54 protein-coding genes (1 of these 54 running past the window's edge) are annotated in these 57,671 nt (G+C 40.4%); 22 read left to right on the top strand and 32 right to left on the bottom strand.

The genetic code is table 11. The features are described 5' to 3' along the window. Positions 1–929 carry the 5' portion of a DUF1593 domain-containing protein gene (locus RM553_RS15360; protein WP_311535832.1) on the bottom strand. Its footprint begins 421 nt before the window's first position, so 929 of the gene's 1,350 nt are visible here — the first part of the coding sequence; it begins with the start codon at positions 927–929; the stop codon falls past the left edge of the window. Positions 930–1,314: 385 nt separating this feature from the next. Here RM553_RS15360 and RM553_RS15355 point away from each other — a divergent pair, with 385 nt between their 5' ends. Next, the gene (locus tag RM553_RS15355) at positions 1,315–3,939 is read left to right on the top strand and encodes a glycosyl hydrolase 115 family protein (protein ID WP_311535831.1); all 2,625 of its coding nucleotides are present in this window, start codon (positions 1,315–1,317) and stop codon (positions 3,937–3,939) included. A 333-nt stretch (positions 3,940–4,272) separates the two neighbouring features. Then, on the top strand, positions 4,273–5,268 hold the full coding sequence (locus RM553_RS15350; RefSeq protein WP_311535830.1) for an IS110 family RNA-guided transposase: 996 nt from the start codon (positions 4,273–4,275) through the stop codon (positions 5,266–5,268). 329 nt (positions 5,269–5,597) lie between these two features. Here RM553_RS15350 and RM553_RS15345 read toward each other — a convergent pair whose 3' ends face one another. The 8 genes from RM553_RS15345 to RM553_RS15310 all read right to left on the bottom strand — a co-directional run bounded on the left by RM553_RS15345 (position 5,598) and on the right by RM553_RS15310 (position 11,667). Then, entirely contained in the window at positions 5,598–6,047 is a 450-nt protein-coding gene (locus RM553_RS15345; protein ID WP_311535829.1) for a DUF6730 family protein, read from the bottom strand. Positions 6,048–6,057: 10 nt separating this feature from the next. Further along, positions 6,058–6,930: a relaxase/mobilization nuclease domain-containing protein gene (locus tag RM553_RS15340; protein ID WP_311535828.1), complete on the bottom strand. Its 873-nt coding sequence runs from the start codon at positions 6,928–6,930 to the stop codon at positions 6,058–6,060. Then, positions 6,927–7,223 (bottom strand): mobilization protein MbpA, encoded by a 297-nt coding sequence (mbpA, locus tag RM553_RS15335; protein WP_311535827.1) that lies wholly within the window; start codon positions 7,221–7,223, stop codon positions 6,927–6,929. Before mbpA ends, RM553_RS15340 begins: the two co-directional genes overlap by 4 nt. A 359-nt stretch (positions 7,224–7,582) precedes the next feature. Further along, positions 7,583–8,248, bottom strand: a complete 666-nt coding sequence (locus RM553_RS15330; RefSeq protein WP_311535826.1) for a P-loop NTPase family protein — start codon at positions 8,246–8,248, stop codon at positions 7,583–7,585. Further along, positions 8,241–9,035: a phage replication protein O gene (locus RM553_RS15325; protein ID WP_311535825.1), complete on the bottom strand. Its 795-nt coding sequence runs from the start codon at positions 9,033–9,035 to the stop codon at positions 8,241–8,243. The genes RM553_RS15330 and RM553_RS15325 overlap by 8 nt, the downstream gene beginning before the upstream one ends. Positions 9,036–9,039: 4 nt before the next feature. Then, positions 9,040–9,270 carry a helix-turn-helix domain-containing protein gene (locus RM553_RS15320; protein WP_311535824.1) on the bottom strand — a complete coding sequence of 77 codons (231 nt, stop codon included), beginning with the start codon at positions 9,268–9,270 and terminating at the stop codon, positions 9,040–9,042. 116 nt (positions 9,271–9,386) lie between these two features. Further along, on the bottom strand, positions 9,387–10,112 hold the full coding sequence (locus tag RM553_RS15315; protein WP_311535823.1) for a hypothetical protein: 726 nt from the start codon (positions 10,110–10,112) through the stop codon (positions 9,387–9,389). Positions 10,113–10,269: 157 nt separating this feature from the next. Further along, positions 10,270–11,667: an RtcB family protein gene (locus tag RM553_RS15310; protein ID WP_311535822.1), complete on the bottom strand. Its 1,398-nt coding sequence runs from the start codon at positions 11,665–11,667 to the stop codon at positions 10,270–10,272. Positions 11,668–11,885: 218 nt separating this feature from the next. On the opposite strand from RM553_RS15310, the gene RM553_RS15305 reads away from it, so the two are divergent. Continuing rightward, positions 11,886–12,863 (top strand): helix-turn-helix transcriptional regulator, encoded by a 978-nt coding sequence (locus RM553_RS15305; protein ID WP_311535821.1) that lies wholly within the window; start codon positions 11,886–11,888, stop codon positions 12,861–12,863. Positions 12,864–13,126: 263 nt separating this feature from the next. Further along, on the top strand, positions 13,127–13,399 hold the full coding sequence (locus RM553_RS15300) for a single stranded DNA-binding domain-containing protein (protein ID WP_311535820.1): 273 nt from the start codon (positions 13,127–13,129) through the stop codon (positions 13,397–13,399). 257 nt (positions 13,400–13,656) lie between these two features. On the opposite strand, the gene RM553_RS15295 is transcribed toward RM553_RS15300, so the two are convergent. Continuing rightward, complete coding sequence (locus RM553_RS15295) at positions 13,657–14,289, bottom strand: hypothetical protein (RefSeq protein ID WP_311535819.1); 633 nt, start codon at positions 14,287–14,289, stop codon at positions 13,657–13,659. A gap of 544 nt (positions 14,290–14,833) precedes the next feature. Next, positions 14,834–14,995 carry a hypothetical protein gene (locus RM553_RS15290; RefSeq protein ID WP_311535818.1) on the bottom strand — a complete coding sequence of 54 codons (162 nt, stop codon included), beginning with the start codon at positions 14,993–14,995 and terminating at the stop codon, positions 14,834–14,836. A 378-nt stretch (positions 14,996–15,373) separates the two neighbouring features. On the opposite strand from RM553_RS15290, the gene RM553_RS15285 reads away from it, so the two are divergent. The 3 genes from RM553_RS15285 (at position 15,374) to RM553_RS15275 (ending at position 19,137) form a co-directional block, all read left to right on the top strand. Continuing rightward, positions 15,374–18,055, top strand: coding sequence for a T9SS type B sorting domain-containing protein (locus tag RM553_RS15285; protein ID WP_311535817.1), 2,682 nt, complete (start codon positions 15,374–15,376; stop codon positions 18,053–18,055). Positions 18,056–18,145: 90 nt separating this feature from the next. Beyond that, a complete protein-coding gene (locus RM553_RS15280) occupies positions 18,146–18,667 on the top strand; it encodes an antitoxin Xre/MbcA/ParS toxin-binding domain-containing protein (protein ID WP_311535816.1) in 522 nt (173 codons plus the stop codon). Continuing rightward, on the top strand, positions 18,667–19,137 hold the full coding sequence (locus RM553_RS15275) for an RES family NAD+ phosphorylase (protein ID WP_311535815.1): 471 nt from the start codon (positions 18,667–18,669) through the stop codon (positions 19,135–19,137). The genes RM553_RS15280 and RM553_RS15275 overlap by 1 nt, the downstream gene beginning before the upstream one ends. 359 nt (positions 19,138–19,496) lie before the next feature. On the opposite strand, the gene RM553_RS15270 is transcribed toward RM553_RS15275, so the two are convergent. The 4 genes from RM553_RS15270 to RM553_RS15255 all read right to left on the bottom strand — a co-directional run bounded on the left by RM553_RS15270 (position 19,497) and on the right by RM553_RS15255 (position 24,560). Beyond that, positions 19,497–20,726: an MFS transporter gene (locus tag RM553_RS15270; RefSeq protein WP_311535814.1), complete on the bottom strand. Its 1,230-nt coding sequence runs from the start codon at positions 20,724–20,726 to the stop codon at positions 19,497–19,499. A gap of 41 nt (positions 20,727–20,767) precedes the next feature. After that, on the bottom strand, positions 20,768–21,574 hold the full coding sequence (locus tag RM553_RS15265) for a DUF481 domain-containing protein (protein WP_311535813.1): 807 nt from the start codon (positions 21,572–21,574) through the stop codon (positions 20,768–20,770). 251 nt (positions 21,575–21,825) lie between these two features. Then, a complete protein-coding gene (locus RM553_RS15260) occupies positions 21,826–23,340 on the bottom strand; it encodes a GFO_1087 family putative carboxy terminal peptidase (protein ID WP_311535812.1) in 1,515 nt (504 codons plus the stop codon). Positions 23,341–23,510: 170 nt separating this feature from the next. After that, positions 23,511–24,560, bottom strand: a complete 1,050-nt coding sequence (locus tag RM553_RS15255) for a YyaL domain-containing protein (RefSeq protein WP_311535811.1) — start codon at positions 24,558–24,560, stop codon at positions 23,511–23,513. A 360-nt stretch (positions 24,561–24,920) separates the two neighbouring features. On the opposite strand from RM553_RS15255, the gene RM553_RS15250 reads away from it, so the two are divergent. Beyond that, positions 24,921–25,805 (top strand): sulfotransferase domain-containing protein, encoded by an 885-nt coding sequence (locus RM553_RS15250; RefSeq protein ID WP_311535810.1) that lies wholly within the window; start codon positions 24,921–24,923, stop codon positions 25,803–25,805. 1 nt (position 25,806) lies between these two features. Here RM553_RS15250 and RM553_RS15245 read toward each other — a convergent pair whose 3' ends face one another. Further along, positions 25,807–26,265 carry a hypothetical protein gene (locus RM553_RS15245; protein ID WP_311535809.1) on the bottom strand — a complete coding sequence of 153 codons (459 nt, stop codon included), beginning with the start codon at positions 26,263–26,265 and terminating at the stop codon, positions 25,807–25,809. A 299-nt stretch (positions 26,266–26,564) separates the two neighbouring features. Here RM553_RS15245 and RM553_RS15240 point away from each other — a divergent pair, with 299 nt between their 5' ends. The 3 genes from RM553_RS15240 (at position 26,565) to RM553_RS15230 (ending at position 29,803) form a co-directional block, all read left to right on the top strand. Next, positions 26,565–27,434, top strand: a complete 870-nt coding sequence (locus RM553_RS15240; protein WP_311535808.1) for a hypothetical protein — start codon at positions 26,565–26,567, stop codon at positions 27,432–27,434. Positions 27,435–27,650: 216 nt separating this feature from the next. Further along, positions 27,651–27,989, top strand: a complete 339-nt coding sequence (locus RM553_RS15235; protein ID WP_311535807.1) for a hypothetical protein — start codon at positions 27,651–27,653, stop codon at positions 27,987–27,989. Between the two features lie 236 nt (positions 27,990–28,225). Then, positions 28,226–29,803 carry an NADP-dependent glyceraldehyde-3-phosphate dehydrogenase gene (locus tag RM553_RS15230; RefSeq protein WP_311535806.1) on the top strand — a complete coding sequence of 526 codons (1,578 nt, stop codon included), beginning with the start codon at positions 28,226–28,228 and terminating at the stop codon, positions 29,801–29,803. A gap of 47 nt (positions 29,804–29,850) precedes the next feature. Here RM553_RS15230 and RM553_RS15225 read toward each other — a convergent pair whose 3' ends face one another. Then, positions 29,851–30,528 carry a M15 family metallopeptidase gene (locus tag RM553_RS15225; protein ID WP_311535805.1) on the bottom strand — a complete coding sequence of 226 codons (678 nt, stop codon included), beginning with the start codon at positions 30,526–30,528 and terminating at the stop codon, positions 29,851–29,853. A gap of 409 nt (positions 30,529–30,937) precedes the next feature. Here RM553_RS15225 and RM553_RS15220 point away from each other — a divergent pair, with 409 nt between their 5' ends. From RM553_RS15220 to RM553_RS15210, 3 genes are all read left to right on the top strand, one after another. Then, positions 30,938–31,501 carry a hypothetical protein gene (locus tag RM553_RS15220; RefSeq protein ID WP_311535804.1) on the top strand — a complete coding sequence of 188 codons (564 nt, stop codon included), beginning with the start codon at positions 30,938–30,940 and terminating at the stop codon, positions 31,499–31,501. A gap of 147 nt (positions 31,502–31,648) precedes the next feature. Next, positions 31,649–32,413: a LytR/AlgR family response regulator transcription factor gene (locus RM553_RS15215; RefSeq protein ID WP_311535803.1), complete on the top strand. Its 765-nt coding sequence runs from the start codon at positions 31,649–31,651 to the stop codon at positions 32,411–32,413. Beyond that, positions 32,414–33,517 carry a sensor histidine kinase gene (locus RM553_RS15210; protein WP_311535802.1) on the top strand — a complete coding sequence of 368 codons (1,104 nt, stop codon included), beginning with the start codon at positions 32,414–32,416 and terminating at the stop codon, positions 33,515–33,517. It abuts the gene before it with no gap. Between the two features lie 27 nt (positions 33,518–33,544). On the opposite strand, the gene RM553_RS15205 is transcribed toward RM553_RS15210, so the two are convergent. Then, positions 33,545–34,627, bottom strand: a complete 1,083-nt coding sequence (locus RM553_RS15205) for a Gfo/Idh/MocA family protein (RefSeq protein ID WP_311535801.1) — start codon at positions 34,625–34,627, stop codon at positions 33,545–33,547. 246 nt (positions 34,628–34,873) lie between these two features. Between RM553_RS15205 and RM553_RS15200 the strand changes: the two genes are divergently transcribed. Together RM553_RS15200 and RM553_RS15195 are read left to right on the top strand one after the other, a co-directional pair. Further along, entirely contained in the window at positions 34,874–35,740 is an 867-nt protein-coding gene (locus RM553_RS15200) for a L,D-transpeptidase (protein ID WP_311535800.1), read from the top strand. A gap of 32 nt (positions 35,741–35,772) precedes the next feature. Next, positions 35,773–36,540, top strand: a complete 768-nt coding sequence (locus RM553_RS15195) for a PH domain-containing protein (RefSeq protein WP_311535799.1) — start codon at positions 35,773–35,775, stop codon at positions 36,538–36,540. 59 nt (positions 36,541–36,599) lie between these two features. Here the strand turns inward: RM553_RS15195 and RM553_RS15190 are convergent, their stop codons facing one another. After that, positions 36,600–37,409 (bottom strand): HAD family hydrolase, encoded by an 810-nt coding sequence (locus RM553_RS15190; protein WP_311535798.1) that lies wholly within the window; start codon positions 37,407–37,409, stop codon positions 36,600–36,602. A 245-nt stretch (positions 37,410–37,654) separates the two neighbouring features. Between RM553_RS15190 and RM553_RS15185 the strand changes: the two genes are divergently transcribed. From RM553_RS15185 to RM553_RS15175, 3 genes are read left to right on the top strand one after another with little or no spacing between them, the layout of a single operon-like run. Next, positions 37,655–40,135: a TonB-dependent receptor gene (locus RM553_RS15185; protein WP_311535797.1), complete on the top strand. Its 2,481-nt coding sequence runs from the start codon at positions 37,655–37,657 to the stop codon at positions 40,133–40,135. 60 nt (positions 40,136–40,195) lie between these two features. Continuing rightward, positions 40,196–41,329: a PepSY-associated TM helix domain-containing protein gene (locus RM553_RS15180; RefSeq protein WP_311535796.1), complete on the top strand. Its 1,134-nt coding sequence runs from the start codon at positions 40,196–40,198 to the stop codon at positions 41,327–41,329. Beyond that, on the top strand, positions 41,326–42,492 hold the full coding sequence (locus RM553_RS15175) for a PepSY-associated TM helix domain-containing protein (RefSeq protein ID WP_311535795.1): 1,167 nt from the start codon (positions 41,326–41,328) through the stop codon (positions 42,490–42,492). Before RM553_RS15180 ends, RM553_RS15175 begins: the two co-directional genes overlap by 4 nt. 60 nt (positions 42,493–42,552) lie before the next feature. On the opposite strand, the gene RM553_RS15170 is transcribed toward RM553_RS15175, so the two are convergent. Further along, positions 42,553–42,909: a phage holin family protein gene (locus RM553_RS15170; RefSeq protein ID WP_311535794.1), complete on the bottom strand. Its 357-nt coding sequence runs from the start codon at positions 42,907–42,909 to the stop codon at positions 42,553–42,555. A gap of 42 nt (positions 42,910–42,951) precedes the next feature. Beyond that, on the bottom strand, positions 42,952–43,584 hold the full coding sequence (locus RM553_RS15165) for a SanA/YdcF family protein (RefSeq protein ID WP_311535793.1): 633 nt from the start codon (positions 43,582–43,584) through the stop codon (positions 42,952–42,954). Positions 43,585–43,715: 131 nt separating this feature from the next. Here RM553_RS15165 and RM553_RS15160 point away from each other — a divergent pair, with 131 nt between their 5' ends. Continuing rightward, a complete protein-coding gene (locus RM553_RS15160; protein ID WP_311535792.1) occupies positions 43,716–44,348 on the top strand; it encodes an NAD(P)H-dependent oxidoreductase in 633 nt (210 codons plus the stop codon). Here RM553_RS15160 and ribB read toward each other — a convergent pair. Genes ribB through RM553_RS15140 form a run of 4 tightly spaced genes read right to left on the bottom strand, consistent with a single transcriptional unit; the run spans position 44,345 to position 50,029 of the window. Next, the gene (ribB, locus tag RM553_RS15155; protein WP_311535791.1) at positions 44,345–45,493 is read right to left on the bottom strand and encodes a 3,4-dihydroxy-2-butanone-4-phosphate synthase; all 1,149 of its coding nucleotides are present in this window, start codon (positions 45,491–45,493) and stop codon (positions 44,345–44,347) included. The two genes, RM553_RS15160 and ribB, sit on opposite strands and share 4 nt — an antisense overlap. Positions 45,494–45,520: 27 nt before the next feature. Further along, complete coding sequence (locus RM553_RS15150; RefSeq protein ID WP_311535790.1) at positions 45,521–46,972, bottom strand: LptF/LptG family permease; 1,452 nt, start codon at positions 46,970–46,972, stop codon at positions 45,521–45,523. 1 nt (position 46,973) lies between these two features. Then, the gene (lolA1, locus tag RM553_RS15145) at positions 46,974–47,615 is read right to left on the bottom strand and encodes an outer membrane lipoprotein periplasmic chaperone LolA1 (protein WP_311535789.1); all 642 of its coding nucleotides are present in this window, start codon (positions 47,613–47,615) and stop codon (positions 46,974–46,976) included. A gap of 41 nt (positions 47,616–47,656) precedes the next feature. After that, on the bottom strand, positions 47,657–50,029 hold the full coding sequence (locus RM553_RS15140; protein WP_311535788.1) for a DNA translocase FtsK: 2,373 nt from the start codon (positions 50,027–50,029) through the stop codon (positions 47,657–47,659). A gap of 208 nt (positions 50,030–50,237) precedes the next feature. On the opposite strand from RM553_RS15140, the gene RM553_RS15135 reads away from it, so the two are divergent. Further along, a complete protein-coding gene (locus RM553_RS15135) occupies positions 50,238–51,068 on the top strand; it encodes a universal stress protein (RefSeq protein ID WP_311535787.1) in 831 nt (276 codons plus the stop codon). A gap of 35 nt (positions 51,069–51,103) precedes the next feature. On the opposite strand, the gene RM553_RS15130 is transcribed toward RM553_RS15135, so the two are convergent. The 7 genes from RM553_RS15130 to nhaC all read right to left on the bottom strand — a co-directional run bounded on the left by RM553_RS15130 (position 51,104) and on the right by nhaC (position 55,997). Further along, complete coding sequence (locus RM553_RS15130; protein ID WP_311535786.1) at positions 51,104–52,093, bottom strand: alpha/beta fold hydrolase; 990 nt, start codon at positions 52,091–52,093, stop codon at positions 51,104–51,106. 24 nt (positions 52,094–52,117) lie between these two features. Further along, positions 52,118–52,483, bottom strand: coding sequence for a diacylglycerol kinase (locus RM553_RS15125; protein WP_311535785.1), 366 nt, complete (start codon positions 52,481–52,483; stop codon positions 52,118–52,120). After that, positions 52,483–52,983: a thiol peroxidase gene (tpx, locus tag RM553_RS15120; protein WP_311535784.1), complete on the bottom strand. Its 501-nt coding sequence runs from the start codon at positions 52,981–52,983 to the stop codon at positions 52,483–52,485. The genes RM553_RS15125 and tpx overlap by 1 nt, the downstream gene beginning before the upstream one ends. A 132-nt stretch (positions 52,984–53,115) precedes the next feature. Beyond that, positions 53,116–53,364, bottom strand: coding sequence for a DUF6952 family protein (locus RM553_RS15115; protein WP_311535783.1), 249 nt, complete (start codon positions 53,362–53,364; stop codon positions 53,116–53,118). Next, a complete protein-coding gene (locus tag RM553_RS15110; RefSeq protein WP_311535782.1) occupies positions 53,345–53,659 on the bottom strand; it encodes a thioredoxin family protein in 315 nt (104 codons plus the stop codon). The genes RM553_RS15115 and RM553_RS15110 overlap by 20 nt, the downstream gene beginning before the upstream one ends. 20 nt (positions 53,660–53,679) lie before the next feature. Then, the gene (locus RM553_RS15105) at positions 53,680–54,318 is read right to left on the bottom strand and encodes a peroxiredoxin (protein WP_311535781.1); all 639 of its coding nucleotides are present in this window, start codon (positions 54,316–54,318) and stop codon (positions 53,680–53,682) included. Between the two features lie 176 nt (positions 54,319–54,494). After that, on the bottom strand, positions 54,495–55,997 hold the full coding sequence (nhaC, locus tag RM553_RS15100) for a Na+/H+ antiporter NhaC (RefSeq protein WP_311535780.1): 1,503 nt from the start codon (positions 55,995–55,997) through the stop codon (positions 54,495–54,497). Positions 55,998–56,238: 241 nt separating this feature from the next. On the opposite strand from nhaC, the gene lpdA reads away from it, so the two are divergent. Continuing rightward, positions 56,239–57,645: a dihydrolipoyl dehydrogenase gene (gene lpdA / locus RM553_RS15095; protein WP_311535779.1), complete on the top strand. Its 1,407-nt coding sequence runs from the start codon at positions 56,239–56,241 to the stop codon at positions 57,643–57,645. The last annotated feature ends 26 nt before the right edge of the window (positions 57,646–57,671 follow it).

Genomic DNA, 57,671 nt, shown 5'->3' with positions numbered 1-57,671 from the left:
GAGGTGTTTCCGTACATATAATAAGGATCATATTTTGTTTCGTTCTCTTTTTCCACACAAGACATGCTCCGGATACCTGCTTTTTTGACAAAGCTAAAGCGGCCACCCCAGCCACCCTGATCAATCTGCTCTGGGTTATTAAGCCCTGTAGGATATACATGCATAAATGCAGGAGTATCACCTTCAGTAGCATATTTGCGGTCTGGATAGGCAGTACCCAAGGGGCCATGACTTTGGATATGATAATCGATATATTCATCAGATGGAGCCCATCCGTAAACTTCAGTGGCACGTATATAGAATACTTCCGGAAAGTTTTTGGCGATCCAGGCACCCGAATCACCCTGACCAAGAATATCAAACAGGCGCAATTTGGAAAGGAATTTTTCCAGTTCAGCCGGAGATCGGGTTTCCCGTACCTTCCAAATAGCCTGGGCGACAGTGTTCATGCCTCCCCACCCCATCACCCAGACCGGGCGCGGATCATCTTTATCTACTGTCTGGATAATTAATTCAGAACCGGGACTATCTCTACCTGTCCCTACATCACCCATTCCATATTCATCCTGTCCCATTACAGAAATAGATTCTAAATACTCTGGTGAAGGGTATCCGTTAGCATGGATTTTGAGATTAGGGTATGCCTGCGAATAAGCTTCGATAAGCTTATCCAACATATCAGTATTGTTCTGCGACTTTTTCCAACATCCGGTGGCTACGATTAAACCTTCAATATCAAATTCGTTTGCACTTACCAACTGACGCACCATAGATTGTTCATCGTCTGGATCTGCCCCCAAATCGGTTGTATTGATTATCCTCGGTTTATAAATATGACTTTTGTTTTCTTTGTCTTGAGCGGAGAGTGGCTGAAGGAAGAGTAATAGCAAAAAAGAAGAAAATATGATTTTAGAAGAAACTGATTTCATGGGAAAATAATTAATAAAAATTTTAAGCTGCTAATTACAAAAAATGGGAACTAGATTTTTCAATATAAAAATAATTTATTCTATTGTTCTAATTACGCAACCGATTGCGTTATATTTAGACTAAATTAATTACATCATGAAATATTATTTAATACTTCTCCTATTAGTTCCAAATCTCTTAAGCTCTCAAATAAATATTAACACATCGGAAAAAGAGACAAAGAACTTTCCAATTGTTTCTAGTTCTGGAGAAGCTACGATTTTATTTGATCCCTCTGAGAACATCCTGATAAAGAAATCAGCTGAATTTTTAGCGGAAGACATTAAGAAAATTACTGACAGGAAACCTACTATATCTCAGGCACGGGAAATATCAGATAGCAATATGATAATTTTAGCTACTGTAGGGAAAAGCAGTTTAGTTAACGAGTTAATCGATAAGGGGAGAATAAATGTTGATCCTATAAAAGGGCAATGGGAACGTTTTATTATACAAACTATTAAAGATCCTTTTCCTGGTGTGAAGAATGCACTGGTTATTATAGGAAGTGACAGAAGAGGAGTTGCTTACGGAGTCTTCAGTCTATCTGAAAAAATGGGAGTCTCACCCTGGTACTATTGGGCAGATGTACCCCCTAAAAAGAGTAACTTCTTAAGTTTGGAACCACTTGAATATGTTTCTGATGCTCCCTCTGTCAAGTATAGAGGAATATTCTTAAATGATGAATCTCCGGCATTAAGAAACTGGGCAAAAGAGAAGTTTGGGGGATTCAACCATAAATTTTATGAAAAAGTCTACGAATTATTACTGCGGAAAAAGGCCAACTTTCTATGGCCTGCAATGTGGCTACCTACAGTTTTTGCTGAAGATGACCCCTCAAATCCTAAAGTTGCCGATGAGTATGGAATAGTAATTTCCACCAGCCATCACGAGCCTCTGATGCGCGCGCATGATGAATGGGGACGCTACGGAGGTGGTGCGTGGAACTATGATACCAATAAAGAAAAACTTCAGGAGTTCTGGAAAGGTGGTGTTGAGCGTATGAGGGATTATGAAAGTGTGGTTACGGTTGGAATGCGTGGAGATGGTGACGAAGCCATGAGTGAGAGTGCCGCCGTAGACCTACTTCAGACTATTATATCTGATCAACGGGAAATAATAGCTGATGTCACCGGAAAACCCGCTGAAGAAACTCCACAGGTTTGGGCTATTTATAAAGAAGTTCAGGAGTATTATGATAAAGGGATGCGGGTAGATGATGATATTATTATTCTGTTTAGTGACGACAACTGGGGTAACATTAGAATATTACCCAAAAAGGAAGATAGTACCTACGAAGGTGGTTTCGGAATGTACTATCATTTTGATTATGTGGGAGCACCTGTATCTTATAGATGGCAAAACGTTACTCAACTAGAACGTGTATGGGAACAGATGAAATTAACGTATGAATGGGGGGTGGATGAATTGTGGATAGCTAATGTGGGAGACATCAAGCCAATGGAACTACCTATCAGCTTTTTCCTGGATATGGCTTGGGATGTTGACAGTACAAATGCAGATAACCTTCCAGAGTATTATGTGGACTGGTCAACACAACAATTTGGAAGTAAACACGCAGCTGACATAGCTGAAATTCTTTTATTGTATACTAAATATAATGCAAGGAGAACTCCGGAAATGCTAACTCCGGAAACGTATAGTATTGAAAACTACCGGGAAGCAGACAGAATTATAAACGAATTTAGAAAGTTAATTGCAAAAAGTGTGGCAGTATTAACGGAACTTCCTACAAACTATAAAGCTGCTTATCAGCAGCTTGTTCATGCCCCATTAGAAATGTCCGCGAATGTTAATGAAATGTACATAGCTGGAGCGAAAAATAAATTTTACGCTGAACTGGGTGCAACGGTTGCAAATCGATATGCTGATACAGTAAAAGAACTTTTTGAAAAAGACGTAAATTTAACCAGGAAGTTCCATGAAGAAATAGCTGATGGAAAATGGAATCACATGATGTCTCAAACTCATATAGGATACACCAGTTGGAATCATCCACCAGCCAATAAAATGCCTGCAGTGACGTATATTCAGGAACGGGATACCGCTATACTGGGATATACTCTTGAATATGGCACTGAGCCTTCCTGGGGTGGCTTTAGCGTAGAAGGTGATGGATTGTATAGTGAATCCTTTTCGGCCTTTGATCCTGTTAATGATCAAAAGTACTACATCGAAATCTTCAACAGAGGAAATAATGACCTAACTTATGAGATCAATACTGAAGATGAATGGATAAATCTTTCCTCAAATAAAGGTACAATTCAATATACCGAGAAAATAGATGTAAGCATAGATTGGGAAAATGTTCCCAAAGGGTCTTCAGAGGGTGAAATAGAAATTTCCAGTAAAGGGCAAAATTACACAGTAGAAGTGCCGATCAAAATGGACCCCCCGAAAGTTGCAGGTTTTGTAGAAAACAACGGAGTAATTGCTATTGAAGCTGAAAATTTCTCTCGTAATAAAGAAGGTGAAAGTGTTTCCTGGAAAGTGGTTCCTAATTTAGGTCGCACCGGTTCTTCAATTCTTGTTGATCCTATGGATGCGGAAAGGCAGGAGCCAAATGCAAAAACCGCCATAGTTGAATATAAATTTACCACGTTTGAAGATGCAAACCTGAGAGTTGAAACTTATGTTTCTCCAACTCAAAATTACCAGAAAAATGAAGGATTAAAATTTGCGATTGCCATCGATGACGAGGAACCACAAATAATTAACATCAACGAAGGTGAAATTAAACCCGACTGGGAATATGCAGATTGGTGGACCAAATCAGTTGCTGATCATATCAAGAAAAGCATTTCTGAACATAAAGAAATAAAAGCTGGTGTCCATACTTTAAAAGTTTGGGCGATGGACCCGGGAATAGTTATTCAGAAATTCGTTTTAGACGCAGGAGGCTTAAAGCCAAGCTATTTAGGTCCTCCAGAAAGTAGATTTATTGATTAGAATAGTATTCTAAAGTTGTAGAAATTTATAGCCCCCAAATTCTACCATAATCTTTAGATTAGTCTTCCTCTAAAATTTAATCAAAAGTAAAAATTATGCTCATAGTTGTCTGACCTTTAGAGCTTTGATTTGAACTCTTGATCTCAGGAAAGTGAATAACTTTGATTAATTCAAAAAGAGAATGGGGTGAACTTTTACCAGATATAGGTTAATGCCCCAAGGTTAGTATTAGTCCCCATTCTCTTCTAATCAGGTTACAAGGACCAAATAGAATATCAGGAATTACCTTGTAAAGGTTTTAGTCAACGTGACCATTTTAAACCTCTCAAAATTATGAAAATCAAGGAAACTACTGGTATCGATGTCAGTAAATTGACCTTAGATGTTTGCATCCAAAGCAACAAACAATTAGCAACTTTCGAAAATTCTTATGAAGGTTTTGAAAAACTAATCAAGTGGGTATATAAGTCCAGTCCCCATCCGAGGGAGTGTGTTTTCTTTGCCTTTGAGCATACGGGGCTTTATTCGGAACAGTTGTCCATATATCTTTCCAGAAAGGGAATTTCCTATGCTATTGTGCCTGGGTTGGAAATCAAACGTTCCTTAGGTATTGCCAGAGGCAAGGATGATAAAATAGATGCCTCCCGGATTGCCCTTTATGCTCATCGGTTAAGAGATGAAATTAAGCCTTGCACCGCTCCCTTAAAAGAAATATCTTTTTTAAAGAAAATGTTGTCTTTAAGAGATCGTCTGGTTAGGCAGAGGTCTGGATATAAAGTAAGCTTAAGAGAGCAGGAGAGACTACTGGACCAAGCAGATTACCAGCTTCTATTCAGGGTTCAACGGAAGCTGATAAAGGAACTTTCAGAACAGATAAAGGAAGTTGAAACGGAAATGAAAACTATAGTTCAAAACAATATGAAGCTCCGGCATATATTTACTCTTTTGATTAGTATAAAAGGTATCGGAAAACAATCTGCCCTGTGCTTGATCGTGTATACTGAAGCCTTCACAAAGTTTAATAATTCCAGACAATTTGCTGCCTATTGCGGTATAGCACCTTTCCCCAACCGATCCGGCACCAGTCTCCTAAGGAAAACTCAGGTTAGCCATCTGGCCAACAAAAGAATGAAAACCCTTCTTGACATGTGCGCCAATTCTTCCATCCAGCACAACAAGGAAATAAGTGAATATTATCAACGCCGTGTATCAGAAGGTAAGAACAAAACAAGTACTATAAATATTATTAGAAATAAATTGATTTCACGGGCATTTGCCGTCATACAAAGAGATAGCCCATATGTAAATCTTTGGAGGCATGCATCATAAAATATTTTTTCCTCAATATCGCCCCTCACAAAATTACGGGGTGTATTGAGGAAAAAATATTCAATTCTATTAAATTAGTTGGAAATTAGTTTGGAAAGATCATAGAATACTAACCTGCGCAAGGTTCCTGTGCTGTTTTTATAGCGTACGGGAAGTTAAGCGTGCCTGCCTGCCGCTCCGAATGAGGAGGGGCAGACAGGAAATAAAAACAGCATAGGGCGCATCCTAATTATGTTTTTACTGTAAATTTTTGCCTGTTTTCAAGGGTTTCCAGAGGATTTACTGTAGATTATAATTAATTTGCGCAGGGTGAATTGTCATGACAAATCCTACTTTTTATCTTCCAGCCACTGGCAATATTCCTCTTTAATTTCAGGATATGTAGCAAAGAAATCCTGTTGCAGCTGATTTTCTGATTCTGAAATCATCCGGTAAATTTTGAAGTTTTCTTCCTGTTGTGCATTAGCAGAATAGCCAAAATATCCGACCATTCCCAAAGCAGTTATACCAAGTACGGCAAAAAGGACAAGGAGGTAATCTGGAATAAGCCGGACGTTGTATAGTTTTTTATCAATGCTCCTCAGGATTTCATCCCTTTCCTGGTTTTGCACTTCCTGTTTTTCCAGAAATATGGCCAGTTGGTTTTCCAGCGCTTCGGTGCTGATAGGAATACTTAGCTCAAATAATTGCCTGGAAAGCAGTTGAAGCTGTAGCACAGCTTTTTTAAAATCGGCCATTTCATCGGCCATCAGTTCCATGATTTCATCTAGTTTTTTCATCGCTTAAATTTTAATATCCCATGCCTATTCCGGTATCCCTTACTATTTTTATAGCCCCTTTTACCAGTTCTTTGGCTATTTTGGTGGTTAAATTAGCGCTCAGGTGTACGGTTTGGTTGAGTAGTTCAAGGCTTTTCGGTGCTTCCTTTAATAAAGTAAAACTCCTGTTTTGTGAGATTTGAGCAATAAGCCTGTTGCCACTCATATCCCGGTGGACCGCACTCGCTTTTAGGTTCACCCCTTTATACTCAATCCGAAAGCCCTGCAGCTGGTTGGACTTGTTAATAGTGGGAATAACATTCACTTTATGATCTTTCATTTTATGGATATACTCATCCAAAGATTTTGGCCTTGTTCCCAGAACCTTATCATGAAGGTTTTTGATCTCGTGCCGGATTCCTTTTAATTCCAGGAGCCTTTCGTTTTGCACTTCCTGAACTCTTGTAAGGCCTAATTCGTTGGCCACATGATCTGCGGCCAGCTGGCTTCGTTTTCCGATAAAATTGTCTTTATAGACATCTCCTGAAAGGCTGATCCTGTTGGCATAAATATGAATATGGGTATGTGCTTTATCCCTATGAACAAAACCAATCGCCTGGTGGTTTTGTAGGTTCATCTTTTTTAAAAATTCCTGGGCAATTTCTCCCAGCTTTTTTGAAGTCATGTCCTTTCCATCTTCAATAGTGGGACTGACTACAAAACTTAAGGTGTTATTGGTGCAACGCTGGTTTTGAGACTGGATGATCTTAAATTCTTCAGTGATCTCAGCGGGAGTATCTCCCGCTAAAAGTTCTTTTAAAACCACTTCTGCTTCTTTCTCCTGGTTCCAGCCATAGTCTAAAGAGGCCCTTGTCCTGGAAATGGCATGTCCTTTCCCGATCATTTTTTAAAGTTTTTAAGATGAATTCTGATTTCTTCCGCCAGCTGGTTAACAGCTGCAGCCAGTTTTGGATGCCGTTTTTTAAACATATTGCTGATGCGGGCAAAATTGTTTTTGTACTGTACCAGCATCTGGTAGGCTTCCAGTTGCTCCGGGCTAAGGCGTTCTACTATATTTCGTTCAAAAGCGGTGGAGCGGAGGTATTCTGAAAGGGAAATTCCTGCCCTGGCCGCTCTTCTTTTAAGCAGCTTTTTCTCGTAGATGGAGCAGCGGATCTGGATGTATTCCCTTTTCATTTTTTCTTTTAAATCTTTGCAACCTCCGGGCGCAAAGCAAGATTTGTCATGACAATGACACATCTTGCTTTGTGATTCCGGAAACATCAATACCAGAGTTTTAATTATTGTTTTATTCCTGCCTGATTTATATTTTTTTATCTGATCGAAGCTGCGGAGGTATGCCAAAAAGTTTCTTTGTTGTTCATGTAATTTATTTATCGATCTCAGGGGTTTTAAGAAGTTGATGTTATTACCTGAATCTTTTTTGGCTTACTTCCAAATCCGCTTTTGGACGAACCGCTTTTTCCTAAGACGAAGCTTTTGCGCAGTCGTGGAAAATGTGGTGAGGACTTTTTGTTCATTGCAAAACTTTAAATTTATTCCCTCCAGCTCTTTCCTTCCCACTTGATGATATTGAACATTTCCGGCAGCCGGTCTCCAATATGATTTCCGTATCTGGCAGCTATAGCCGATGGATTTTCATTAGTGGTCACAAAAGTTTTCAGTCTCCGCCGATGCCTTTCAAAAAGTACTTTCCCGATAAGCTCTTCCCGGTTATAGGCTTTTTCTTCTTTTCCCAGGTCGTCCAGGTACAATTTTCCGTGGAAGTAGTTTTCCAGCTTAAAATTACTGCCGGGATTATTTTGTGCTTCATAGTACCTGGTGAGCATATGTATCGTGGAAATACTAGGAAACCAGAGCTGGGTATTTTGGGTATGGGTGACAATTAGCCTTCCTACTTTATGGATCGCACCAAACAAGGTGGATTTACCCACTCCATAATCTCCATACACCAAAAGCCCTTTATCGAGAGCGGGTTTATTTTTAATGATTCCATAGGCATTAAAATCCGGCAGCTGTAAAAAATACCGGAAAATGCTATAGATGATGGGCTGGTATTCCGTTTTAATCTTAAAACCCGGTGACAGGCTACAGAACAGCTTCCAGAAGTGTTGTTTACTGATCAGGGAATGATTGTTTTTCAAAAATTCTGTTGACATGGCAACTTCTGTGGAAGGATTTTCCGAAAATGAACTAATCATAGCTTTTTATTTTTTGCAGGACCCTGAGGTCCATATTTTCTGTTTTTACAGGCTTTTTTCCCTGTGCAATCAGTTGTCCTATTTTCTGCCGAAGCTTGCTGGTATCCAGGATGATTCCTTTCCAGAATTCATCATTTCCATCAAGCAGATCATAGGCAAGCTGTAACTGGTTTTCTGAAACCCCATCTTTTTCCATCATCAGCCTGAGCGGTATTACAGCATCCTCAAAGCTTATCATTTCTGTTCGTTTTAGAGGCGCGCCTTTATTTTTTAGATTTTTCAGGAACAGTTCCTGGAATTTTACTGCCCATTCATAACAGCCAAGTTCATTTGTTGGAATTTCAGATTTGTCAATTTTCAATAATGGCTTTTGAAAAAAGGTTTTATGGTTTATTGGTTTATGGTTTAATTGTTTATTTATACTCGCAATGCTCTGGACCTGCTTTGTGCCATGCTGCGACAGTGCCTTGTCCAGAGCTTTGGGTGGTGCTTCGGTATTTTTTACCAAAGCAATGACATTAGCAGTGTACTGGTTACTGCTCTTCTGGACCCACGCAATAAATCCCCAATCCACCAGGTCCTGTAGTGCCCGCATATAGGTTCTGTAATTTTTGATGCCCAGGGCTTCCATGGCAAGATCAGTAGGAAAGCCAAACTCAGCTTTCCATCCCAAGCGGTTACATCGTTCTATGGCAAAAAAATAAATGGCGGTATGTGCTGGTTTTATTTTCCCGGGATTGAGAAAGCTGTAATCAAACCATAACCTGGAGAATTCATAGCCGCTCATAAGTCTAAGGTTTTGAATTTCTCAGGAGCCAGGCATTGAGTTTTGAACGCTCAAAGTAAATCATCTTCCCACTAGGCTTGGAGTGGGGAATTTTCTCTGCTGCAGTCAGTTTGTACATATAGCCCATCGAGATACCGGTGTACAGGCAGGCTTCCTCTAAGGTGAGTACTTCTTTGGTTGCAGTGAGCAGTTTTTCGATGCGCAGCAGGCGATCTTCCAAATGTAAATTATCCATGAGTTCTGTTTTTTGTGAAAGGCAACAAGTCCTATTGTCTTTCGGTTACAGAAACAAATGACCGACTAAAATCCCTGTCCGTCAATATGGTAACAGGTAATCTAGTGGTAATTACCTTATAAATGCTGCTGGAAAATCCTGGAGATTTCCTTTAGGTAAGAAGCTTTGTTCATGCGCCAATCAGAAATGTTTTTAGAAGATAAATGCTGACTGGCACCCTCTGAGTTTTGAAGAACGAAGTAGTAGTTGACAAATTCCATTATCTGCTGATTCTCCAGGTTTTCAAAACCGATCATCAGCTGGCTTAGGAATTCCAGTAAAGTTTGACGATTGACCTGTTTTGGCCTTTTAGGAGAAGCATCTTTCCATTTCAGCCGATCTTTTTCAGAAATTGGGTTTAACAGGACTAGGCATTGGAAACTTTGATAGCTTCCCTTCAAATAGTTCAGGTAGAAAGCATCAAAAATATGCTTCTTCTGAAGGGGAGTTAAGGGAATGGCCTTCAGGTTTAGTTGTTGGAATTTCCTGCTTTCATACTTTTCGGAAGTAACCACTTCCATACCATCGGGATTGATCCTGATTTTCTTATTTGTAATATGAAAGTAAAATATGGTCGCACAAAGTATTCCGATCAAAATATAGATCGCGCTATAACCCAGCTGCAACCATAGCGGAAAATGGATGATCCACACATATAAAAGAACCATTGTAGCAAAAGAAAAAATGCATGTTAACACCAGGTGAACGAACTGAGAATTGGTTTCCCGGAGCATGTATTTGGAAAAGGCTGCCAATTTTGCCCTTAGCTGAAGTGTAAATATGGCCACCCGCTCAAAAAACATGCTACTTTATTTAGTGTTAGCTAACTAAAGGTAGCGAAAAGAAAGAAAAAATGTTTTTAAGAGTAACTATTGTATACTTGTTCAATAATATTACTTGTTCACGAACATTGAACGAGGAACTAAAAAATTAATCCCCACCAAAAAGGCAGGGCTTAACTTAACTTCTACTATTGCGTCTTTTCTTTTTTTTCCAGGGGGCATTTTTTTGCCAGTCACCTGCCATAATGCAACCATAGGGTACAACCTCGTCCAGCACATTTCCGAGATTATATTCTTCCATCTGTGCCCTAACAGTGGATGCAGGTTTATATGCGCTGGGCAATTCTGAAATATCGATTTCTTTAGAAAAGAAGCGAATGTCCAAATCTTTTGTTTCTTCTAAGAAAATAGATTCGTCACTTATCTCTGCAAGGTTGCGCTTATGCTGGCTTCGGCTCATATTACGCCCGGCGCCGTGGGGTGCAAAGCCAAGATTTAATTCTGTGGTAGAGCCTTCAACAATCAAAACTGGTTCGGCCATATTTAGCGGGATCAATCTGGGACCTGTGATATCAGGCATAAATCTAGCATCCAACGGAGTAGCTCCTTTAGCATGATAAAAGATGTCATCGCTTTTAAATACAAAATTATGTTCATTCCAGAATCTATTCTGGCTCGTGATTTCCAGTTTCTTGGCTACACTGTCATGAATTAATTCATGGTTGAGTTTTGTCCATTTTCTAATGGTTTGAAGTGCTTCCCAGTAATCCTGACCTTCTTCGGTATCAAAAGGGATCCAGGCATTTTGACGTAATGTTTCTGGTGAAAGCAATTTTCTGAAACGTTCGGCAGTACTCATTCCTTTTTTATATAATCTTGCTCCCGCGCCCCTGGAACCGTGATGAGTGATCATCATGGTCCTTCCGGTATTTTTGGAGCGTCCCACAAATAGGAAATGGTTACCGTCCCCTTGAGTACCCAAATGCTCGCGGGCTATTGAAATGGTCTTGTCATCAAAAAGGTATTCATTCTTTTTAAATTCCTTAATCAATTCCTCCGGCATTTGATACTGATGTCCACGTGGCCTGCCTCCCGGGCCAAAATGGGTGCTTTTATGAGCTGCGTCCAAAACCTTCTGAGGATCGGCAGTTCCAAAATCTGTAAGCATAACAGAACAACAAATGTCAGCACTATGCATGCCGGGATGAATTGCATTTCTTGCAGCAACGACTCCGCCCACAGGAATTGTTCCCAGTGGGCCTGCGGGACAGGCGTCTGGCATAACTGCGCCGCCAATAACCGTAGGAGTGCGCATCACTTCGTCCATTGTAGCCCTGACCTTTGCTATATTATCTTCCTCCAATTCGTTTTCTGCACCAATGTTTAAGCTGTATTTGAGAGGTTTATTGTGGATAGCTTGTGGATCTGGTAATTTAAATTGTTCCAGATAAATTTCCATTTCTGCCTTAGAAAGTTGATTGGAGTTAATATGTTCTAATGCTCTGCGGTACCACTTTGCGGGAGGAAATCCCATGCCTTTCAGATCGTGACCACTAATAGGAGTAAAATTTTTCATGTTCGTGATTTTTGTTATTAAGCCCTGCTGCCTCCCTCGTGCAGCAGGGCACTACTATAGAAAAACCTGATTCCAAAAACAGTATTTTTCTTCTTTACATTACAAATATGCAGGCATTATTGCGCAATCTTTTTGCGCAGTAAATAATTAAATTTATTTTTCTAAAAAAATAATACCTATGGCTACTACTAAAAACGCCCTCATCAGATATAGAACGATTGACAAGTGCCTGCAGAACGGTCATCGCAGGTAGGACCCTGGCCAATTTAATGGAAGCCTGTAGTGATGCTCTTTATGAATTTGAAGGCAGGAATGTGAACGTTAGCAAACGGACGCTACAGTTGGATATTCAGTTAATGCGGAGTGATAAACTGGGATACAATGCGCCAATCGAAGTTTATGATCGTAAATACTACAGGTACAGCGATCCAGCTTATACGATAACAGATATTCCTTTGACGGAAAACGATATGAACGTTCTTTCTGAAACGATGAATATGCTGAAGCAGTTTCAGGATTTTTCACTCTTCAGTGAATTCAAAGGGATATTAAATAAATTAGAAGATAAAATTTATACCGAGAAAAATCGTAAATCAGCAATTATTCATCTTGATAAAAATGCAGAACTTAAGGGGTTAAGGTGGCTCGATGAGTTGTACCAGGCAATTTTAAAAGAGGTTGTCCTTAAAATTATGTACCAGTCTTTTAAAGCTCAATATCCTACTGAAGTCACTTTTCATCCTCATTTGCTCAAAGAGTTCAATAACCGTTGGTTTCTGGTAGGACGCAAAGAAGGAGGGAATCGTGTGATTACCTATGCGCTGGATCGTATTTTAGGTGTTGATTATGATTTTAAGACAGAATATATTCCTTTAGGATTGGATGCAGATACTTATTATGAAAACACTATTGGGGTAACGGTGCTGGAAAGAGAGCGGCCTCAAACGGTAATTTTTAAGGTTGATCGGAATAACTCACCTTATATTTTAACCAAACCTTTTCACCACTCCCAAAAAATTATTGAAGAACATGCAGATGGTAGTATCACTTTTGCTATTTATGTTCATCATAATTACGAATTGGAGCGCCTGCTGCTGGGGTTTGGGGAGTGTCTGGAAGTGTTGGCGCCAAGGCTTTTAAGGCGGAATATGAGAAAAAAGCTTAAAAGGGCGGCAGATTTATATCAAACTGCTTAGCAGAAAATTTTAGAAATAACACAGTTGCTTCCGCTATTCCTGTTAAACTATGATATTTTCCTTCTCCAATCTTTCCCATCGATAAAAAATTCAATTTCAAATTTTCTCAGCACATTATCCGCTTCATTCCTCAAAAAAAGCTTCATTATTGGGTAATGAGCTTCCTTTAGAAAATTCCGGGAGACCATCTCCAATCTGTTATTTCATTCCGCTGTAATCTATTACAGTTAGAGCGCAACGCTACATTTATCCATAAGTTTTTGATGGAGTCTGCCTATATGAATTTCAATTTTCATTTGGTGCAGCTTCCTGTGATTGCTCCAGATATAAAAGTAAATCATTTTAAAGCAAACTGGCTGAAGAGTTCAGGCAGCATATTCATCCTTTCTGCCGACAAGGCAGGCTTTAAATCTAATTTTATGAGTACTTTAAAAAATCACATACAGTTAATGGGAATGTTGGCCAGGTGTACACAAAACACCAACCTGGAAAGTGGCAGGAAAGTAGCCCGTTTTTCACTAGTCACCAATGATTAATACTAAATGATCTGGGTGGAAGAATACTAACTACCGTGTAACTACCTTGGGAGAGTGAGATTCCTAAAATGAAGGCTGAGAAATTTTTCCGCTTAACACAAGGGGATTTATCACTTATTCCGATGGAAAGACAAAGAAGTACAGTTTAAATTACGTGATATTACACGCCAGCGACCGGAAAAGTGCAGTGCGTTTGCCCAGGAGGAGTTAAGTGGCAATTTTGATAGAATTTACGAGGAGGTGAAATTTATATTTAGTCAAAGACCATCTGCGCTGGTATGATAAATTGCTTCAAGGAACTTGGCCGGAGCATTTTCTCCTTTTTGGGCTTGAAGTTCCTTAATTACCCCCGCAATAACAATTTTCTCCTGTGGCAATATTTCTGAATCTTTGGAATGGGCGATAATAAAAGTTTCTGAAGTTGTTTCATCCCGCAATTCATACACATTGTATTTCTCGATGAGTGGAATCATCATAAAAGTCATTGTTTTTCCTGCCATTATCGGCATCATAATGAAACCATTAAATGCTGATTTTCCCTCTATCAATTTTGGTACTCCTGTTAATATCGCATTTGAGGAGATTTTTCCTTTCTTGGCGACTTCAGAAGGCAGCAATCTTTGCGGTTTAAATTTAAAATATGTTGTCTTTAGTTCCTTATCCAGTTTAGAAATAAGTGTTTCCTGTTCATCACTGGAAAGCCTGGAAATTGCCATTTCCAGGAAAAGAACCATATTTTGCTTATCATTAAAGATACCGCCAACCTTTCCCAATTCAGCCTGGGTGATTATGCCATCATCAGCTTTGGTGAACAGGTTAAAAAATCTTCCGCCATTATCGAGAGACACCAAGGCATCATCGTTAGTTTTAAAGGGTTCTATTCTTTTCATTCACTTCAACTTTAGATTACTGATGGAGATTTGACGAAGCAACTTGAAATTATTCGTTGGAAATATTTTCCACTCTCTGCTGATTGTATTTTTTTTCTTGTCATGGAAGATATAGCAATAATAGAAAAGCATCATGATCATTATTTCGTATCCGCTTTTCATCTCCATATTCCCAATATCAAATGCCAGTTCTGAAACCGAATCCAAGATTAAAACCAGGCCTCCAAAAAGAAAGGAATGTAGTAAGGCTCTGGATCTTATATTTTTTATTTCGCTAGATTCGTTTTTTTCTTTCGTAAATGCTATTAGTAGAAGAGAGATCAAAAGAATATTTTTAAAGATCCACTTTACAAGTTGCCCGTCGGACTGAATTAACCCCGGAACAAAAACAATTATAATTAAAGAAAGTAAGGATAAGGATCCGGTTACCAGTGCAACATTTTTGTAGGAGTGGGGAAGTAAGTTTGCTCTCATTTCTTGAATTCTGTGTAAACTGAAATATTATGTGATTGAAATTTCGTAAATGATGATCTCTTTTGGATGATCAGGTGTGTTTCACCAGGTAAAAAAGTTTTCCCAATAAATAACCCATTTCCATACTGGCCAGGGTAAGCAGGCTTAAACCAAAAACAAGCCATAAAGTATTTTTGGATTTCACATTTTTCAGTTGGAGGTGATGCGATAAAAAATAGATAATAGTATGCATAGCTAAATTCTAGAGGTGATATTATATAGGTGTAGGTTTTCTGTTATTGTTACAACCAACCTTAATAATAAAGGGTTTTATTCCCTGAATTTTATCAACCTGGGCTGTTAATAGATTTTTTTTTAGTCATGCGTTATTTGTAATCTTCTTCCTATATTGTTAAAAAATTAACACGACCGGAATCTGAAGTTTTCTGCAGGCGGCATTCCCTACACGCTGGCTGTCTTAACAACTAGCCCATTTCTACATGCAGACGGAACAGACATTAAATTCAGGACACCTTCACGTACTTAAATTAGGGAAGGCGCTCAATACTTTTAGCTTTATACCATCAATAATTAGAATGAGCAATCTCTAAATTAAAATCCGGACGATACATTGGCTAAAATACTTTTATTGTTGTGTATTCTGCTTTTTGCATTGCATGGCAGGGCGCAAACCATATTAACACATAATACCTGCGGCCCAGTGGTGAAGACTACCAATCATTCCTGTAAGTGGTCCAATATTTACTGGGGGAGGGATTTTCGCCTGGAAGATTTTGGAGTCACCAGTGATGAAGAGCTGGTTATAGAAACCGGGGAAGTAGGTTTAAGTTACGCAAGTTGGGGCACTACCATTCAGTTCAATATCTATAAGATCGATGATAATTTTCCCGCCTCTTTTGCAGAATCAGATTTGCTTGGCAGTAGCCAGGAGGTACAGGTATGGGTGCATGATACTAATCCACCTGAAACCATTCGTATTGATTTTGAAAATCCGGTGGTAATTCCTGCAGATGTGGAACATATCCTGGTGGAAGTGAAAAAAGGAGTGATCCCAAATGCAGACGGGATCGCACATGTAGCCGGTACCCGTGAAGATACCGGTACTTCATGGTACAGGGGATGTATTGCCGGCGAGGACTATGTAGATGCTGAAGAGACTAACGAATATTACAATTATCCTACTTCAGATTATAACTTCTTTATAAATGCCATCGGAAGGCAGCGAAGCAATACCAAGCCCTTTTACATCTATCCTAAAAACTTTTGTACATCTCGTTTTTCAGAATTTAGTGTTACTAATTCTTCCGAAGTTAAAAATATAGACTGGGATTTTGGGGATCCGGGATCGGGTGCCTCGAATACTTCTTCAGCTTTGACTCCGGTCCATGAATATGAAGACGAAGGAGTTTATACGGTTTCTGCAGAAATTACAGCCAATTCCGGGAAAACGTACCACATTTCCGAAGAAGTAAATGTAAGCCATGCCCCGGAAGCTTTTCCATTAGAGGATGCTTATCTCTGCACGCCTGAAGAAGGATTTGCCAATGCGAACAGCTTTATTATTGACGACATAGCTGCAACAATAGCTGGAGACCAGGAAAATGTGGAGCTCCATTACGTAGATGAAGACGGGCAGCTTTTGGAATATCCAATACCAGCTTACTCGAGGGAGTATGTAGCACAACAGGAGGAAATTACAGTGCGGATAAACTATATCGGCAAGCCTTGCTGTTATAAGGAGGAAACAATGAAGATCTTTCTTCAGGAACCGCCTTCTTATGAAATTGCAGATTTAGTGGTTTGTGATGAAAATTCCGGTTTTGCGCATTTTGATCTCAATGAGGTGAAGGAAAAATTAAATGAAACCTATGAAGACCTGAGCATTTCGTTTTTTGATAGTGATAATTTAGAAATTTCTGATGCTGAAATTACCGGTTACCAGAACAAGACTATAAATAAAGAGACGATTACGGCTTCCATAAAGCAGGAGCATGGCTGTGAGGTTTTCCAGGATTTTGATCTGGTGGTACAAGCTTCTCCAGTGGCGAATCCTCTAGAAGATCTTGTGGGTTGTGATAAGGATGGAGATGGTTTTTCTGAATACTTTAATACCGGCGCAATTGCGGCGCAGGTAACACAGGACCAGACTCAGACCAGTCTTTCCTATTTTGATTCTGATGGCAACCAGCTCGATGAGTTGCCAAACCCATACACTAATATTAGAAAAGATGAAGATTTTATCATTATTCGCATCACTGATACTATTAGCGGTTGTTACTCTGAAGTAAGGCAGAACCTAAAGACCTCTTCTAAACCGGCGGTAAATACTCCGGCTGATATTTATGCCTGTGATGAAGGGAACGGGTTTGCACATTTTGACACTTCCGAAATAACAGAAAATATAACCGGCGGTCACAACGACCTGGAAATTTCTTTTTATGATGAAGATGGACATGAATTAAATAACTTTGTAAGCTCCGGCTTCAGCAATTCTGTAGCTTATGAACAGCCAATAATTGCAATTATTGAGAACAGGAATAATAAATCCTGTGCTACCGAAGTAAGTTTTAAACTAATCACCAGTTCACCACCGGAAATAGCGCTGGAAAATCAATATGAAATTTGCAGTATGGGAGAGACTTTAACCCTGCAGGCAAATCCCGCCTACAGTTCCTGGACCTGGTTTGGGCCTGAAGGAAATATTATTTCAGAAGAAACTTCTGTAATCCTTACTGCGGAAGGGGTTTATGGCTTAAGTGTGCTGGAAGAAAAAAATGGAGTGATTTGCGAAAACTATAAGGAGTTTGAACTGGTACATTCTGAAGCACCATTAATAGAAGACATTATTTTCAGCCATTTTTCTGAAGATTCCGACATTGAAATTATTGCCTCAGGTGACGGGATATTCGAATATTCCATTGACGGTGTAAATTTCCAGCCTTTTAATATTTTCCCGGAAGTAGCAGGCGGAACATACAATATTATAGTACAAGATATAAATGGTTGCGGGGAAGTTTCGAAAAAAATAAATTTGATGAATTACCCACGTTTTTTCACTCCAAATAATGACGGGTACAATGACCGGTGGAATATCCAAGGATTAACAAATACTGCGAATACCGTGATTTTAATATACGACCGGTACGGAAAACTTTTAAAACAACTTGCGCCGGGAGACGCTGGTTGGGATGGAACCTTTAATGGGAGAGTTATGCAATCAGACGATTACTGGTTTCGGATACATTTGGAAGAGAATATCAATTATAGTGGACATTTTTCAATAATCCGTTAATTATAGAAAATCAAACTTTATCATGACCTTTATAATTGCATCATACTTGCAAAAACATTATCTTTAAAATGTATTTGCAATATCCGAGCTATGTCTAAAACTGTTTCAAAAGAGAAAAATGAAAGCCGTCAAAGGCCTGAAAAGAAGAAAAGAAAAATTTCTTCAGGTACCAGAGAGTGGAGCATTAGCAGAGAAAGTGGGGGAGAGGCGGTGACTTTTCGCCCCGGGAGTGAAAGCAACCATTTTTTTGAGGTAGATGATAAGGTTGAAAGAGAGTTATCTTACATAGAGGTGCAGCCTTTGTTAGGATTTCTCGGTTATAATCAAAAAGAGGCCGCTACCTTTCTTGAAGTGGATCCGGGAACTATTTCCAGGTGGAAAAGGAGCAAAAACAGGATCGGCCAGCTACGGAGTAAAAATCTTAAGGATGTAGACCATATTATCGCTAAGGGAATCCGCATTTTTGGAAGCGAGGAAAACTTTAGGGAATGGCTTAATACTTCCAATACTGCTTTGGGAGATATCGCCCCCGTAGAGCTGCTAAAAAGTCCGTATGGCGTTGAGCAGGTAGAAGAAGCTGTAGATGCCCTTTCGTGGGGAAATTATTTATAATGCAGGTTTACCGGCTGTACGAAAAAAATCCGCTTCATTCCTCTTTAGGCTTTGGTGGTGGTGGTGGGGGTCGGTGGAATTATGCCGGCGCTCCTTTAATCTATGCCTCTAATATTATTTCCCTTCCTTTTTTAGAACTGTACAGCATCAAAGGCACTGCGGTTACTACTTCCAAATGGATTTTAGCGACCCTGGAAATCGAAGGGGAAATTCCCATGCTGGAACCGGACAATTTACCTGCCGACTGGAACAGGAGGCCGCATTCCCGAACCACTAAAGATTTTGGTACGGCCTGGGCAAATTCAAAAGAAATGTTGTGCCTAAAAGTTCCTTCCGCGAGAATTCCCTTATCCGCCTATCCCTCAGAATTTAATTTGCTTCTCAATCCTTTACATCCTGGTTTCTATGAGAATGTAAAAGTAAACTCGGAAGAAAATGTTTCTTTTGCTATTAATGAAGTGAAAAAGTGACTTAGTTAGGAGATATTTCATCTAAAAAAGGAACTTCCTCTTAGTTTTTCTTTTAATTATTTTCCACTTGCTATTTTCCCTAACCCAGTTTAAATACACCTGGTTTTTCTTCGAAAGAGGAAGATGATCGTCGTTAAATTTTAGTTAAAGGTGTCAAATTCGGTTACACTAAAAGATTGGGTCTCTGAAAGGTGCAGGAATAAAGGGATTTCATGATTTTTGGATAGTTCCTCTTTCTCCGCTACCAAAAAACCCGCAAATTTTGTTGCGGGTTTTTTTATTCCATGCGGCCAATAAATAATCATTTCATAATTTCCACTAGGCAAAGCAGGAAGAGCTTGCAGGAGAAGTGATATAATTCACTGAACTGTATGAAGCTTTGCATTCTTTCTGGATTTCTTTTGAAGTATATGAATAGAGTAAAATATGATTCCTGTTAAGATTACGCCAAACAGGAGATATCGTAGGGACATATCAAAAGTTGTTGCTATTTCCCCTGAAGAAGAAATTATAAAGCTGGAAATGGAAGTAATAATATAAAGTAGTCCGCCTATCAGACCACCCGCGATCCCGGCATTTCCTGGAAAATAGATCATGTTTTGGGTGAAGTAATTAGTAAAAATAAAGCCTGAACAAATATGGATTAAAAAGGCAAAACCAATGAAAAGGTATAGCTGGTCTATTTGAGTAGCGGCAAGAATAAAAAATATCAGCAGAATACCCTGAATAAGGCTCGAAGTCCTTAGTTTTTTAGTAAAGGCGAACCCAGAGAATGTTTTGCTTAGAATGCCGCCCAACATCCATGCAATCCCAAGGATTAAGGTACAATAACCGGTGGTTACAGCATTAAAATTAAAATGATGTTCTACCACAAAAGGCCCTGCAATATTAAAAACCATTACCGTAGAGTATGCCACCCCCAGGATCAATATTCCAAGGATAAAAGATTTGTTCTTAAGCATTACAGCATATTGTAAAGATGTTTTCTTCAGGTTGAATTTTTTAAAGATTCTAATTGTTTCCCCGCTTAAGAATAGTTCTGAAAAGAATAATATTGCCGCGTAGATGGCCAGGAAATAGAAGTTTGCATGCCAGTTAAAAAGACTTTCCAGGTAACCACCAAGAAAGGGGGCTACTATGGGGCCGCAGGACCATACGATGGTGAAGTAACTTAAAAAATGTTTCCGGCGCTCTTCATTATAAACATCTACAAAATAGGCGCGTTTGGCTACCACGATAAAAGAGGTCCCGATTCCCTGAATAATTCTCCAGAAACATATCAGCCAAACCTGCTCTGTAAAGGTAATCGCAAGGCTACTGAAAAAAAGGGCAGCCAGGGAAAATAGAACCGGTTTGTACCTTCCCAGACTGTCCAGGAGACTACCAACAAAAAGCTGGGCAAAGCCGTAACTAAGAAAGAAGGAGGTTAACGTAAGTTGAATGCTTTTTTCAGAAACCGACAGGTTTTCAGCCATAGAAGGAAAGGAAGGCAGATAAATATCTGTCATAAACCCGGACAATGGTATCGTGAAAAAAGTGATTATGGTGGCAATCTGCTTTTGCTTTTCCGAAGCAGTTTTTAGATGCATAAAAAGGAATTATTATGGCAGGCAATTTACTACATTCATTTTTACAAACTAATTCCAACCCCAATATTTAAGTTGGAAGTATATTCCACCGTATTTAAAGGAGTTTTACTGTCAAAATAATAATTGTAGAGGGCAAAAACCTTTAGCCATTTCGAAAGAGGAATATCCAGGCGGAATTGTTCCAGCAGCCTGTAATCCTCAAAATTCTTGTAAAGAGGTTGGTAATAGAAAGTGTTAGCTATAGAAAAACGCTGTGATTTCGAGTAATAGGAAAGGCTGATATAGGTGCTGTTTCTGTGGTTATATTCAGTATTTTCAGTCCGGTCACTGTGCTCCATTTCATACATATAGCTGTTGCCGGCATAACCGTTAAAATATTTCCTGTCCATCCATTGTACCCTAAGCCCAAGGCCAACGAGATTTCGTTGTTTTACTACCAGGAGCTGGTTGTACTGGCCTTGTAAAAAACTTTCCAGTCTTAGAAGTTTGCTGAATTTATAGGTAAACCTGCCGTGCAGAAACCAGGATTTTTGAAGGCTTTTACCATCAGTATCTATTAATTGATAATTTCCCAGCAACAGGTAAGATTTTCGTAAGTCTTTAGATTTTATCTGGGTGGTGAATGCCGCGTCAATTTCATTTACCTGGGTGCCGTCATTGTTGGTATAATCAAAAGAAAAATCGGCATTAAGGGCAAATTTAACCGAATCTGTCTGCATGCGTTTAGATTCTATATTAACCAGTTGTGCAAAACCGAATTCCGGTAGTACCGCAAAAATCAATATTAAAAAAGGTATTCGGGACATCCTGATGTTTGGAATACAAATGTAGTTGAATTCTATTTCCATTGGGTTCTGCTGAATTTCTCTTCAAAATATAATATTACTTTGAAATGATCCTGTGGATATCCATGAAAAAATGACTTCTAAGAAAATATTTTAGCTGAAAGGCCTTTTTGATAGTGAGAATTTTTTGCGGCTAACAGATTAGTATCAAGAAGTTAAAAATTGCAATTAAATAAATCATCCATGCCCGTATTGCAAAGAAAAAGCCCGCTGTTTACCAACGGGCTTTTAGATATACGTTTGGAAAAATTTTTTTATTTACTTTCCCTGTCAATAAGAGCGGGAAGTTGATCTATATACATTCTTTGATAGTTTGGCTTATTCATACCGCTTTCTCCAACAGTTATAAAATTCTTACCGGCTTTCATAGATGCCTCACCTTTCTTCATCACCTGCGCCCGTCCAAGAATGTTATTAATTGCTGCCTCTAAAAGAGGTTCTGAAGCTTCTCCTAAATTTCCAAAATTGTTTAAATCTTCAGACAACTTTATATCTGGCTCCAGCCCGTCCAGATAATCTGATTTGCCATCTGCATTCGCCGATTTAAAGACCAGCGGCTGAATGGCATAAGTGTGATTTTCACTGGCATTTTCCCGGCTATAATCTGGGCTGTCATATAAAGTGACCGAGGCCTGGAACTTGCCCGTAGTGGTTTCTCCAATTTGAACCACATCAATATAAGGTTCAAGCCCATTAATAACCAGCTCACTGGCAGAAGCCGTACTGGCACTGGTAATTACATAAACCTTAGATAAATTCAGGCTATTGATGGCTTCCTGTGTTCTTATCCTGGAGTCGAACCTGTTTATAAGACTTTCGGCTTGTTGAGCTTCAAAATAAGACTGGTATTCCTCATTCCACTGCTCTTTCATAAAAACTTCTCCTTCAAATTGTCCTGTAATCATACTGGCAAGGTCTACGGCAGATTCTACAGAACCACCGCCGTTATATCGCAAATCGAGTACAAGGTTTGTTACTCCTTCAGCCTTAAAATCGGCAAAAGCAGCATTAAGTTCATCATCAAAATCGCCAATAAAGCTATTGTACATAAGGTATCCTATCTTTTCCAAATCAATTTCAAGGGTTTTAGAGATATACACAGGATTTTCGGTATATTCATTTTTATTTAAAGTAGCCGTTTCATCGGTCATGATAATAGTACCATTCTCAATTCTTCCAACATTGATGGTGAAGGAATCTAAATCCAGTAAATCCGAAATATTGTTGATGGTAAGTTTTTTCCCGTTGATCTCCGTAAAAACCGTGCCCCTGGACAGGCCTGCCTCATCTGCAGCGGTATTTGGCACAACATACCTTAAAAAAGCAAAAATATTGTTGGTGCCACTAATGGAACCAAGGCCAAAATCCATACCTGCTGTACTACTGCTAATTCCTTCAAAACTTTCTTCAAGGGAAATATAATCGTCTGTAAGAAAACTAAACCGGTCTTGAGAAGAAGTTAAATCTTCAAAAAGATCTTCAGGAGAACCATAATTTCTTAAAAAACCGGCTTCTTCAGTATCTGAAGAAAAATAGTCATCAGCTAATTGAGGGATATCAGCTTTATAGAGGTAAATATCATTCATTCCTGAATAAATAAATTCTTCAACTTCAATATCCTCAGCTTCTAAAGAATTTGTTTCCGGATTTTCTGAAGTTTCTTCGGAGGTTTCCGCACGATTATCTTGAGGGAATTCGTTGTCTTTTTCGCAGGATGTAAAAAGGATTCCAAAGAGGGAGAGAGTAATCAAAAATTTAGGAAATTTCATATATTTTTTTCTGGTGTTTTAAAGAGTTGTAAGCCTGAAATTGCAAAGCTAATTGCAATTCAATATTTTACAAGCACTAACTGTGCCACAGTTTTGCCATTCAGAACGCTTCGCGTTAAGAAGTTGGTTAAGAACTTTGGTTTTCCAGGTCCCATTATAAAATTCTGGACTTACCTGTTTTTATACCGCAGCAAACCTTCAACAAAATAATAATCCCCATAAGTAAGAGGTACATCAACTTCTGAATTTTCCGGATGGTGGCCCACGCCATGTTTTAAAAGAAAACCGCCGTTCATGCCTTTATCTGCCAGGTATTCGTCGCTCATCAGGGTATTTAACATAGTCTCTGCCGCCTTGAAGTATTTTTTACTAGCCTTCGTATCCACATACCTGCTGAGTTCCAGCAGGGCAGAGGCCGTAATTGCACCTGCTGAAGAATCGCGTAAAGCATTGAATATATTGGGCGCATTAAAATCCCAGTAGGGAATCATGTCTTTTGGGAGGTTTGGGTTGTTCAGTATAAAATTTGCAATATTTATTGCCTGTTCCAGATATTTGGGATCTTTGGTCTCGCGATAAGCGACTGTAAAACCATATAGTCCCCAGGCCTGCCCCCGGACCCATGCAGATTCATTTGCCGCCCCCTGTGCAGTTCGTTTTTCAATAACTTCACCAGTGTTTTCATTGTAATTTACCACATGATAAGAACTGTGATCTTTTCTGAAGTGGTTTTTTATAGTAGTATTGGCATGAGTAACAGCAATATTTTTAAACTTTGGATCTCCGCTATATTCTGAAGCCCAGAACAGCAATTCCAGGTTCATCATATTATCAATTATCACAATAAAAGAATCCCCTTCTGAATCCCAGGAACGGATCGCCCCAACTTTTTCATTAAACCTTGAAGCTAAAGATTTTGCACTGTTCATTAATATTTCGGGGTAATTTTCCTGGGGATGAATCCTGTTCGCGTTCCCAAAACTGCAAAACATCATAAAACCAAGGTCATGTGTGGAGGTATTGTATTGCTCCTTTTCCAGATCTTTCATAATACGGTCAGCTTCTTTTTTTAAAGCCGGGTCTTCCAGGGCTTCGTAGAGATAAAGCAGTGTGCCGGGATAAAATCCACTTACCCACCATTCAGAACCGCTGGTTTCAAAATGGTTTTCGTTTGGATAATATGTCTTGGGAAATCTTCCTTCAGGAAGTTCTTTAGCCATGTGTTTATATTGATCTGCGGCCAAGTTTAAGGTGGCATCAATCCTATCTTGGGGAATGTGTTTCTGGCTACCACAGGAATAGGTTGAAAATAACAAAGCAGCAAATAATAAAATATTCAGACTAAAATATATGCCGCTTAGGTCGCGTGGCTTGCATTTCTCCATTGTAAAAGGTGTATTTCTGCTTATTGATAATATTTGAAATATAGAAAACGATTTTTTGTTTAAATTCTATTTAAAGCAATTAATAATACGAATACATTAATTTTTTTATAAAAAAACTAAGATAGAAAAAGCTTTTAATATTTCTTCTTTTCCGAAGAATATCCTCTTTTTTCCTATTTTAGGGGAAAAAGAAAAATGACCACCCTTCAAATTGGCTATCCAAAATCAGGAAATTTTTGGCTTTATCAAATACTCCAGCGAATCCTTGAGTATAATGGGCAAGAAACCTCAGGTTTTATTCAGAAGCATCCTATACAGAACCTCGCCAAAGACTGGGAACTAAATTATCCTGAGCAGTCTCTTATAGATATGATAGATATTACCGATTTGCAGGTAAGTTATCGTATAAGCAGTATTTTTAGGATGCCTGTTGAAGATTTTTCTGAATATCTTAAAGAAACCAGCCATGTATGGACGCATTCGCCGGTGTGCAAGCGGAGTGGCGATGTTTTTAACCGGTTTGAAAAGAAGGTTTACATTATAAGGGATCCACGGGACGTGGTAATCTCGGCTTCAAAATATTTTTGCTCAGATTATATGCAGAAGTATTTTCCGCAGGAAGAAAAAGAGCCGGAAAAATATTTGGAGAAGCATTTTGACCGAATTATGGAAGAATGGGTGTGGCATGTGTGGGATCATTTGAGGCTGAGTAAAAAATTCAACATCCATATTTGCTTTTTTGAAGGTTTTCGGGGAAATTTCCAGGAGGAGCTTTGCCAGCTTCTTGATTACCTGGAAGTCGATTTAAGCAAAGAACAGAGACAGCAGCTTGAAAATGCGGTAAGTTTTAAAAAGTTAAAACAGGAAAACCCGAAGCATTTGCGTAAAGGTACTTCAGGCTATTGGAAAGAGCAGCTATCGCAATACCACAAGGAAAGGGCAATACAATTAGCTGGACCCTTACTGGGACACCTGGGATATTCGGGAATTAAAAACTCTGGCCTAAACAGGAATTTTTCACATTGGGATTTTGAAGCACTGAAAGAAGAAATTATCTCTGCCCGGCAACCGCTGGTCTAAATTACCAAACCCCCAGTTGCCTGCCAATTGTTTTTAATTGGCCAATATGGTAACCGGTATGGTGCAAAATGGTCATAGCGGCCCATGAGATGCTTTTGCCATTTTTCTGAACTTTGAAAAGCTCCGTATCAGGATTATCTACAATTTGAATTACTTCCAGCAGTTCGGTTTCGTATTCATCAATGGCAGCATCCCATTCTTTCCTGGTTTGGGGTTGATGATTTTCCGGCCAGTGCGCATCTGGCCAGACATTTGCGTGGTGGGCAGGATCTTTCATAAAATTTAATAGCGCTTTTTGTCTTGCTCTAATATGTCCTAACAAAATCCAGGCTGAGAAATGTAGCCCGTTTAGAATAACTCCGCTTTTGTCGTACGAGAATTCCCGGAGTAAAATAACGTTAGGAGCGAATCCTCCTTCAAGAAGTTCTGAAATCTGCTGCCTTACCAGGTGTTCATTCATCTAAATAAGTTTTAAGTTTCAAAATACTAAATTAATAGGAGCAGGAATTTTGGCTTTAGTAAATATTAACATTGTTCTGCTCGGGAATGCTGTTGCTTAGCAAAGCGTTTTATTTGTTTTTTCAGTTCAATCTGGTCTTACTTTTTTGCTGTACCGGAACGGTAATGAATCTTTATAATTATAATGAAACCCGGCCTGCATTGGAGTAGTGCAGGTGCAGGATTTCTTTTTTATAATTTTTCTTTTCTGTTTGCGAATAATTTTTAGATTAAAACGGAACTAAAAAAGCATCCGGAATAATGAAGAAAGATAATACAGAGGTACAGGAAAAATCAGTAAACAGGGAGGTTGCCCAAAAAGCAGAATTTCGCGTGGTGGGACTGTCGCGAAGCGGGAACCATGCTATAATAAACTGGATTTTAAATCAAATAAACGGCAGGTATTGTTATTTAAATTGTACCGAACCTAAGCATAACCCTTTTCTAACAGCCAGGCCTTTAAGTGAAGAAGGAAAAGTTTACCAGACCAATATTCCAGATTTTAACCTAAAGCAGGAGCAGGCAGGAGAGTTTTCACAAAAGGATTACCTGCTTTATAATCATGAAGATTGTTTCCTGGGCCCATTACAAAAAACTGAAAAAAAAGGAATAAATGAAAACTGGCTGGGGGCATCCAGAGAGAAACGTAATGTCCTTATTTTACGAGATCCTTTTAACCTGTTTGCCAGCAGGATAAAGGCGGGGCTTCTTAGGGGACATTATCCCGGACATGGCGCCAAACCTATTTCTGTTCAAACTTTACAGCGCATTTACAAGCAGCATGCACGGGAATTTCTGAATAATAAATACTTGAAGAACAAGGTGCTTATAAATTATAACTCTTGGACTTCCAGTGCCAGTTATCGTAAGGAGGTCGCGGAGAAGCTGGGAATCAGTTTTTCTGATGAAGGTTTAAGGGAAGTAACAAAAGTTGCCGGTGGAAGTTCCTTCGATGGAACCAGATTTTCTGGAGAAGCACATAAAATGAACCTGCATGACAGGTGGAAAAAATTTGCTGAGGATAAGGAATACTGGGAGATGTTTGATCCTGAAATGATAAATTTAACCGTTAAGATCTTTGGAAGGATCCCTCCTGTTGCTTTTGCTGAAGCTAATATTCTTTCTTCCTAACATGAAAGATAACAATGAATTAAAGTTGAGTTAAAATTCTTGCTGGAAAAGGGGAATTTAGGGCTAATATCTTTCTTAATTAATGTTAAAATTTTTCTTTATTATTTAAAGCTAATATAAGTAATTGAAATTCAGGTCATTTCAGGTGAAAAGCAAGATTTGTAGATAAAGTGTATTTCCGTTAACTTCATAAAAAATATTATAAGCCCCCGAGTTATGGAAATTTCCAATGATGTTTATGTACTTGGCCTTTTAAAAGATGGAATGGCATATACCGAAATTATCAGGAATTCCTCAAAAGAGCATTGGGAAAAACTGCTAAAGTATCAGCTGGTACGTACAGATGCTTCAGGTAAGGTTTATCTTACTGAAAAAGGAAAAGTGGCCAGGGTTATAGGTCTTAAAAAATTTTTAAGAGCTGAAGAATTGGAAACAGAAATGAAACATTTCGACCTTAACAAAATTTCTTTACATAATAAGCTGTTGGCCATTACTGCCATTGGCCTGTTGCTTTTACTTATTTACCTCCTGTGGAGCCATGGTACTATTCTTTGATTTTCACCAGCTGCCGTCTTTACTTTTTCTTTATTTACTTCCCTTACAGATAAACCTGCACTGGTAATTGTGGATTTTAGAAGGATCCTTTCCTACTTTCAGATGTATAAAATTCAACAGAATTGTTATAGATGTGATTTGTATATAGTTATTTTGTTAAATTAGGCGTAATGGCTTCTCTTGCAGTAAAATTTGCATCAAAAATTGCCAATTATAACTAATTAAACAATCAACCAATGAATAATACCAACGCCTTCGGGATTACAGAACTTTTGCACCAGGAGACCTATCTGGCTAACGGAGATCTGAAGACATGGGAAGGAAAAAAAGATGAAGTTTATTCTACAATATCTTCAACAGAAAACTACAATAAAACTTTGCTGGGAACCGTACCGCATATGGATGAATCCGCAGCGCTGGAAGTCCTGGATTATGCCTGTGCAGCTTATGACAAGGGGAAGGGGGAATGGCCAACTGCAAAGGTTTCCTACCGCATTAAATGTATGGAAGATTTTGTAGTTCAAATGAAAAAGGAGCGTGAAAAGGTAGTGAAATATCTAATGTGGGAAATTGGTAAATCGCTTCCGGATTCCCAAAAGGAGTTTGACAGGACAGTAGAGTATATATACGATACCATAGAAGATTACAAGCAGCTGGACAGGGACAGCGCGAAATTTTCCAAACGCGATAATGTAAATGCCCACATAAGGCGCGGCCCGTTAGGAGTGGTATTATGCCTTGGCCCTTACAATTATCCTTTAAATGAAACTTTTGCTTTGCTTATCCCGGCTTTAATTATGGGCAATACGGTGGTTTTTAAACCCGCAAAACATGGAGTACTGTTGCTTTCCCCATTGCTGGAGGCATTCAGGTCCAGCTTTCCCAGGGGAGTGGTGAATATTATTTACGGCAGGGGCAGGGAAGTGGCAGCCCCTATTATGGCAACAGGCAGGATAGACGTTCTGGCCCTTATTGGCAACAGTAAATCTGCCATAGCCCTGCAGGATCAGCATCCGCATAAGAATAGGCTAAGGCTGGTGCTGGGGCTGGAGGCAAAAAATCCTGCTATTATTTTGCCGGATGCGGACCTGGACCTGGCGATACAGGAATGCATATCCGGAACGCTCTCTTTCAATGGGCAACGATGTACCGCCCTTAAGATTATTCATGTTCATGAAGATATAAGGGAAGAATTCAATAGCCGCTTCGCGAAAAAAGTAGATGAACTTAAGTTTGGTAATCCCTGGGAGGAGAAGGTTCAGCTTACTCCGCTTCCCGAACCGGAAAAGCCAACGTACATCCAGGAACTTATTGATGATGCCCGGGAAAAAGGTGCAAAGATCCTGAATGAGAAAGGCGGTGAAATTTCAGAAAATTATATCTATCCTGCCGTGCTTTATCCTGTTACTACAGAAATGCGGGTGTACCAGGAAGAACAGTTTGGGCCGGTAATTCCTGTTAAGCCTTTCAATTCTATCGAGAACCTGCTGGATGAAATCGCAGATTCCAATTACGGGCAGCAGGTGAGCCTCTTTGGAAAGGATATTGAACAACTGGCGCCGCTTATAGACACCCTTGTAAATTTGGTTTGCAGGGTAAACCTGAACAGTTCCTGCCAGCGAGGGCCTGATGTTTTCCCGTTTACCGGAAGAAAGGATTCCGCTGTAGGCACTCTCAGTGTGCATGATGCGCTGCGTTCCTTTTCCATTCGTACTTTTGTGGCGTCCAAAGACAACCCATACAACAATGCAATCCTTCAGGAATTACTTTCCAGTGATAAATCCCATTTTGTAAGTACCGATTATATTCTTTAAAAAACAGAAAAGCCTGCCGCAGATTTTTGTCGCAGGCTTTTTTTAATCTATTCAACAGGAAAATCAAAATAGGTGTCGGGATGTGGTTCATTTCGGTACGTATAATGCCACCATTCTTCAGAGTAGGGCCTGAAGCCATGCCTGCTCATAACATTCTTGAGTAATTGCCGGTTTTCTTTTTGTTCTTTTGTGGGCTTTTGGCTATTGTGATGGGAAATACTTCCGAAGAAATCAAAAGGGCTGCCCATATCGATTTCCTCTTCTGTACTGGCATCTACAATAGTAAGGTCTACCGTGCTTCCGCGGGAATGTCCTGAATGGGTGGCGATATATCCTTTGCTAAAAAGATTCCTTTTTTTGACATCGGGATAAAATTCTTGCTTGGCCAGGGTATCCTTTTCATTTTTTGCCCAGTTTACAAAATTATTTACGGCAGACTGGGGCCTGTAGGCATCGAAAATTTTAAGGCAATATCCTTCCTTCAGCAAATCCTCCTGTACCTTTTTAAGCGCCATAGCAGCAGGTTTGGTTAAAATTGCCTTTGGTGCATTATAGGATTCCACGGTCCTGCCCATAAAATTGTGCTCCCCGGCATATCTTATTTCTTCCAGTACATCGGGAATAACATCTTTTACATACACAAAATTATCGGGCAATCTGGCAGAAGGCGCATGCATATATTTGGGCAAGCAGATGAGGCTTAAGAAGAGGACGAGAAATTTCATCAATATAGTTTTGGACTAATCTAATTAATATTTTCTTCTGAAGCTTTTATTCGTGTAAACTATTGTTTTTAGAAATCCAGATCGTTGAATAAACACGCTTTTTTCTTCGAAGGATTCAAAAGGAACATTGTAGCAAAAAAGGGCGGTACTTCCTTAAAGCTCTGCTACAGATGCAGTGAACAACCAGAGATTTGCTTTAAAACAGTTACTTCGTTGGTTAAAGGAGGTTTAAATAAACTTTTGGCGTCTATGGTGAGCCAAAAGTATTTAAATCATCAAAAGTACTTTCAACTACTTTTTTAAAGGTATTGGCATCATTTACCACCATGCAAGGGAAGGTTTAAAGTAGATTAGCTTTATAAATCATCAATCCTTAAACGTAAATTATTAATTCTTAAAAAATGATATTATGAAAAACTTAATTCTATTATTGACTTTGTTAGCTGTATGTACTTATGGAAACGCCCAGAATGATCAGGAAATAACCCAGCTGGAAGAAGCAAAGGTTGGATTTGCTCCTTTGGATGCGAAAATTGTAAGAATGGGAAATTCTTTTTCCTATAAAGTGAAAGAACAATTTGCGGGAGAATTTGTAAGAAATCCCATCGGCTTTATGAATGCCAATTTTGATATTAACAACTTTATAGCGGAGGTGGATAACAGGAGTTACGACAGCTATATAATTACCTTTGAAAACGGCAATGGCTATCTTCAGGCCGATTTTGATAAAGATGGGAACCTGGAAAGGACTTTTCAGAAATTTAAAGATATTCCTCTGCCTACAGAAATTTCCCGTGCTGTACTGAGAGATCATAAAGGCTGGACTATTACTAAAAACAAACTTGTGGCCCGTGGTACAGGTGAATATTTAGACAAAGCAACTTATCGCATGAAGCTGGAAAAGGATGGGGAGAAAAAGCGTATTAAAATTGATGGCAGAGAAGAAGGCATTGCAGGTTTGGCAAGCAATTAGAAATCTTAATTACTAAATTCAATCTTATAAGCGCTACCGGAATTTTTTTCCGGTAGCTTTTTTAGGTTCAGATTTTAGATAATAAACGGTTATTTTAATTGGAAAATATTGAAATTAGTAAAATAAACCTTTCAGGATTAGTATTTTATGAGAGCACTTATTGTTGACGACGAAGAACTTGCCAGAAGAAGGATTGTGAATCTTCTGGAAGAGGTGAGCGAAATTAAAATCATAGGAGAATGTACCAACGGGCAAACGGCTATAGCAGAAATTAATTCCCTTAAACCCGAACTTGTTTTTCTGGATATCAGCATGAAGGACATGAATGGGTTTGAAGTTTTGCAAAAAGTGGAAATTAAGCCTAAGCCCATTGTAATCTTTGTGACTGCTTACGATAATTATGCTTTAAAAGCTTTTGATGTGGAGGCTTTTGATTTCCTGCTGAAGCCATTTAAAGATCAGCGGTTCTTTAAAACAATCGATAAAATCCTGAAAACCACAAAAACAGAAGCAGATTTGCATTTTGAAAAACGCATGATGGAATTGTTCCATACCTATACCAAATCTTCTTCAAACCTTAAAAGCGCCAATAAAATAGCCATTAAACAGGGCAATAAAACAGCGCTTATCGACCCGCATAAAATTCTTTACATCCTGGCTTCGGGCTATTATGCTGAAATTTATACTGATAATAATAAGTACCTTTTAAGGGAATCCCTTAATACTTTGGCTGAAAACCTGGATAGCGATAGCTTTTTACGTATTCACAGGTCCAGTATTATTAACCTGGAATATATACAGGAAATTGTTCATTCTGAATTTTCTGAAATTGATGCCAGGATGATTGACGACAAACTCCTGCGGGTAAGCAAGTCCCATAAGGAAGAATTTTTGGAAAAAATTGGAATTTAAATGACTATCACTACAATCCGCAAGAAATACATAGATATTAAACTCGTCCTGCTTCTGGCAGGTTTTTATCTGTTATTTGATATTGTCCTAATTGCCAAAGTAGCTTACATGCAAGCAGTTGTGCTGCATGACCAGTATTTTTCCTGGGGTTCCTTTCTTATTCATAATATTTTACTGGATTATATTATTGTGGTAAGCTACATGACCATTATAGCGATAAGTACCAAACGATTTTTAAATAAGAATTACTCCTGGGTCAGGATTATTACTTTTCATACAATATTATCCATTTTAATAGGGATGGTAATTCGCCTTGTGCTCGATTTTTATACCATCTTAACCGGGCAGCAAACCCTGGCAGAGTACGATTTTAGGGAAAGCGTGTATGCCTTCATGTTTGTTATCGATTTAAATTTCCTTATCTATTTTGCAATGGTGTTTATTGTCTACACCTACTACTACCTTAAGCAGGTTAAGCAGGCTGAAAAAAGACATATTAAACTGGAAAGCCAGATTGTAAATGCCCGTATGAGAATGCTATCTTCCCAACTACAACCACATTTTCTTTTTAATACCCTTAATTCTATTTCAGTTTTAACAGATGTGGATGCAGGCAAAGCCAAAGATACTATTGCCGATTTAAGCGATTTCTTACGGGAAATTCTATATAAAAGCGATAGCAATGTGATCATATTAGATGAAGAACTGCGTATCCTGGAGTATTATCTTAATATTCTGCACGTAAGATTTTCAGATCATCTAAACATCACTAAAGAAATTGAAGAATCGTTCCGGTATAAAAAAGTACCCGCTTTGCTGTTGCAGCCTTTAATAGAAAACTCCATTAAACACGGTTACTCCTACGACCATACAGATCTTCACATCAATATTGCCGTTTTCAGCGAACAAAAAAAGTTTATCCTGAAAATAACCAATAACGGGGCTTCAATAACTGAAACCCATGCGCAGTTAATGGAAAAAGGGGTAGGGCTGAGGAATATTGATGACAGGTTGAAGAACCTGTACGGCAAAGATTATCACTTCGAAATCCGGAACAGGGAAAATCAGCGGGGTGTCGAAACCATTATAGAAATTCCGTTATAGGCTCTTAATTATGAAAGATTAGATATTCTAAAGGCTCAATCTCTGCCCGTCTTTACTGGCAGATTCATAAATTTTTTCCACAATAACAATATCCTTTAAACCTTCTTCCCCGGGAACAAGTACAGGGCGGTTGTTAATAATAGCCAGGGCATCATCATCCATTTGCACCGCCTGCTGGTTTTTCCCAAAGGGTTCCAGAATCGTTCCATCACTCGCCCTGCCTTTAACCCCCGAATATGCCTGGAACGGGTCCAGATAGTAGCCGCCGTTGGCGCAGTTAATATCCAGCCGGTTCATGTTCTCTCCAAAACTGGTACGGCAGTGTGCGGTGATGCCTTCCGGAAATTCAAGGGTGAAAATGGTGGTTTCATCTACTTCATCAAACATTTCCGGCCGGCTGGTTGTTTGGGTGGCACTCACCGCAACAGGCTCCATTCCGGTAGAATACCTGGCGCCGTTTAAAGAATATACGCCCATATCGTACATGGCACCGCCGCCCATTTCTTTATCCAGCCGCCAGGGGCTAATATTTGTTCCATAAAAACCAGCATTGGCTTTTAATCCCTTAATTGCCCCAAAAGGTTTGGTTTCTGCCCATTTCATAATAGTTTGGGTGTTTGCCTCATGTTGCATCCTGTAACCTATAGAAAGCTTAACTTTGTTTTTGTTGCAGGCATCAATTATAGAACGGCATTCTTCTGCGGTTTTCGCCATGGGTTTTTCGCACCAGACATGTTTTCCCGCGTTAGCAGCTTTAATGGCATATTCCGCATGCATGCTATTGGGAAGCACAACGTAAATAACATCAATATCATTGTTGTTGGCGATGCTATCCATATTTTCATAATTGTAAACGTTAGCGTCTTTAATGCCATATTGTTTTTGCCACTTCGGAATTTTCTCCGGGCTGCCGGTTACAATACCTCTTAATTCACAGTAATCTGTTTTCTGCAGTGCCGGAGCGAGAAGGTTTGTGCTGTAATAGCCAAGTCCCACCAGTGCCACTCCAAGTTTTTTTGCAGGTTGAGCTGCAAGCAATCCCGGGTAAGGCAGCGTAGCAGCTGCCAGGAATAATCCCGATTTTTTTATAAAAGTCCGCCTGTTTTCCATAGCCTTAAATTTTAGGTTCAGTAAGTTAAAGAATTTAAGTGAATGTTACTACCACAAAATTTTTTAGGGTAAAAGCAACAAATTATTAACGATTTCTTGGCTGAAAGCGAAGAGGTAGTAAAGTAATTTTGTTCATCTATTAATTAACCGGAAATCATTTTGTCCTACTACTCAATGCAATTCAAAAATTGGCCATTTGTCACACTTTTAATTCTTTCGCTGACGGGATTTTCCTGTTCCAACGACATGGAAAAGGTAGAGCAACCACTGGAAAAAAATCAGGTTTCAGATACTATCATGTCCACACCAAAGAGAGCAGAGCCAATAAAAGAAAAAAGGTTGGCCATCAGCTACAGTTTAGATTCTTTAAAAACACTGGAAGCCCTGGATACTCTTAAGGTACGATATAATAAGGACGAAAGGGCAACAATTTTTGCGCTTAACCGTATTGAAGAATATCGCGTTCAGCCAGGGATTCCTGTTATTATACCTGATACTATAAGCCAGGATTTTCTGATTTACAGCCCTTTTCCAAAGGAACTTCCTCTTTTGGATTCTATTCCTAAAGCGGTGCTTATTGCGCAAAGAATTCAGGGTTTTGCATTATATGAATCGGGCAAGCTCATCCATTGGGGGCCGGTGAGCTCCGGAAAGAAATCCACACCCACGCCAAACGGACTTCATTATGGCAATTATAAAGCTAAAAGAAAGGTGAGTACTGTGAATGATGCCTGGATATTGCCATACTATTTTAATTTTCTCAATTTTGAAGGAGTAGGAGTACACCAGTATAATATGCCCGGCTTTCCTGCCAGCCACGCCTGTGTTCGTTTAAAAATGGATGACGCTAAATTTATCTACGATTGGGCAGATATGTGGCAGTTAGAAAATGACACAATTAAACATAACGGGACGCCCTTCATGGTTTTTGGAGAATATGATTTTGATGCTCCCGCGCCATGGTTAAACCTGGCTGATGATTTTAAGGCAGACGATTTGACTGATGAAGAATTACAAACCCTGAAGGACTATGTAGAGCAATATAAAGAAGATCCACGTAACTTCAGGCAGAAGGAAGAAGCGGAAATTCCGGAAACGGAATTAGCCTCTTAAAATTCCTTTTTATCTTAGCTGAAAATTTTAAAATGAAAAGTTTCAGAACAATATCGGGTATTGCATCACTGATTTTATTTTTTGCCTTTGTTGCGGGCGTTAAGGCGCAGGAGACCTTCATAACTGTAAGGGCCAAAGCCAAAGATGCCAAATTTCTCGGTACTTCTATGGGCGGCGCCAGGATTGTTATCAGGAACGCAGGAACAGGCAAGATTTTAGCTGAAGGAATTACCGAAGGCGGCACCGGGAACACTTCAAAAATAATGAAGCAGGCCCATGAACGGAACAAGCCAATAAGTGAAGAAGGTACAGCAGCTTTTACCACGAGCCTGGAATTGGAAAAACCTGTTTTTGTAACTGTTGAAGGCTATGCTCCCCTTAATAGCAAGCAGGCCGCCATCACTTCTTCAACGCAACTCTGGCTTCTTCCGGGCAAAAACATTACAGGGGACGGCATCGTGCTTGAATTCCCGGGATTTGTGGTAGATATTCTCTCCCCGCAAACCCACGAGGCTGTTTCCGCGGCAAAACCGGTTGAAATAAAAGCAAATATTGTTATGATGTGTGGCTGCCCAATTACCGATGGAGGGATATGGAATGCGAACCAGTATGAAATAAAAGCGGTGATTAGCAGCAGTGGAAATCAGGTGAAGGATATTCCTCTTAAAGTTGGAGAAAAATCCAGTACATTTTTTGCAGAAACAAGGCTTAATTCCGGAGTTTATGAAATAATGGTTTACGCCTTTGATCCAGTGACCGGAAACAGCGGCCTGGCTAAAACAAATGTTATAGTAAAATAACCGGGTTGAATATTCTACCAGGCAGTAGTAGCCGGGGTCTTTTTTTCAGCGGCGGTTGTTTATGCCTGCTTCATTTCACTATTTAACAAACCCAGCTCTTCTATGGTTTTAAGCACGCCGTTTTCATTGTTGTCGTGGCTGGTAGTGTATTTGCTGGCACTGATAATCTCAGGGTGAGCGTTTTTCATCGCGTAGCTGTATTTAGCCTTTTGCATCATTTCCAGGTCATTTAGGTAATCTCCAAATACAAGAGTCTCTTCCGGTGAAATATTCAGCTCTTTCTGAACTCCTTCTATGGCATTTCCCTTATTGGCGGTAAAGGCGGTAATATCCAGAAATATTCGCGCAGCCACGGCTACTTTATATTCATCCTGAAATTTTTTGTAATGTGGGTAAGTGTGTTCTTCCACACCTTTAAAGTCACAAATAGTTACTTTTAGTACCGTATCCTCAACTTTTTTCAGGTCATCTACTTTCTTTAGGCGTTTATAATACTTCTGAATTTCACCTATAAACTCTTCATCGTCGCTTTCAACATAAGCAGAAGTTTTTCCGCAAAGCACCAGATGTGCACCTTCAATATTTCTGCCTATCTCAATAAATTCCATTGCTGCTTCTCTCTCCAGTGGATTCACATATAATTCTTTGCCTTTATGGACCACATGAGTACCGTTTTCAGCAAAAAAGAGCATCCGGTCCTTAATTTTTTCAAATTTCGACTCCAGGTTATAAAATTGTCGGCCGCTGGCAACAGAAAACATAATGCCTTTTTCATTAAGTGCTTCTTCGGTTTTCCAGAAATCGGGGTGCAACTCATGCTGGTCATTCAGCAGGGTTCCATCCATATCGGTAACAATTAACTTGATCATAGCCTTGAAATTTAAGGCGCAAAGATATTGTATTAAAGTTGTGCAGGTGTTAATTCCATATCAATTTTATAAGTGGGGCGATAACGAGTATAAATAGGGAGCGAATCTAAGCTTCTGAGGCAGTTGTGGTTGAAATAATTTTTCTTCTTTTTATTTATATTAAATATAAATAAGCTTTTTTTTCTGAAGTTCCCTTATTACATTTGCCATGTTATTTAAAACAAGTCTAAATAAATACTACTACTATGAATCAAAAATATTTTCTGCTAATGCTTCTGTTGGCAGTAGTGCAACAAGGCCTCGCCCAAAGTAACGGAAGCCTGCGCGGGAAAATCATCAATAACAACAGAGCGGCCGTCTCTAATGCCAATATTGACATTGAAGGAACCAGCATTGGAACAGAATCTGAAGATGATGGTGAATTCGTACTTCGCAATATTCCGGGTGGCAATTACACCCTTAGAATTTCTTATGTGGGTTACCAAACCAAAGAAATAGCGGTTTCAGTACAAAATGGCAGAACCACCACCGTTCCCAATATTATCCTTAATAGTAAAGAAGAACAGCTGGGAGAAGTAGTGCTTCGTGCAAATGCCAATACTAATGAATTTGCACGCACTAAAAGTGAATATGTGGCAAAACTGCCGCTAAAGGACATTGAAAATCCCCAGGTTTATAATACCATTACCACAGAACTGATGAAGGAACAGGTGGTTACCGATTTTGATGACGCGCTTAAAAATGTGCCGGGAATCTTCAAACTCTGGGAATCTACCGGAAGAGGAAATGATGGTGCCGGTTACTTTTCTTTAAGGGGATTTGCCGTACAGCCCACTCTTGTAAACGGCCTTCCCGCTGTGACCAATGGAAGCCCCGATCCTGCCAATATCGAACGGGTGGAGGTTATTAAAGGGCCTTCAGGAACCCTATACGGGAGCAGCCTTATTTCTTACGGCGGGCTTATTAATATCGCCACTAAGCAACCTTACAGCTATTTTGGCGGGGATATTACCTACACCATGGGAAGTTATGGTTTAAACCGCATCACTGCCGATGTTAACACTCCGTTAGATGAAAAGGGAGATGTGGCCTTGCGCCTGAATACCGCCTATAACTGGGAGGAAAGCTTCCAGGATGCCGGGTTTAAAAAATCATTATTTGTGGCACCGTCTCTTAGTTATAAGGTTAACGACCGACTTTCTTTTTACCTGAACACCGAATTCTACAGTGGCCAGAGTACCAATCCCGCCATGCTTTTTGTAGACCGCGGAGCGCCACTTCGAGTAAACAATATCGGGGAACTGGGATACGATCCTGAACGTTCCTATACCAGCAACGATCTTGTGCTTGAAAACCCAACTTTCAGCCTGCAGGGACAAATGTTCTATAAGCTTTCAGATGAATGGACCTCGCAAACAGCAGTTTCCCGTGGATCAACCAAATCTAAAGGTTACTATTCCTACCTCTATGAAACCACCAGGTTTTACCAGGGCCAGGACGAAATTGAAGGGGAAGTGACGAACCTTGATGAAGGTGTGGTATTTACCCGATATATGAACAACCAGAACTCTACCACGCTTACTACCGATCTTCAGCAAAATTTCATCGGCGATTTTGAAATTGCAGGGATGAGAAACCGCATGGTTGTTGGTTTGGATTATTATAACCGCCAGGTGACCGATAACAGCACAGGCTATGTTGGCAACGGCAATATTTACATTGGTGATGCCAGCCTGGAGAACATCAACCAGAGTGTGTACGGGATTTATGATCCTGCGGCCTATGTAACCAATAATGACAGTGGAATTCTTTCCAGCCAGGGAGTGGACTATTTACTGCGGAATGCCCCAAGAAACAACAACCAGACCCAGGAAGAAGTTTACAGCGCCTACGTTTCTGATGTGATCAATTTCACCCCGGCGCTTTCGGCCATGGCTAGTTTGAGAATAGACCAGTTTGAAAGTGATAACAACAGCCAGACGGCGCTTTCTCCTAAATTTGGAGTGGTTTATCAGCCGGTATTGGACAAGGTTTCGATATTTGCCAATTATATGGACGGCTTTAGCAACGTGGCCCCACAGGAAGAGGGAGATCCCGCAGAAGGGCTAACCACTACGGTAACCTTCGATCCAGAACACGCGAGCCAGCTGGAGGTGGGAACTAAACTAAGTTTGTTGCAAAACAGGCTTCTTGCCACCTTTAGTTATTATGATATCCAGGTGTCTAATATTGTAATGGAGGAAACCGGCAGGCCTTTTTATTATGTGCAGGACGGGGAGCTTTACAGCCGCGGATTTGAAGCCAGCATCACCGCTAATCCCGTAGATGGTTTAAATATTATTGCCGGGTACAGCCATAATGAAAGTGAGCTTACCCAATCGGACCAAACCGATTTTCTTGGCAGAAGACCGGAATCTGCCGGGCCTAAGGATATGGCGAACCTGTGGGCAAGCTATAAGTTCCAGATGGGTAGCCTGCAAGGTTTCGGAATTGGTTTTGGAGGAAATTACGCCGGGGATAACATGATCTTTAACCGGCAGTTGGGCGGAGTTTTTACCCTACCTTCTTACACCGTATTTAATGCTTCTGTATTTTATAATGTTGAAAAATTCGCCATTAACCTGAAGCTTAACAATATTGGGAATGAAGAATATTATGCGGGATGGTCTACCATCAATCCGCAGCTGCCAAGGAACTTCCTGGCAAGTTTAACTTATAAGTTTTAATCCTTAATTAAAGAACACCGCCGGAAAGTTTAATTCTTTCCGGCGGTTTTTATTTTGAAGATGAAAAAGAAAAAACAGCATTCCTTTAAAAAATGGATAGGCAGGCTACACCTCTGGCTGGGCCTTTCTTCAGGAATTATTGTTTTTATTGTAGCGCTTACCGGCTGCATTTTTGTTTTTCATGATGAGTTGAAAGATCTGGCTTATGACTGGCGCAAGGTTGAACTTCAGCATAAACAATTTGCGAAGCCTTCAGAAATTCAGCAGAAGATAAAGCAATTCTATCCTGAAGCCGATGCCAGTATGGTGGTGTACCAAAACCGTGAAAGGCCGGCACAGGTATTTACCAATATCAATGGTGTCCCGCATCAGCTGTATTTTAATCCCTATTCGGCAGAGCTTGTTCATGTTCAGAACCTGGAAGAAGATTTCTTCAGCTTAATTGAAGACCTGCACATGCACCTTCTGCTTCCCGAGCAAACAGGAAAACAGGTGGTGGGAATTTCTACTATTGTTTTTGTGCTCATGCTCATTTCCGGCATTATCCTGTGGTGGCCAAAAAAAAAGAAGCATATCAGTAAAAACTTCAGTATAAAATGGAACGCGCGCTGGAGGCGTATAAATTACGACTGGCACAGGGTTACCGGAATTTATATTTCCATTATAGCACTGCTTATAGCGCTTACGGGTTTGGGAATTTGCTATGAATGGATGCATGAAAGCTTCTATGCGGTTGGGAATTTATGGCAGGACCGTCCTGAAGACCAGGTTTCAGAAACTATTACCAATTCCGGGGCATTAAACCCTGCGGCTGTGGATAGTGCTTTTTTGCAGACCAAAAACCTGATGCCTCAAAGCGGAATGCTATTCGTGTGGCAGCAGTCTCCCGAAAAGCCAATTGTAACCGGGGCTTATCCGGAATCGCTGGAATTTGACCACCAGTCTAATTTTTATTTTCATCCCGGCAGCGGAAAATTGCTGCAATCGAAATTATATTCAGAAAAAAGTCGGGGCCTGAAATTGCAGGAAATGAACTACGGTTTGCACACCGGCCAGTATCTTGGGCTGGCAGGAAAAATAATTGCCTTTACAGTAAGTTTGTTTGTTGCAGGTTTGCCCGTATCTGGCTGCATGATCTGGTGGGGGAGAAGGAATAAGAAAAAAAAGAAAACCGCTAAACCCGTCCTGGCATGAAGAAGAAAAGGAATCACAGCTTTAAAAAGTGGATAGGAAAAATCCATTTGTGGCTGGGCCTTGTTTCCGGGATAATCGTATTTCTGCTTTCCGTTACCGGATGCATTTTTGTCTTTAGTTCAGAGATAAATGAACTGGTAAGAAAGGATGAGCTTTACGTTCAACCCGAAGGAGCGCCATTGCCGGTATCGGAACTATGGGAAAGCGCGCAGGAGCATTTAGGTGCAGGAATGCCTCTTTCATGGGCGTATATATATAATCCGCCGGAAAAAAGCTGGGTGTTTTACGCTTATAAAACCAGTCCTGATGCTATCACATATTTTGGCAACCTGGAATATTATAAGGCGGTTTATGTAAATCCTTATTCGGGGGAAATCCTTGGCATTTACGATGAGGAGTTCGACTTCTTTAATATTATTAAATTCTTACACTGGAGCCTGTTGCTTAAAACCGAAATAGGGCAGCCTGTAGTGGGATGGGCAACTTTTATTTTCGTGATAATGCTCATAAGCGGGATAGTGCTTTGGTGGCCAATAAACCGGAATGCGGCAAAACAGCGGTTTTCATTTAAATGGAAAGATACCACCAGCTGGAAACGCAAAAATTACGACCTGCACAATATCCTTGGCTTTTACGTGGCGTCCCTGGCGCTTATCCTGGCCATAACAGGAATGGTCTGGGCTTTTACCTGGATGAAAGGGATTGTTTATGCTGCAGGAGCGGGAAGTACACAGCCGCCTGCGATAGAATATAAGCAATCCAATCCTTCCGCAGTGAAGGTGGCGCATCCCATAGATGTGGCTTACCACAATGCCGTTAAAGCTTATCCTGCTTCAAACGGTTTTCGCTTTACCCCGGCTGCCGGGGAGACAGGCGCCATAAACGCCTACGTGCAGGAGTATGACGGGGTGTACTATAAAAGCCATATGCTACAGTTTGACCAGTATTCGGGGGAATTGATCAATACCCGCGATTATGAGGAAAAGAATTTTGGAGAGCGGCTTATCGAGGCGAACTACGATATTCATGTGGGGGCCATTTTGGGCATTCCCGGGAAGGTGCTTATGTTCTTCGCCAGTTTAATTTGCGGTTCACTGCCGGTAACAGGCTTCCTGGTATGGTGGAAGCGAAAGAGTAAATTCAAATATCTGGTGAGATCTTAAATCACAACGGGTTCAAAATCCAGACGATTTTGAACCCGTTTTATTTATCCTGTTTTCAGCTTAAAAAAGTATGGCGTCTACTATGGCGCCAACCACGGCAAGTATTATGGCCAGCCATAAAGATGGGGCAAAGCCAACCGTTCTAAAATCATCACTTATTTTATCGGCTATTTCAATAATAATCGCGTAGGCGATAATACGGGTTATAAAACCGAGGCCGAGGAAATAAAATATTCCCAGGGTGGCAATGTTAAGTATGGCAGTTAGGAGCCAGCTAAGAAGGAAGCTTAAAACGCCAATTATTAAAGCGACCAGTAAAGCCGTTTTAAATCCTTTTAATTCTACTTTAGACATCATTTTAGCGGCGGCAAGTAAAACGGCCGCATCTATTACTATGTGCAATAACCACTGTAGCATATTTTCTGGTTTTAAGGGTTAGAAGTTTAAAGTTAGGAAAAATTATTCCAGTCTTTTCTTTAAAGTGGCAGGTTCCCCATCGGTAATGACTTCCCAGAGCGCCTTAAAATTAGCAAGTTTCTCGCGTCTCCTAAGGCGGGTGGAAGTTTCATACTCTTTTTTGTCGGCAACAAAACCAGTGTAATCCAATCCCAGGTTTTTAGCGATAAACATGGTCCTGGGCAGGTGAAACCGCTGGGTAACCACAATGGCGTCTTTAATTCCTATTACTTCATTAGACCTGTACATGCTGTCGTAAGTATCGAAGCCCGCATGATCTTCAAGAACATTGTTTTCCGGAATGCCGCGTTGCAAGAGGTAATTTTTCATCGCGCCAACCTCGTCATAATCAGCAGTTTTATGGTCTCCGGATACCAGGATTTGCTCCACCTTTCCTGCCTGGTAAAGTTCAATTGCGGTTTCTATGCGGTCCTGTAACACAGGGGAAAGCTTCCCGTCTGAATGTACGCTGGCACCAAGCACAATTACTGTTCTGGCTTCGGGTACATTCTCGATTTCATCATAAATTAAATTAGCCGTATCTTTTTTAAGATATGCTTCAAATCCTAGTACAATCATACTTGCCAAAATCACGAAAATGGCAAAAGTGAGGATAATTTTTTTTATCAGTCTCATGCAAACATGAAAGTTAAAGTGGTTCGAATATAGCCAATAAAATTTGATGTATAGGTTTAATTTATCTTATTTGTAAGCACAACGAATATTCATTGTTTAAATTTGCAAAGAATCCTAAAAAATTCAATGTTATGGGGAATATCGAAGCCCTGGAGTGGCGTTACGCGACCAAAAAGTTTGCTTCTGAAAAAATCCTGCCTTCAGAGAAGGTGGAAATTCTGAAGAAGGCCTTTAACCTAACGGCTACTTCTTATGGCTTGCAGCCAATTAAGATGGTGGTGATTCAGAATAAGGAAATTCAGGAGAAACTGAAGGAATTCAGCATGAACCAGCTACAAATTAGCACGGCCTCTCACGTGTTGATTATTTGCATTGAAAAGGAAGTAGGGCAGGAGTTTATCGAGAATTATTTTACCAGGGTAAAACACATACGGGAGACACCCGATGAAATCCTAAGTCCGTTTAAAAAGTTTTTGGTAGAAGATTTTAAATCGAAACCCGATAATGAAATTGCCTTATGGTCTGTAAACCAGGCTTACCTTGCCCTGGGAACGCTCCTCACCGTTTGTGCTACGGAAGAAATTGATGCCTGCCCCATGGAAGGTTTTGAACCCGCTAAGTATGATGAATACCTTCAATTAGGGGAACATAATTTGAAGTCGGTGCTGGTGCTGCCCGTGGGTTATCGCGCCGAGGACGATATGTTTTCCAGCTTTAAAAAAGTAAGGAGACCCCTGGAAGACGTAATAATTGAAGTAGATTAATAATTCACGTAATCTGTAATCTCCAGTCCGTAACCCACCATTCCGACTCTTTTTGTTTGCTGCGAATTAGAAAGCAACCTTATTTTATGGATTTCCAGGTCATGAAGGATCTGTGCGCCAATTCCAAAGTCTTTATTATCCATGTTCACGGGAGGAGCTTTTAATTCACCTTTTTTCTGTATTTCTTTCAATTCGCCTAACCTGTGCAGTAAATTTCGGGACTGGTTAGCAGGATTTATAAAAACAATAGCCCCGCGGCCTTCTTCATTGATCGCCCTAAACATTCCATCCAGTTTTTTATCGGCATCGTTGGTAAGCGTGCCCAGGATATCATTATTCACCAAAGTGGAATTCATCCTTACCAGTATCTCTTCTTCGGGTTTCCAGCTGCCTTTGGTCAATGCTATATGAACCTGATTATTGGTAGTCTGTTTGTACGCTTTCAACCTGAATTTTCCAAATCTTGTCTCTACATCAAAATCTTCTTTTTTCTTAATAAGAGAATCGTGTTGCATCCTGTAAGCAACAAGGTCTTCAATAGAAACCACCTTAAGGTCAAAACGTTGTGCAACGTCCATAAGCTGGGGCAGGCGGGCCATAGTCCCGTCCTCGTTCATTATTTCCACAATCACTCCTGCCGGAGCGTAGCCTGCCAAACGGGCAAGGTCTATCGCGGCCTCCGTGTGCCCGGTTCTTCGCAAAACCCCACCTTCTTTGGCTTTAAGCGGAAAAATATGCCCGGGCCTGCTGAGGTCGTAAGGTTTGGTTTCAGGATCTATAAGGGATTTTACGGTTTTGGCCCTGTCTGCAGCAGAAATTCCCGTGGTAACGCCTTTGCCTTTCAGGTCTACAGAAATAGTAAAAGCGGTCTCCATGGGATCGGTATTGGTGCCCACCATCATCTCGAGGCGCAGTTCTTTGCAACGGGCTTCGGTAATTGGGGCGCAAATAAGGCCTCTCCCGTGGGTGGCCATAAAATTGATCATTTCGGGCGTTACCATTTCGGCGGCAGCTACAAAGTCGCCTTCATTCTCCCGGTCCCTGTCATCAACAACAATCACTACTTTACCGGCGCGAATATCTTCAATAGCATCTTTGATATTGTCCAGTTTTAATGAATTCCGGTTTTCTTTTAATTCTGCCATTGTAATGTGGTTTGGGCTGCAAAGATATTATTCTGTTTTATCTTTAGCCTTAGTGATTCCGGCTTTTTTCAGCAGTCGTTTTATGGGTTCAAAGAAATTCCCGATAACAAACAACCCCTGATCTGTAGTAGCACGGTAAGTTAGAAAAATTCCCAGTGGCAACATAATAAAAGTGGATAGCCATGTAGCTATAAAAGGACTCAGGCTGCCATCTTCCGCAGAATTTTTCGCGAAAATCCCAATGAAGTGGTAGGTAAGAAAAAGCAGGATTGCCACTACCATAGGTAAGCCCATTCCTCCTTTCCTGATTATTGCGCCCAAAGGAGCGCCCACAAAGAAAAGTACAAAACAGGCTACAGCAAGCGCGTATTTTTCGTGCAGGGCAATTTCGAATTTATTGAGTTGTTTGGAATTCGCTTTTAGTTCGTTTTTTTTCAGGTTGAGATGAGATAAGGCTGCTTCTACAGATCCTGTTGCAAAACCTGCAATTTGCGCGGCCTGCTGGGTACTGTAAAGATCCAGTACAGAGTCGCCAATTTCAGCAGTGGTGGTATCTGCCGGCTCATAATTTAAACCAATAGTAGTCATACCCGTACGGCTGTACATATTGGTTTTAAAACTTTCTACCTGCTTGTTGTACGCAGTGGAAAATGAATCTATACTTTGGCGGAGTTCTGAAATCTTAAGCATTCCCTGCGTATTTCGGTAAGTTTCATCCTCCATATCCACATCATTCCATTCTGAAAGGTCTATGTTTATGGTGTATTCTTCAAAATAACTTTTGGCGTAGGGTTTGTCTCTTCTTTTGCCGGGATCATTCGGCTGGATTTCATCATAATAATTTCCATCTTTCAGGATAAGCGAAAGGATATCAGAATCTGTACTTCCCGCCAGCTCTCCTTTATTAGCTTTCATAACGGTGAAGTTTCCGCTCCTGGGGCCTTTTTTATGAATAATTACATCGGAAAGGTATTGGCCGTTGTCGCCGCTTTTGTCTTCTACTTTAATGTTGATATTGCCAACTTCATTAAATATACCTTCGGTTATAGCCATAGCGGGTTTTAATTTGGCTATATTCTTTCTCAGGTTTATAGATTTAAATTCTGCCGCGGGAATTACATTATTGGCGAAAAAGAAGGCCGTTAAGCTGACCAGAAATATAAAAATCGTTAGCCCCCGCATTGCCCTTTGCAGGGAAATCCCGGAAGACTTCATTGCCGCGAATTCATAGTTTTCAGCAAAATTCCCAAAGGTCATTATTGAGGTGAGGAGAATGGTGAGCGGAAGGACCAGAGGGATAAGCTTGGGCGAAAAATAAAGCAGAAATTTAAAGATAATTTCTGTATCCAGGTCCTTTCCCGCAAGTTCACCTATGTACAGCCAAATAGTTTGCAGTACAAAGATGAACATGAGAATTATAAAAACGGAAAAGAAGGTCTTTAGGTAACTGGTTAATATGTACCGGTCTAATATTTTCAATCTAGTCTAATCTGTTAATGTAGTAGTTGGAATACCTGTCCTCATCAAAGTTAAAAAGGTTTTGAGCCAAGGGCTGATCTGTTTTAAAACTTTTCACGGTAATAGTGATTTTTGTGCCATTGTCCTGGGTCTGGATGAGGTTATAGATATTTTTAGTTTGGGTGTCTATTCCCAGCAGGATATTTTTAACTTCCGCGTCGCTATCTTTCGGAATCAGTTTTACATACTGGATTTTTCTTCCTTTAACATCCTGGGTAATATCCCACTGGTAAGTATATCCATCCTGGTAGAAGGTGAACATTTTTGATGGGGTTATACTATTGCTGTCTTCTTCAACATAATTAGAAATGTTGATTTCCTCATCTTCAGGAATAATAGTATAGATTTTCTTCCCGTCAAACATTTGGGTGGTTCCCATAAGGTTCAAGACATATTTATCACCTTTTATACTTACATCGCCGCGGGTTTCCTGGCTCACATTTTCAGCAGTGTTTTCCAGGGCGTATTTAAAATCTATCACCATGTTATCATAAGACTTTACCTTAGAAGAAACTTCGTTGAGTAAGGCTTCAGCTTTATCGGAATTTTGGGCGCTCAATCCCAGGCTTAACAGAGCGGTAAAAAGTAAGATCAGTTTTTTCATTTTCAAGTAATTTTTTCAGGACGGTTGGTAGTCCTTCGCCCCTAAGGGCTTTCATTTAATAATTGTTCCAGAGCTGCCAAATCTGTAATTAAAACCTGCCTCGCCTTGCTTCCTTCAAAAGGGCCAACAATTCCTGCAGCCTCAAGCTGGTCTATAATTCTACCGGCACGATTGTACCCAAGTTTTAATTTACGTTGCAGCAAAGAAGCCGAGCCTTGTTGGGCGGTAACAATTACCTCTGCGGCTTCCCTGAAGAGTTTGTCTCTTTCGCTCACATCTATATCAACTCCTGTGCCATTCTCTTCCCCTTCGTAGGCTGGCAGCAGGTGGGCATCTGGATAGGCTTTTTGAGAACCTATAAATTCGGTAATCTTATCTACCTCGGGGGTATCTACAAATGCGCACTGCAAACGCTTCATTTCGCTGCCCTGGGTAAACAGCATATCCCCGCGGCCAATTAACTGATCTGCTCCCTGGCTGTCCAAAATGGTCCTGGAATCTATCTTGGAAGTCACCCTAAAGGCAATCCGTGCCGGGAAATTGGCTTTTATAATACCTGTAATGACATTTACCGAAGGCCTTTGTGTGGCGATAATTAAATGGATTCCCACGGCACGCGCCAGCTGGGCAAGCCGGGCAATAGGAGTTTCCACTTCTTTCCCGGCAGTCATTATTAAATCGGCAAACTCGTCTACCACCAGGATGATATAAGGCAAAAATTTATGTCCGTTCTCAGGGTTTAATTTCCTGTTCCTGAACTTCACGTTGTATTCCTTTATATTCCGGACCATCGCATCCTTCAGCATTTCGTAGCGGTTGTCCATTTCAATACACAGGGAATTCAGCGTATGGATTACTTTGGTATTATCTGTAATAATAGCTTCTTCAGTATCAGGCAGTTTTGCCAGATAATGCCTTTCAATTTTATTGAAGAGTGTGAGCTCTACCTTTTTTGGGTCTACCAGTACAAATTTCACCTCTGCCGGATGCTTGCTGTAGAGCAGGGAAGTTAGAATAGCATTTAAACCTACAGATTTACCCTGGCCTGTGGCACCTGCCATAAGCATGTGTGGCATTTTGGCAAGGTCTACCACAAAAGTTTCGTTAGAGATGGTTTTTCCAAGCGCCATTGGCAGTTCCATTTCAGCACTCTGAAATTTTGGGGAAGCAATTACCGAACGCATGGAGACAATAGTAGAATTTTTATTAGGAACTTCAATACCTATGGTTCCTCTGCCGGGAATAGGGGCAATAATCCTGATTCCCAATGCTGATAGCGAAAGGGCAATATCATCTTCCAGATTCTTGATTTTGGAAATCCTGATGCCTGCTTCGGGCACAATTTCGTATAAAGTTACCGTTGGCCCAACAGTAGCCTTAATTTGCGCAATTTCGATCTTGTAGTTCTTCAGGGTTTCAACAATCCGGTTCTTATTGCCCTCAAGTTCTTCCTGATTAACGGTAATTCCACCGCCATAATCCTTCAGGAGTTCCAGCGTGGGAAATTTATAATTGCTGAGTTCCAGCGTAGGATCAAATTCGCCAAAATCCTTTACAGCTTTGGCACTAAGATTATCTTCATCTAATTCATCTTCTTCTGGCGCGGTTTCAATTTCCATTTCCACTTCGCCAGGCTCCTCTTTTTTAGCAGCAGGAGTAGAGGGAGAGGCTTTCTTTTCTTCAGCAACTTTTGTTTGCAGTTCTATTTCTGAAGCAAACTTTTCTTCTTCCTCTTTTCCTATAACTTCTTCTTTCCAATCCTTCTCCTCGTCGGTTTCAGAAATTTGCTCTTTTTCCTTTTGGAATTCAGACTGGAAATCCTTCTTTGAAGTTTTGATGTAGCTTCCTACAAGTTCCGGGGTTACTTTTAATCTTACCGTAAGGTAGACCATGAACAGGAACAACATCAAAAGTACCGTTCCGAAGAAGCCCAGGTAATCCTGGAGAAAATCATTCATTTCAAAACCAATCCTGCCGCCCAGGAGGGAATTGTCTGCGGCAAAAAATCCGAAGAAAATGGAGAGCCAGATCATAACGAGTATCCCCCAAAACCAGAATTTCTGAAGATTTTGTCTTTTTAAATCAAAGAAGAGGTAAATCCCGGTAAGGCTTACCAGAAATCCAATAATAAAAGCGGCAATTCCAAAGCCCTGGTAAATAAAGAAATCGCTAATAAGGGCGCCAAACTTGCTCAGCCAGTTTTTGGCTTCAATCTCCCTGTCTGCAAAATGGTTGAGCGTGCTTTGGTCTGCCTGCCAGTTAAATAAAAATGAAATAAATGCCACCAGCAAAGCCAGGCCAAATAACATTAAAAAACTACCTAAAACCACCTTTTGTTGCCTGCTTAATGTAAAGCGGGATTTTGAAAGATTTTTTTTTGGAGGTTTTCTTGTTTTAGCCTTCTTTTTAGCCATAGATGATTTGGAGTATTTCGGCAAAAATACAAATTAGCCTTATCTAAAATAAAGAAAAGGTACAGGTATTTAAAATTAACATTTCCGTGGTATTATTAAACGTAGAATGAATGGAAATATGATATTTCTCATTTCTATAAAGAAATATTAACATTTATTTTGTATTTTAATATAACATCCATTATTCAGCAATTTTAAAATGCAGGACATGAAAACTATTATTGTTGCCACCGATTTTTCTCCTGAAGCTGAAAATGCCCTTTCTTACGCTGCAGATTTTGCAAATAAAATTGAAGCCAGGGTCATTTTGTTCAACTCTTTTACTATTCCCATACATTTAGGAAATTCTATTTTACCGGCAGAAGCTCTTAACCGGCTGGAAGAAGAAAACACAGCCTTACTGGAAGAAAAATGTAAATGGCTGGAGGAGGAGAAACATCTGGAGGCGCATTATGAATCTGGACTGATGCTGGACGTTGCTACTGAGCTCAACCGGCTTTTTAAAAAATACAAGGCAGATTTGATAATAATGGGAATGGCGGGAAAATCTGTAGCTCAGGACATATTTGGCAACACCACCACTTCAGCAATTATGAAACATAGTTATCCTGTACTGGCTGTACCAGAAGAGGTAGGATTTTCGGGTATTAACAATATTCCTTTCGCTTATGATAAGATGAAAGAAGGGCATCATGAAATTTCAGCAAAAATCTGTGAACTGGCAGAATTTTTTGACTCTAAAGTTGAAGTTTTCCATGTTCAGAAATTGATGGAGAAAAAGTGTGAGAGAAAGCGTATAGAAAAAGAATTTACAGATGCAAACTACGACTTTAAGGAAGTGGAATCTGATGAAATTATTGAAGAAATAGAAAATGAAATTAAAAGGTGGCCTGCAGATTTGTTGGTAATGGTGCCTCAAAAGTACAATTTCTGGGAATCGCTGTTGCACAGGAGTAAAACCCGAATGATGGCTTCAAGATCTGCCGTACCTGTTTTAAGTATTCCCCTGGTAACTTCAGAAGGAGAAGGTGCGGTGTAGGCTGAATTTTACCGCGACTTAAACCTCGCTTTCTTTTAGAGGAAATTCAACAACGGGGCAATAAAACGATCAAAAGCTTCTATATGCGGAAGATGGCCAACATTTTCAATTTCCACCAGCTTGGCATTTGGAATTTTTTCTGCTGTTTTTTCTCCAAGTTGGTCGTAAAGGCCCATTGTTGCTTTTACTTCTTCAGAAACAAGATTTTTGCCCAGTGCGGTTCTATCTCTTGTTCCTATAATTAATAAAGTGGGCACTTCAATTTGATCAAACTCATAAACTACAGGCTGGGTAAGGATCATATCGTAAGTAAGTGCGGAATTCCAGGCGATAAGCGGATATTTTTCATTGAGCGTCCAGCCGGCCAGCAGTTTCGCCCATTCGGCATAATCTTCGTTCCACTCTCCCGCGTAATAACTCTCTTTCTCGTAATTTTTTATAGCCTCATAATCTTTTTTAAGTTCCTGCTGATACCAGTCATTCACACTCTGGTACGGAATTTTCAGTTTCCAGTCTTCAAGGCCAATTGGGTTCACAAGAACCAGGTTATTTGTAATTTCAGGGTACATGAGGGTGAAGCGTGTTGCCAGCATTCCGCCCATGGAATGGCCGAGCACATCCAGTTTCTCTATTCCCAGGGAATCGATGAGTTTTTTGGTATTTAAAGCAAGCTGCTGGAAAGTGTACTGAAAATAATCTGGTTTGCTGGACTTGCCAAAACCCAGCTGGTCCGGTACCAGTACATTAAATCCTTCTTTGGTGAGCGCATCTATGGTGGTTTCCCAGTAAGCGCCGTTAAAATTTTTTCCATGAAGCAACATAACCGTCTTTCCATTGGCATTTTTAGGCTGCACATACATATAGGCCATTTCGTAAGTTTCCTGCTGCGCATTGAACTTAAAGAAGTTCACAGGGTAAGGATATTCATAATTGCTGAGCCTTATTCCCAGCTCTTTAACTTCTTCCTGGGCATTTATGGGAACAATGGTGAAAATGATTAAAAAGAACAGGATATACTTCTTCATGCTGTAGTTTTATTACTAAAAATTTTATGGAAAAATATAGGGGAGATAAATAAAACCCGCGATAATCACTGCAATTACTGCGGTAAAAAATACTGCTCCTGCAGCTACATCTTTAATATGTCCAATTTTACTGTGAAAATCGGGGTGTACAAAATCGGCCATGGCTTCCACCGCTGTGTTTAAACCTTCACATCCCATAACCAGGCCAATGGCGGTGAACTGGAACATCCATTCTGTTTTGCTGATATCAAAGTAGAAACCTGCAATAGTGACCCCAACCGCAATTACAAACTGCACCTGAACGCTGGGCTCGTGCCTTAGCAACAACCAGGCGCCTTTCATAGCGTAGCCTCCTCCTCTAATACGTTTTCCGAGGAAACTATCTCTCATTATAACAGGGTTTTTAGCGCTGCAAGATAATCAGGTTCTTCAGCGATATCGGGCACCTGTTGGCTGTGAATTACATTTCCGTTTTCATCCAGTACAATTACCACCCGCGAAAGGAGGCCTTCCAGTGGGCCGTCAATCATTTCCAGGCCATAATCTTTTCCGAAGTTACGCTCCTTAAAATCGGAAAGGTTAATAACATTGTCCAGCCCTTCATCGTCTACAAACCTCTTTTGGGCAAAGGGTAAATCCCTGGAAATACAAAGCACCACGGTATTTTTTAAATCGGTGGCCCTTTCATTAAAACTTCTTACCGAAGTGGCACAAACGCCGGTATCGATACTCGGGAAAATGTTCATAATTACCCTTTTTCCCTTAAAATCATTTAAAGTGGCGGTGGAAAGATCAGTCTTTATAAGTTCAAAATGCGGTGCTTTTTCATCTTTGGCAGGAAGGTCCCCATAAGTCGTAATCTGCTCTCCCTTAAAAGTTATCTGTGACATATAAATTTTTTTTGATTCATAAATTTAGGATTAAACTGATTGAGTAATACTAAAATTATCATAAAAACAAAAAGGCCGCTTTATTTTACAAAAGCAGCCTTTTTTGAGGTTAATGTGTTGTAAAAAAGCAGGTTATTTATCAATTGAACCTAAAACCTTTTTTACGAAATTATTTGCAGCGTCCATTTCAGAATCGCCATTTTCAATCATTTTATGAACTTCAACGGCTCCACAAAGATTGGTGATTAACTCCCCGATTACGTCCATTTCCTGTTCAGAAACAGAGCGGTGCTCGGTGAAACTTTCCAGTACATCTATGGTATTTTCAAGTTTCTCAATCTCGTTGTTGCGCTGAAGGTGTTTAATTACCGGTAACTTCATTCACTAAGTCTTTTAGCGGCTCAAATTTGTTGGTTTGAACCTGGTTCACGAAATTTCCATTTTTGAATGTTGCGAAAGTAGGCAGGTTGTTCACGTTAGCCAGTTTCCTGGATTCCGGATATTTCTCGGCATCTACCATCAGGAAGCTTGCGCTTTCATTTTCAGAAGCCAGCTTTTTGAATTTTGGCTTCATAAGGCGGCAGTTACCGCACCATCCGGCCATATACTGCACTACAACCGTTCCGTTTTCGGCAACTATTTCGTTTAAATTATCTTTATCTAATTCTTTTATCATAACAGTTTCTTTCCCTTTTTTTAGTTTAAGCTAAGGTAAGACGCAACGCCTTCTCTGTCGGCATTCATTGCTTCTTTACCTTCTTCCCAGTTTGCAGGGCATACTTCTCCTTTTTCCTGTACGTGAGTATAAGCATCGATCAAACGAAGAAATTCGTTTACGTTTCTACCAAGTGGCATGTGGTTCACACCTTCATGAAAAACAGTTCCTTCCTCGTCTATAAGGTAAGTAGCTCTGTACGTTACGTTATCTCCTTCCACAGTTAAATCTCCTGTTTCCTCATCGTAAGATTCGTTGGTAATGTCCAGGATTCCAAGTCTTGAAGCAAGGTTCCTGTTAGAGTCTGCAAGAATTGGGTAAGTTACGCCTTCAATTCCACCATTGTCTTTAGGAGTATTCAACCATGCGAAATGTACTTCTGGAGTGTCGCATGATGCTCCAATTACCATTACATTTCTTTTTTCAAATTCCTCCAAGGCTTTTTGAAAAGCGTGAAGTTCTGTAGGGCAAACGAAGGTGAAATCTTTTGGATACCAGAAAAGGAGAACTTTCTTATTATTTTTTTGCGCTTCTTCAAGAACGTTTAACTGAAAAGTGTCACCCATTTCGTTCATAGCGTTTACGCTCAAATTTGGAAATTTTCTTCCTACTAATGCCATATTGATTTATTTTTTAGGTTTATTATTTCGTTTTATTTTCTGGTGCAAATTTAGGCAATGAATGCAGTATCTCAAGCATTCCAAATTTTAATTTTTTATATGATAATAAGCTCAAGCTATTGTTTGTGGTAAGTAAAATAAGATCTTTCTATTTTAGCTGATAAGGCCTGTTAAATCTAGGCTTTTGCTGGTTTGGCAGAATTGCTTTTGCTGCTTAAATGCCTGATTTTGATGTGTAAAGCGGCAAAAAGCAAGGTCATAAACGGGCTGAGGTAATTGAAAATGGCGTAGCCAAAATACGAAGCAACCGGTACGCCCAAAACGCCACTGTGATATGCGCCGCAGGTGTTCCACGGAACAAGTACTGAAGTTACCGTGCCGGAATCTTCCAGGGAGCGGCTTAAATTTTCAGGAGCCAGGCCTTTATCCCGGTATGCGTTGGCGAACATTTTTCCGGGCACCACAATAGCGAGGTACTGGTCTGATGCCGTAACATTCAGCGCGATACAGCTAAAAACCGTACTGGCGAAAAGCCCGAAAACGGTGTGAAATAAATCAAGCAGTGCCTTGCTAATCCTGGAAAGCGCGCCTATGGCTTCCATAATGCCTCCAAAAACCATCGCGCAAATAATGAGCCAGATGGTACCCAGCATTCCGGCCATTCCGCTGGAAGCAAAAAGGTCGTTCAGGGCTTCAGAATCTGTTTGTACGGCGGTATCTACGGTAATGGCATTCATAATTCCTCTGTAGCCGCTTATAAAATTCAGCTCCTCACTGCCACTAATTTCCTTAACGATATCCGGCTGCACAATAAGCGCTGCCGCGGCTCCAAGAAGGGTTCCTATAAGTAGCGCCACAAGCGGGGAAGTTTTTCTAACAATGAGAAAAATTACAATCACGGGAACCGCGAATAACCAGGGGCTGATATTAAAAGCGGCATCAATAGAATTTAAGATGGCCGAAGTATCGGTTGTACCGGTGGTATCCAGGTTTAACCCAATGATGATAAAAATGATTAGTGTTACAGTAATTGTGGGCACGGTGGTAATGGCCATGTATTTAATATGGGTAAAGAGGTCTGTTCCCGCCATAGCCGGGGCGAGATTGGTGGTATCACTTAAAGGAGACATTTTATCGCCAAAGTAAGCTCCGGATAGTATTGCTCCCGCAGTCATGCCCAGGCTTATCCCCAAAGCATCGGCAATCCCTATAAGAGCAATTCCCACGGTTGCAGAGGTGGTCCAGCTACTTCCCGTTGCTACCGAGATCACCGAACAAATCACTACCGTGGCCGCGAGAAAAATGGTGGGGTTCAATATTTGAAGCCCGTAATAAATCATGGTGGGAATAATCCCGCTAACCATCCAGGTGCCCGCAAGTGCCCCAACCATTAGAAGGATTAGAATGGCGCCTGCCGTACTCTGAATATTGGCGGCCACTTCATCTATCATGTCATCAAACTTTACTTTGTTGAAGTAGCCTACGATGGCGGCAACAGCGCCCCCGAGCAATAAAATAAACTGGTTTGAGCCGCTAAGGGCATCATCTCCGTAAACAAAAAGCACGTTAAAGCCCAGCATTAAAATCAATGCGAAAACAGGAATTAAAGCCTCCCAAATGTTCAGTTCTCGGTTTTTAACAATATGCTCGGTTTCGGGAAAGTGCTTTTCTGTTTCCATTCAGTATAAATTGTATAAAGTTGCAGATGAGGCCAGAGCTTCTGGGTTTCTGGCTGGTAATGTTACGATTTTGCCTGAAGCTATGCAAGAATTAAGCGGCAGTCGTGTGTGGGCGGCATCTTATTCAGTTGAAATTTAGCTCTTAAAGTTTTATAAAGCCTTTGCCCGGCATTGGTGATTGTAGAGAATAGTCGTACTTTTGTGTCTAATTTTTAAAAAATCAACACAAAAATATAAGATTATGAGTAAATATGATGTTGCGGTTATAGGTTCAGGTCCCGGTGGTTACGTGGCGGCCATCCGCTGTGCACAATTGGGAATGAAAACTGCGATCATAGAAAAATATTCCACCCTTGGCGGTACCTGCCTTAATGTAGGCTGTATTCCCAGTAAGGCGCTTTTGGATTCTTCACATCATTATCACGATGCCGTGGCACATTTTGAAGAGCACGGGATTGAAATTCCGGGAGAGGTAAAGGTAAACCTGGAGCAAATGATGAAACGAAAATCTTCTGTGGTTAGCCAGACCTGCGACGGCGTGAAATTCCTAATGGACAAGAATAAAATTGATGTTATTCACGGGGTTGGTTCTTTTGAAGATAAAACCCATATAAAAATTGAGGCTTCTGAAGGGGAATCTGAAACCATAGAAGCTAAAAATACCATTATCGCCACAGGTTCCAAACCTTCCAATTTGCCATTTATCGAGCTGGACAAGGAGCGCGTGATCACTTCTACCGAGGCGCTTAAGCTGAAGGAAATTCCAAAACATATGATCGTGATTGGAGGTGGTGTAATTGGCCTGGAGCTTGGCCAGGTGTACCGCCGCCTGGGTGCAGAAGTTACCGTGGTGGAGTTTATGGACAGGATTATTCCAATCATGGATAGTGCTCTTTCCAAAGAGTTGACCAAAGTGCTTAAAAAGCAGGGCGTAAAATTCCACGTGAGCACCAAAGTGAAATCTGTAGAGCGTAACGGCGATGAGGTTATCGTGAAAGCCGATGATAAAAAAGATAAGGAAGTAGAACTGAAAGGGGATTACTGCCTGGTTTCTGTTGGCCGCCGTCCTTTTACTGATGGATTAAATGCTGAAGCTGCCGGAGTGGAGCTGGATGACAGGGGTAGGGTAAAGGTAAACGACCATCTAAAAACCACTGCAGATAATATTTATGCTATTGGTGATGTGGTTCGTGGCGTGATGCTCGCCCATAAGGCTGAAGAGGAAGGTACTTTTGTTGCTGAAACCCTCGCCGGCCAGAAACCTCATGTAGATTATAACCTTATTCCCGGCGTGGTCTATACCTGGCCCGAAGTAGCCTCTGTAGGTAAGACTGAAGAGCAATTAAAAGAAGAAGGAGTAAAATATAAAGAAGGAAAGTTCCCAATGCGTGCTCTAGGCCGTTCCAGGGCAAGCGGGGATCTTGACGGACTCGTAAAAATACTGGCTGATGAGAAAACCGATGAGGTGCTTGGAGTGCATATGATTGGTGCCCGTACGGCCGATCTTATTGCTGAAGCGGTGACCGCGATGGAATTCCGCGCTTCTGCCGAGGATATTTCACGTATGAGCCATGCCCACCCAACTTTTGCTGAAGCGGTAAAAGAAGCGGCCCTTGCGGCAACAGATAATAGGGCGCTGCACGTCTAAAAAAAGCAATCTTTAGAACAAAGGAA

It is taken from the genome of Autumnicola tepida (assembly GCF_031846485.1).
GTDB lineage: Bacteria > Bacteroidota > Bacteroidia > Flavobacteriales > Flavobacteriaceae > Autumnicola > Autumnicola tepida.
The sequence above is the reverse complement of the archived record's forward strand: the minus strand, read 5'-3'. Positions and strand labels throughout refer to the sequence as shown.

Bases quoted from the DNA above. Each gene is read 5' to 3' on its own strand.
- mbpA (WP_311535827.1), bottom strand. From the start codon at position 7,223: ATGAAAAGGGAATACATCCAGATCCGCTGCTCCATCTACGAGAAAAAG.
- RM553_RS15135 (WP_311535787.1), top strand. From the start codon at position 50,238: ATGAAAACTATTATTGTTGCCACCGATTTTTCTCCTGAAGCTGAAAAT.
- RM553_RS15260 (WP_311535812.1), bottom strand. From the start codon at position 23,340: ATGAAATTTCCTAAATTTTTGATTACTCTCTCCCTCTTTGGAATCCTT.
- RM553_RS15250 (WP_311535810.1), top strand. From the start codon at position 24,921: ATGACCACCCTTCAAATTGGCTATCCAAAATCAGGAAATTTTTGGCTT.
- RM553_RS15245 (WP_311535809.1), bottom strand. From the start codon at position 26,265: ATGAATGAACACCTGGTAAGGCAGCAGATTTCAGAACTTCTTGAAGGA.
- RM553_RS15345 (WP_311535829.1), bottom strand. From the start codon at position 6,047: ATGAAAAAACTAGATGAAATCATGGAACTGATGGCCGATGAAATGGCC.
- RM553_RS15130 (WP_311535786.1), bottom strand. From the start codon at position 52,093: ATGAAGAAGTATATCCTGTTCTTTTTAATCATTTTCACCATTGTTCCC.
- RM553_RS15110 (WP_311535782.1), bottom strand. From the start codon at position 53,659: ATGATAAAAGAATTAGATAAAGATAATTTAAACGAAATAGTTGCCGAA.
- RM553_RS15325 (WP_311535825.1), bottom strand. From the start codon at position 9,035: ATGAGCGGCTATGAATTCTCCAGGTTATGGTTTGATTACAGCTTTCTC.
- RM553_RS15185 (WP_311535797.1), top strand. From the start codon at position 37,655: ATGAATCAAAAATATTTTCTGCTAATGCTTCTGTTGGCAGTAGTGCAA.
- RM553_RS15280 (WP_311535816.1), top strand. From the start codon at position 18,146: ATGTCTAAAACTGTTTCAAAAGAGAAAAATGAAAGCCGTCAAAGGCCT.
- RM553_RS15320 (WP_311535824.1), bottom strand. From the start codon at position 9,270: ATGGATAATTTACATTTGGAAGATCGCCTGCTGCGCATCGAAAAACTG.
- ribB (WP_311535791.1), bottom strand. From the start codon at position 45,493: ATGGCAGAATTAAAAGAAAACCGGAATTCATTAAAACTGGACAATATC.
- RM553_RS15165 (WP_311535793.1), bottom strand. From the start codon at position 43,584: ATGAGACTGATAAAAAAAATTATCCTCACTTTTGCCATTTTCGTGATT.
- RM553_RS15115 (WP_311535783.1), bottom strand. From the start codon at position 53,364: ATGAAGTTACCGGTAATTAAACACCTTCAGCGCAACAACGAGATTGAG.
- RM553_RS15295 (WP_311535819.1), bottom strand. From the start codon at position 14,289: ATGAAAAGAATAGAACCCTTTAAAACTAACGATGATGCCTTGGTGTCT.
- RM553_RS15225 (WP_311535805.1), bottom strand. From the start codon at position 30,528: ATGAAATTTCTCGTCCTCTTCTTAAGCCTCATCTGCTTGCCCAAATAT.
- RM553_RS15270 (WP_311535814.1), bottom strand. From the start codon at position 20,726: ATGCATCTAAAAACTGCTTCGGAAAAGCAAAAGCAGATTGCCACCATA.
- RM553_RS15180 (WP_311535796.1), top strand. From the start codon at position 40,196: ATGAAAAAGAAAAAACAGCATTCCTTTAAAAAATGGATAGGCAGGCTA.
- RM553_RS15200 (WP_311535800.1), top strand. From the start codon at position 34,874: ATGGAAAAGGTAGAGCAACCACTGGAAAAAAATCAGGTTTCAGATACT.
- RM553_RS15300 (WP_311535820.1), top strand. From the start codon at position 13,127: ATGGAGTCTGCCTATATGAATTTCAATTTTCATTTGGTGCAGCTTCCT.
- RM553_RS15310 (WP_311535822.1), bottom strand. From the start codon at position 11,667: ATGAAAAATTTTACTCCTATTAGTGGTCACGATCTGAAAGGCATGGGA.
- RM553_RS15275 (WP_311535815.1), top strand. From the start codon at position 18,667: ATGCAGGTTTACCGGCTGTACGAAAAAAATCCGCTTCATTCCTCTTTA.
- RM553_RS15175 (WP_311535795.1), top strand. From the start codon at position 41,326: ATGAAGAAGAAAAGGAATCACAGCTTTAAAAAGTGGATAGGAAAAATC.
- RM553_RS15265 (WP_311535813.1), bottom strand. From the start codon at position 21,574: ATGGAAATAGAATTCAACTACATTTGTATTCCAAACATCAGGATGTCC.
- tpx (WP_311535784.1), bottom strand. From the start codon at position 52,983: ATGTCACAGATAACTTTTAAGGGAGAGCAGATTACGACTTATGGGGAC.
- RM553_RS15330 (WP_311535826.1), bottom strand. From the start codon at position 8,248: ATGATTAGTTCATTTTCGGAAAATCCTTCCACAGAAGTTGCCATGTCA.
- RM553_RS15140 (WP_311535788.1), bottom strand. From the start codon at position 50,029: ATGGCTAAAAAGAAGGCTAAAACAAGAAAACCTCCAAAAAAAAATCTT.
- RM553_RS15190 (WP_311535798.1), bottom strand. From the start codon at position 37,409: ATGATCAAGTTAATTGTTACCGATATGGATGGAACCCTGCTGAATGAC.
- RM553_RS15240 (WP_311535808.1), top strand. From the start codon at position 26,565: ATGAAGAAAGATAATACAGAGGTACAGGAAAAATCAGTAAACAGGGAG.
- RM553_RS15235 (WP_311535807.1), top strand. From the start codon at position 27,651: ATGGAAATTTCCAATGATGTTTATGTACTTGGCCTTTTAAAAGATGGA.
- RM553_RS15255 (WP_311535811.1), bottom strand. From the start codon at position 24,560: ATGGCTAAAGAACTTCCTGAAGGAAGATTTCCCAAGACATATTATCCA.
- lolA1 (WP_311535789.1), bottom strand. From the start codon at position 47,615: ATGAAAAAACTGATCTTACTTTTTACCGCTCTGTTAAGCCTGGGATTG.
- RM553_RS15195 (WP_311535799.1), top strand. From the start codon at position 35,773: ATGAAAAGTTTCAGAACAATATCGGGTATTGCATCACTGATTTTATTT.
- RM553_RS15160 (WP_311535792.1), top strand. From the start codon at position 43,716: ATGGGGAATATCGAAGCCCTGGAGTGGCGTTACGCGACCAAAAAGTTT.
- RM553_RS15205 (WP_311535801.1), bottom strand. From the start codon at position 34,627: ATGGAAAACAGGCGGACTTTTATAAAAAAATCGGGATTATTCCTGGCA.
- RM553_RS15105 (WP_311535781.1), bottom strand. From the start codon at position 54,318: ATGGCATTAGTAGGAAGAAAATTTCCAAATTTGAGCGTAAACGCTATG.
- RM553_RS15340 (WP_311535828.1), bottom strand. From the start codon at position 6,930: ATGATCGGGAAAGGACATGCCATTTCCAGGACAAGGGCCTCTTTAGAC.
- nhaC (WP_311535780.1), bottom strand. From the start codon at position 55,997: ATGGAAACAGAAAAGCACTTTCCCGAAACCGAGCATATTGTTAAAAAC.
- RM553_RS15125 (WP_311535785.1), bottom strand. From the start codon at position 52,483: ATGAGAGATAGTTTCCTCGGAAAACGTATTAGAGGAGGAGGCTACGCT.
- RM553_RS15170 (WP_311535794.1), bottom strand. From the start codon at position 42,909: ATGCTACAGTGGTTATTGCACATAGTAATAGATGCGGCCGTTTTACTT.
- RM553_RS15210 (WP_311535802.1), top strand. From the start codon at position 32,414: ATGACTATCACTACAATCCGCAAGAAATACATAGATATTAAACTCGTC.
- RM553_RS15315 (WP_311535823.1), bottom strand. From the start codon at position 10,112: ATGTTTTTTGAGCGGGTGGCCATATTTACACTTCAGCTAAGGGCAAAA.
- RM553_RS15355 (WP_311535831.1), top strand. From the start codon at position 1,315: ATGATAATTTTAGCTACTGTAGGGAAAAGCAGTTTAGTTAACGAGTTA.
- RM553_RS15350 (WP_311535830.1), top strand. From the start codon at position 4,273: ATGAAAATCAAGGAAACTACTGGTATCGATGTCAGTAAATTGACCTTA.
- RM553_RS15220 (WP_311535804.1), top strand. From the start codon at position 30,938: ATGAAAAACTTAATTCTATTATTGACTTTGTTAGCTGTATGTACTTAT.
- RM553_RS15215 (WP_311535803.1), top strand. From the start codon at position 31,649: ATGAGAGCACTTATTGTTGACGACGAAGAACTTGCCAGAAGAAGGATT.
- RM553_RS15290 (WP_311535818.1), bottom strand. From the start codon at position 14,995: ATGCATACTATTATCTATTTTTTATCGCATCACCTCCAACTGAAAAAT.
- RM553_RS15230 (WP_311535806.1), top strand. From the start codon at position 28,226: ATGAATAATACCAACGCCTTCGGGATTACAGAACTTTTGCACCAGGAG.
- lpdA (WP_311535779.1), top strand. From the start codon at position 56,239: ATGAGTAAATATGATGTTGCGGTTATAGGTTCAGGTCCCGGTGGTTAC.